Source organism: Rhodococcoides navarretei (assembly GCF_038069675.1).
Lineage (GTDB): Bacteria > Actinomycetota > Actinomycetes > Mycobacteriales > Mycobacteriaceae > Rhodococcoides > Rhodococcoides navarretei.
The window spans coordinates 1-57,671 of sequence record NZ_JBBPCN010000001.1; the positions used below are offsets into that span (position 1 = coordinate 1).

The 57,671-nt window shown below is 64.6% G+C and carries 45 protein-coding genes and 3 tRNA genes (1 of these 48 running past the window's edge); 26 read left to right on the plus strand and 22 right to left on the minus strand.

Annotated features, from left to right (window positions below; translation table 11 throughout):
- The 15 genes from dnaA to AABD04_RS00075 form a co-directional block, all read left to right on the plus strand.
- The coding region (dnaA, locus tag AABD04_RS00005) for a chromosomal replication initiator protein DnaA (RefSeq protein WP_341439754.1) at positions 1-1,416 on the plus strand (1,416 nt) is incomplete at its 5' end.
- 583 nt (positions 1,417-1,999) lie between these two features.
- The gene (gene dnaN, locus AABD04_RS00010; RefSeq protein WP_243595692.1) at positions 2,000-3,184 is read left to right on the plus strand and encodes a DNA polymerase III subunit beta; all 1,185 of its coding nucleotides are present in this window, start codon (positions 2,000-2,002) and stop codon (positions 3,182-3,184) included.
- 114 nt (positions 3,185-3,298) lie between these two features.
- The gene (gene gnd / locus AABD04_RS00015) at positions 3,299-4,225 is read left to right on the plus strand and encodes a phosphogluconate dehydrogenase (NAD(+)-dependent, decarboxylating) (RefSeq protein ID WP_243595693.1); all 927 of its coding nucleotides are present in this window, start codon (positions 3,299-3,301) and stop codon (positions 4,223-4,225) included.
- Positions 4,226-5,458 carry a DNA replication/repair protein RecF gene (gene recF, locus AABD04_RS00020; protein WP_341439755.1) on the plus strand — a complete coding sequence of 411 codons (1,233 nt, stop codon included), beginning with the start codon at positions 4,226-4,228 and terminating at the stop codon, positions 5,456-5,458. It abuts the gene before it with no gap.
- Entirely contained in the window at positions 5,455-6,015 is a 561-nt protein-coding gene (locus tag AABD04_RS00025) for a DUF721 family protein (protein WP_243595695.1), read from the plus strand. Before recF ends, AABD04_RS00025 begins: the two co-directional genes overlap by 4 nt.
- Positions 6,016-6,182: 167 nt before the next feature.
- Positions 6,183-7,100 (plus strand): metal-dependent hydrolase, encoded by a 918-nt coding sequence (locus tag AABD04_RS00030; protein WP_341439756.1) that lies wholly within the window; start codon positions 6,183-6,185, stop codon positions 7,098-7,100.
- Positions 7,101-7,132: 32 nt separating this feature from the next.
- Positions 7,133-8,230 (plus strand): PDR/VanB family oxidoreductase, encoded by a 1,098-nt coding sequence (locus AABD04_RS00035; RefSeq protein WP_423228195.1) that lies wholly within the window; start codon positions 7,133-7,135, stop codon positions 8,228-8,230.
- 255 nt (positions 8,231-8,485) lie between these two features.
- The gene (gyrB, locus tag AABD04_RS00040) at positions 8,486-10,528 is read left to right on the plus strand and encodes a DNA topoisomerase (ATP-hydrolyzing) subunit B (protein ID WP_243595697.1); all 2,043 of its coding nucleotides are present in this window, start codon (positions 8,486-8,488) and stop codon (positions 10,526-10,528) included.
- A 68-nt stretch (positions 10,529-10,596) separates the two neighbouring features.
- Positions 10,597-13,140, plus strand: coding sequence for a DNA gyrase subunit A (gene gyrA / locus AABD04_RS00045; protein WP_335741124.1), 2,544 nt, complete (start codon positions 10,597-10,599; stop codon positions 13,138-13,140).
- Positions 13,141-14,574: a DUF3566 domain-containing protein gene (locus AABD04_RS00050; protein ID WP_341439758.1), complete on the plus strand. Its 1,434-nt coding sequence runs from the start codon at positions 13,141-13,143 to the stop codon at positions 14,572-14,574. It begins immediately after the preceding gene.
- A 109-nt stretch (positions 14,575-14,683) separates the two neighbouring features.
- Positions 14,684-14,757: transfer RNA gene (locus AABD04_RS00055), tRNA-Ile, on the plus strand.
- A 190-nt stretch (positions 14,758-14,947) separates the two neighbouring features.
- Positions 14,948-15,020: transfer RNA gene (locus tag AABD04_RS00060), tRNA-Ala, on the plus strand.
- A gap of 418 nt (positions 15,021-15,438) precedes the next feature.
- Entirely contained in the window at positions 15,439-16,389 is a 951-nt protein-coding gene (locus AABD04_RS00065) for an acyl-ACP desaturase (protein WP_243595700.1), read from the plus strand.
- Between the two features lie 205 nt (positions 16,390-16,594).
- On the plus strand, positions 16,595-17,593 hold the full coding sequence (locus AABD04_RS00070; RefSeq protein ID WP_243595701.1) for a GGDEF domain-containing protein: 999 nt from the start codon (positions 16,595-16,597) through the stop codon (positions 17,591-17,593).
- Between the two features lie 120 nt (positions 17,594-17,713).
- The gene (locus AABD04_RS00075) at positions 17,714-19,342 is read left to right on the plus strand and encodes an alpha/beta hydrolase (protein ID WP_341439759.1); all 1,629 of its coding nucleotides are present in this window, start codon (positions 17,714-17,716) and stop codon (positions 19,340-19,342) included.
- Here the strand turns inward: AABD04_RS00075 and AABD04_RS00080 are convergent.
- Positions 19,337-19,753 carry a hypothetical protein gene (locus tag AABD04_RS00080; protein ID WP_341439760.1) on the minus strand — a complete coding sequence of 139 codons (417 nt, stop codon included), beginning with the start codon at positions 19,751-19,753 and terminating at the stop codon, positions 19,337-19,339. The genes AABD04_RS00075 and AABD04_RS00080 overlap by 6 nt on opposite strands.
- Before the next feature lie 93 nt (positions 19,754-19,846).
- Between AABD04_RS00080 and AABD04_RS00085 the strand changes: the two genes are divergently transcribed.
- The gene (locus AABD04_RS00085) at positions 19,847-20,383 is read left to right on the plus strand and encodes a peptidylprolyl isomerase (RefSeq protein ID WP_341439761.1); all 537 of its coding nucleotides are present in this window, start codon (positions 19,847-19,849) and stop codon (positions 20,381-20,383) included.
- A gap of 25 nt (positions 20,384-20,408) precedes the next feature.
- Positions 20,409-21,338 carry a rhomboid family intramembrane serine protease gene (locus tag AABD04_RS00090; RefSeq protein ID WP_341439762.1) on the plus strand — a complete coding sequence of 310 codons (930 nt, stop codon included), beginning with the start codon at positions 20,409-20,411 and terminating at the stop codon, positions 21,336-21,338.
- Positions 21,339-21,448: 110 nt separating this feature from the next.
- On the opposite strand, the gene AABD04_RS00095 is transcribed toward AABD04_RS00090, so the two are convergent.
- Together AABD04_RS00095 and crgA are read right to left on the minus strand one after the other, a co-directional pair.
- Entirely contained in the window at positions 21,449-21,934 is a 486-nt protein-coding gene (locus tag AABD04_RS00095) for a PH domain-containing protein (protein ID WP_341439763.1), read from the minus strand.
- A 36-nt stretch (positions 21,935-21,970) separates the two neighbouring features.
- Entirely contained in the window at positions 21,971-22,234 is a 264-nt protein-coding gene (gene crgA / locus AABD04_RS00100; protein ID WP_121871646.1) for a cell division protein CrgA, read from the minus strand.
- Between the two features lie 201 nt (positions 22,235-22,435).
- Here crgA and AABD04_RS00105 point away from each other — a divergent pair, with 201 nt between their 5' ends.
- Together AABD04_RS00105 and AABD04_RS00110 are read left to right on the plus strand one after the other, a co-directional pair.
- The gene (locus tag AABD04_RS00105; RefSeq protein ID WP_341439764.1) at positions 22,436-23,182 is read left to right on the plus strand and encodes a DUF881 domain-containing protein; all 747 of its coding nucleotides are present in this window, start codon (positions 22,436-22,438) and stop codon (positions 23,180-23,182) included.
- A 13-nt stretch (positions 23,183-23,195) separates the two neighbouring features.
- Positions 23,196-23,837 (plus strand): aminodeoxychorismate/anthranilate synthase component II, encoded by a 642-nt coding sequence (locus AABD04_RS00110; protein ID WP_341439765.1) that lies wholly within the window; start codon positions 23,196-23,198, stop codon positions 23,835-23,837.
- Between the two features lie 22 nt (positions 23,838-23,859).
- On the opposite strand, the gene pknB is transcribed toward AABD04_RS00110, so the two are convergent.
- The 7 genes from pknB to AABD04_RS00145 form a co-directional block, all read right to left on the minus strand.
- Positions 23,860-25,791, minus strand: a complete 1,932-nt coding sequence (pknB, locus tag AABD04_RS00115) for a Stk1 family PASTA domain-containing Ser/Thr kinase (protein WP_341439766.1) — start codon at positions 25,789-25,791, stop codon at positions 23,860-23,862.
- On the minus strand, positions 25,788-27,161 hold the full coding sequence (locus AABD04_RS00120) for a serine/threonine-protein kinase (protein ID WP_341439767.1): 1,374 nt from the start codon (positions 27,159-27,161) through the stop codon (positions 25,788-25,790). Before AABD04_RS00120 ends, pknB begins: the two co-directional genes overlap by 4 nt.
- Before the next feature lie 6 nt (positions 27,162-27,167).
- Positions 27,168-28,652 (minus strand): peptidoglycan D,D-transpeptidase FtsI family protein, encoded by a 1,485-nt coding sequence (locus tag AABD04_RS00125; protein WP_341439768.1) that lies wholly within the window; start codon positions 28,650-28,652, stop codon positions 27,168-27,170.
- A complete protein-coding gene (locus tag AABD04_RS00130) occupies positions 28,649-30,124 on the minus strand; it encodes an FtsW/RodA/SpoVE family cell cycle protein (RefSeq protein ID WP_341439769.1) in 1,476 nt (491 codons plus the stop codon). The genes AABD04_RS00125 and AABD04_RS00130 overlap by 4 nt, the downstream gene beginning before the upstream one ends.
- The gene (locus AABD04_RS00135) at positions 30,121-31,566 is read right to left on the minus strand and encodes a PP2C family protein-serine/threonine phosphatase (protein WP_341439770.1); all 1,446 of its coding nucleotides are present in this window, start codon (positions 31,564-31,566) and stop codon (positions 30,121-30,123) included. The genes AABD04_RS00130 and AABD04_RS00135 overlap by 4 nt, the downstream gene beginning before the upstream one ends.
- On the minus strand, positions 31,563-32,027 hold the full coding sequence (locus tag AABD04_RS00140; RefSeq protein WP_037195344.1) for an FHA domain-containing protein FhaB/FipA: 465 nt from the start codon (positions 32,025-32,027) through the stop codon (positions 31,563-31,565). The genes AABD04_RS00135 and AABD04_RS00140 overlap by 4 nt, the downstream gene beginning before the upstream one ends.
- 144 nt (positions 32,028-32,171) lie before the next feature.
- Positions 32,172-33,620: an FhaA domain-containing protein gene (locus AABD04_RS00145; RefSeq protein ID WP_341439771.1), complete on the minus strand. Its 1,449-nt coding sequence runs from the start codon at positions 33,618-33,620 to the stop codon at positions 32,172-32,174.
- A gap of 207 nt (positions 33,621-33,827) precedes the next feature.
- Here AABD04_RS00145 and AABD04_RS00150 point away from each other — a divergent pair.
- The 4 genes from AABD04_RS00150 to AABD04_RS00165 all read left to right on the plus strand — a co-directional run bounded on the left by AABD04_RS00150 (position 33,828) and on the right by AABD04_RS00165 (position 41,458).
- Positions 33,828-33,913, plus strand: a tRNA-Leu gene (locus AABD04_RS00150).
- A gap of 405 nt (positions 33,914-34,318) precedes the next feature.
- Positions 34,319-38,908, plus strand: coding sequence for a glutamate synthase large subunit (gltB, locus tag AABD04_RS00155; RefSeq protein WP_341439772.1), 4,590 nt, complete (start codon positions 34,319-34,321; stop codon positions 38,906-38,908).
- Positions 38,901-40,352 carry a glutamate synthase subunit beta gene (locus tag AABD04_RS00160; RefSeq protein WP_341439773.1) on the plus strand — a complete coding sequence of 484 codons (1,452 nt, stop codon included), beginning with the start codon at positions 38,901-38,903 and terminating at the stop codon, positions 40,350-40,352. The genes gltB and AABD04_RS00160 overlap by 8 nt, the downstream gene beginning before the upstream one ends.
- A gap of 200 nt (positions 40,353-40,552) precedes the next feature.
- Complete coding sequence (locus tag AABD04_RS00165) at positions 40,553-41,458, plus strand: cutinase family protein (RefSeq protein ID WP_341439774.1); 906 nt, start codon at positions 40,553-40,555, stop codon at positions 41,456-41,458.
- On the opposite strand, the gene AABD04_RS00170 is transcribed toward AABD04_RS00165, so the two are convergent.
- On the minus strand, positions 41,437-42,963 hold the full coding sequence (locus AABD04_RS00170) for an MFS transporter (protein WP_341439775.1): 1,527 nt from the start codon (positions 42,961-42,963) through the stop codon (positions 41,437-41,439). The genes AABD04_RS00165 and AABD04_RS00170 overlap by 22 nt on opposite strands.
- A gap of 99 nt (positions 42,964-43,062) precedes the next feature.
- Between AABD04_RS00170 and AABD04_RS00175 the strand changes: the two genes are divergently transcribed.
- On the plus strand, positions 43,063-43,359 hold the full coding sequence (locus AABD04_RS00175; RefSeq protein WP_243595719.1) for a putative quinol monooxygenase: 297 nt from the start codon (positions 43,063-43,065) through the stop codon (positions 43,357-43,359).
- Here the strand turns inward: AABD04_RS00175 and AABD04_RS00180 are convergent.
- The 3 genes from AABD04_RS00180 to AABD04_RS00190 all read right to left on the minus strand — a co-directional run bounded on the left by AABD04_RS00180 (position 43,294) and on the right by AABD04_RS00190 (position 46,423).
- Positions 43,294-44,805, minus strand: a complete 1,512-nt coding sequence (locus AABD04_RS00180; RefSeq protein ID WP_341439776.1) for a phage infection protein — start codon at positions 44,803-44,805, stop codon at positions 43,294-43,296. The two genes, AABD04_RS00175 and AABD04_RS00180, sit on opposite strands and share 66 nt — an antisense overlap.
- Before the next feature lie 87 nt (positions 44,806-44,892).
- Complete coding sequence (locus tag AABD04_RS00185; RefSeq protein WP_341439777.1) at positions 44,893-45,507, minus strand: histidine phosphatase family protein; 615 nt, start codon at positions 45,505-45,507, stop codon at positions 44,893-44,895.
- Between the two features lie 4 nt (positions 45,508-45,511).
- Positions 45,512-46,423 carry a LysR family transcriptional regulator gene (locus tag AABD04_RS00190; protein WP_341439778.1) on the minus strand — a complete coding sequence of 304 codons (912 nt, stop codon included), beginning with the start codon at positions 46,421-46,423 and terminating at the stop codon, positions 45,512-45,514.
- Positions 46,424-46,505: 82 nt separating this feature from the next.
- Between AABD04_RS00190 and AABD04_RS00195 the strand changes: the two genes are divergently transcribed.
- A complete protein-coding gene (locus AABD04_RS00195; RefSeq protein WP_341439779.1) occupies positions 46,506-47,732 on the plus strand; it encodes an MFS transporter in 1,227 nt (408 codons plus the stop codon).
- Here AABD04_RS00195 and AABD04_RS00200 read toward each other — a convergent pair.
- From AABD04_RS00200 to lysX, 5 genes are all read right to left on the minus strand, one after another.
- Positions 47,721-48,149 (minus strand): DUF4190 domain-containing protein, encoded by a 429-nt coding sequence (locus AABD04_RS00200; protein WP_341439780.1) that lies wholly within the window; start codon positions 48,147-48,149, stop codon positions 47,721-47,723. The two genes, AABD04_RS00195 and AABD04_RS00200, sit on opposite strands and share 12 nt — an antisense overlap.
- A gap of 52 nt (positions 48,150-48,201) precedes the next feature.
- Positions 48,202-48,603, minus strand: a complete 402-nt coding sequence (locus AABD04_RS00205) for a TIGR03618 family F420-dependent PPOX class oxidoreductase (RefSeq protein WP_243595725.1) — start codon at positions 48,601-48,603, stop codon at positions 48,202-48,204.
- A 174-nt stretch (positions 48,604-48,777) separates the two neighbouring features.
- Positions 48,778-49,782 carry a beta-ketoacyl-ACP synthase III gene (locus AABD04_RS00210; RefSeq protein ID WP_243595726.1) on the minus strand — a complete coding sequence of 335 codons (1,005 nt, stop codon included), beginning with the start codon at positions 49,780-49,782 and terminating at the stop codon, positions 48,778-48,780.
- A 100-nt stretch (positions 49,783-49,882) separates the two neighbouring features.
- Positions 49,883-50,779, minus strand: a complete 897-nt coding sequence (locus AABD04_RS00215; protein ID WP_243595727.1) for an alpha/beta fold hydrolase — start codon at positions 50,777-50,779, stop codon at positions 49,883-49,885.
- Between the two features lie 109 nt (positions 50,780-50,888).
- Positions 50,889-54,200, minus strand: coding sequence for a bifunctional lysylphosphatidylglycerol synthetase/lysine--tRNA ligase LysX (lysX, locus tag AABD04_RS00220; protein ID WP_341439781.1), 3,312 nt, complete (start codon positions 54,198-54,200; stop codon positions 50,889-50,891).
- A 264-nt stretch (positions 54,201-54,464) separates the two neighbouring features.
- Here lysX and AABD04_RS00225 point away from each other — a divergent pair, with 264 nt between their 5' ends.
- On the plus strand, positions 54,465-55,448 hold the full coding sequence (locus AABD04_RS00225) for a hypothetical protein (RefSeq protein WP_341439782.1): 984 nt from the start codon (positions 54,465-54,467) through the stop codon (positions 55,446-55,448).
- On the opposite strand, the gene AABD04_RS00230 is transcribed toward AABD04_RS00225, so the two are convergent.
- The 3 genes from AABD04_RS00230 to AABD04_RS00240 all read right to left on the minus strand — a co-directional run.
- Positions 55,430-55,984, minus strand: a complete 555-nt coding sequence (locus AABD04_RS00230; RefSeq protein WP_341439783.1) for a GNAT family N-acetyltransferase — start codon at positions 55,982-55,984, stop codon at positions 55,430-55,432. The genes AABD04_RS00225 and AABD04_RS00230 overlap by 19 nt on opposite strands.
- A gap of 138 nt (positions 55,985-56,122) precedes the next feature.
- Entirely contained in the window at positions 56,123-56,542 is a 420-nt protein-coding gene (locus AABD04_RS00235) for a TIGR03668 family PPOX class F420-dependent oxidoreductase (RefSeq protein WP_341439784.1), read from the minus strand.
- A 14-nt stretch (positions 56,543-56,556) separates the two neighbouring features.
- Positions 56,557-57,671 carry the 3' portion of a putative bifunctional diguanylate cyclase/phosphodiesterase gene (locus AABD04_RS00240; protein WP_341439785.1) on the minus strand. It continues 271 nt past the right edge of the window, so only the last 1,115 of its 1,386 coding nucleotides appear in the window; its start codon lies off the right edge, out of view — the gene reads right to left on this strand; its stop codon occupies positions 56,557-56,559.

A 57,671-nucleotide genomic window follows, 5' to 3' on the forward strand; every position in this document is an offset into this window, starting at 1 on the left:
GTCAAACCGCTGACATTGACTCAAGGGTTCGCGCTCCTGGCAGTTCCGTCGACCTTCGCCCAGGAAGCGATCGAACGAGATCTTCGCGAACCCATTCTCGGCGCCCTCGGGCGTCACCTGGGACAGGGTGTCGAGGGACTCGGAGTGCGCATCTCCGCTCCCGAGGACGAGAAGATCGACTCCGAACGTTCGACGTACCCCGATGCCCCAAGTTCCCCGACCTACCGGCGCCGCGTGCTGACCAGCAGGGACGACGAGCCGTCGGACTCCGAGACCGCCGACTACGAGGAGGTCGACGACGAACGCGAGGCACTGGCCAGCGTCCAGAACTCCTGGCCGACGTACTTCACGAAACCGCCCGATTCGACGCCGCCGTCCTCGGGTGCGAACAGCCTCAACTCGAAGTACACCTTCGACACCTTCGTCATCGGCGCCTCCAATCGGTTTGCACACGCCGCTGCGGTGGCCATTGCCGAAGCACCTGCTCGCGCGTACAACCCGCTGTTCGTGTGGGGGGCGTCGGGCCTGGGCAAGACTCACCTCCTGCACGCGGCCGGTCACTACGCGCAGCGTCTGTTCCCGGGCATGCGCGTCAAGTACGTCTCGACCGAGGAATTCACCAACGACTTCATCAACAGTCTTCGTGACGACCGCAAAGTGGCGTTCAAACGCCGCTACCGCGAGACCGACGTGCTGCTCGTCGACGACATCCAGTTCATCGAGGGCAAGGAGGGCATCCAGGAGGAGTTCTTCCACACCTTCAACACCTTGCACAACGCGAACAAACAGATCGTCGTCTCGTCCGACCGGCCACCGAAGCAGTTGGCCACGCTCGAGGAGCGGCTTCGTACCCGCTTCGAGTGGGGCCTGATCACCGATGTGCAGCCGCCCGAGCTCGAGACGCGTATCGCCATTCTGAGCAAGAAGGCTCGGATGGACCGGCTCGATGTGCCGCACGACGTGCTCGAGCTCATCGCTAGTCGAATCGAGCGCAATATCCGTGAGCTCGAAGGCGCCCTCATTCGCGTGACGGCTTTCGCATCGCTCAACGGGCAAGCACTCGACCTCACTCTGGCCGAGGTGGTTCTGCGCGATCTGATCCCCGATTCGTCGAGTCTGGAGATCAATGCGGCCACGATCATGGCCGTCACGGCGGAGTACTTCAACACGTCCATCGAGGACCTGTGCGGGCCGGGCAAGGCGCGAGCACTGGCCATGGCCAGGCAGATAGCGATGTATCTCTGCCGCGAGCTCACCGACCTGTCGTTGCCCAAGATCGGCCAGACGTTCGGTCGCGACCACACGACGGTGATGTACGCGGACAAGAAGATCCGCAAGGAGATGACCGAGCGTCGCAAGGTGTACGACCAGGTCCAGGAGCTGACCGCGCGGATCAAGCAGCGCTCGAAGCGGTAGACGACCGAGCGCTGACGAACACGGACAACGGCACCGAATCCCATCGCGGATTCGGTGCCGTTGCTGTTTTCCCGTCGTTCGTCGGACCGATTCTCGACCCCGATTCCGCGAGTTTTCGAGGCGCCGACCATTGATTCACACCTGTGGATAACCATGTGGACAACATCGAAGTTCTGGGGATGGAGTGTGGGCGCCTGTGCACCGATGGGATTCGTCCACAGGGCGCCGAGCATCAACCTCGCATTGGTCCCGAGTTCATCCCCACGACACCACGCTCGGCCACCAGCGCTTCGATGGGTCCGTGCACAGATTCCACAGGACCTATTAATACTTCTGTTTTCTCCTTGAAAGAACTTCTTTGAAAACAGGTGTTGGGGAACGATCCGTTCACAGGCCCTCCGAGATGGCTCGAATCCCACGTTCGCGCCGAAGCTCGCGCTTTCGTCTTCGCTTCGGAGGGCATACGGTGTGCTTGCGCTGGATGTGCCAGACTCGTCGTTGCATCGGTTCGAGCCGCAACGATCGAGGTTGCTTCGCCGGACCGTGAAGACGAACGCCACCGAACGAGAGGAAATGCCGAGCGATGGAGCTTGGAAGTTTGAAGTTTCGCGTTGCTCGTGAAGATTTTTCCGATTCCGTCGCGTGGGTGGCCCGTAGCCTGCCGTCGCGACCGCCCGTGCCCGTTCTCGGTGGAGTTCTCCTCGCCGCCGACGAGCAGGGTCTGACGGTCTCCGGATTCGACTACGAGGTCTCCGCTCAGGTGAAAGTGTCGGCCGAGGTTGCCACCGCAGGCCGAGTTCTGGTGTCGGGCAAGCTACTTGCCGATATCACGAAGTCGCTGCCGAACAAGCCGGTCGACGTCACGGTCGATGGAACTCGCGTTCTGATCAACTGCGGCAGCGCCAAGTTCTCGCTGCCCACGATGCCCGTCGAGGACTACCCGCAACTGCCCGAGCTGCCCAGCCAGACCGGTTCTCTGGCCGGGGACGTGTTCTCCGAAGCCATCGCCCAGGTCGCCATTGCGGCGGGCAAGGACGACACCCTGCCCATGCTGACCGGTATCCGCGTCGAGATCGACGGCACCAATGTCGTTCTGGCGGCCACCGACCGTTTTCGATTGGCCGTCCGTCAGGTCGATTGGACGCCGGCCGGTGCCGACACCACCACAGCGGTGCTCATCCCGGCCAAGACCCTCTCGGAGTCTGCCAAGACCCTGGGCGGCAACGCCGGCTCGCCGGTCGAGCTCGCTCTCGGTTCCGGTTCGTCGATCGGTAGCGATGGCTTGCTCGGCATCGTCAGCGACGGGCGCCGCACCACCACGCGACTGCTCGACGCCGAATTCCCGAAGTTCCGTCAGCTGTTGCCTGCCGAACACACCGCGGTGGCCACCCTCGAGATCGCGTCGCTCGTCGAGGCCATCAAGCGTGTGGCGCTCGTGGCCGAGCGCGGTGCGCAGGTGCGTCTCGAGTTCAACGCCGACGGTGTGCTCCTGTCTGCAGGTGGTGACGACGCAGGCCGAGCCGAGGAGGCACTGCCTGCCGATTTCCAGGGCGAGGCGCTGACCATCGCCTTCAATCCCGGCTATCTGATCGACGGCCTGTCTTCGCTGCACAGCGAGAAGGTCACGTTCGGGTTCACGACCCCGAGCCGGCCCGCAGTGCTGCGTCCGACGTCCGACGAGGAGTTGGTGGCCGACGATGCAGGCAAGTTCGCGGCGCCGCAGTCGGAGTACACGTATTTGTTGATGCCGGTCAGGCTGCCGGGCTGATCCTGCCTGGCTACTGTGGAACCTGCGGGTCTTCGCAGCGATCGGTCGGTCGCTGCGCTTGCTCCACTGACCTTCTACCGGATCTACACCTGACACAGACAAGGACACCTCATCATGCAGCTGGGCTTGGTCGGTCTCGGAAAAATGGGCTTCAACATGCGCGAGAGACTGCGCGAGCACGGCCATGAGGTGATCGGTTACGACCCCCGACCGGAGGTGACGGATACGCCGTCGTTGGCCGGTCTGGCAGAGTCGTTGACGGCTCCGCGTGTGGTGTGGGTGATGGTTCCGTCCGGCAAGATAACCCGCGATACCGTCACCGGTCTGGCGGATGTGCTCGAGCCCGGTGATCTGGTCATCGACGGCGGGAACTCACGATTCACCGATGACAAGCCGAACGCAGAGTTGTTGGACGCCAAGGGAATCGGGTACATCGATGCCGGCGTATCCGGTGGCGTCTGGGGTCTGAAGAACGGCTACGGCCTGATGGTGGGCGGACAGGACGAGCACGTCGACCGCGCGATGCCGATCTTCGACGCGTTGCGTCCGGAAGGCGAGCGTGCGGACGGTTTTGTGCATGCCGGTCCGGTCGGTGCCGGTCACTACTCGAAGATGGTGCACAACGGCATCGAATACGGGTTGATGCAGGCATACGCCGAGGGCTACGAGATCCTCGAAGCGGAGGAACTCGTACAGGATGTGCAGGGCGTACTGCGGGCCTGGAGCAAGGGCACGGTCGTGCGGTCGTGGCTACTCGATCTGTTGGTCGAAGCGCTGGCTCAGGACCCGGAATTCAGTGAGATCTCGGGGTACACCGAGGATTCGGGTGAGGGCCGCTGGACCGTCGAAGAAGCCATCAGGCACGCTGTGCCTGCACCGGTCATCTCCGCGGCGTTGTTCGCGAGATTTGCTTCGCGGCAGGAGGATTCGCCGGCCATGAAGGCTGTCTCGGCTCTGCGCAATCAGTTCGGCGGGCACGCGGTCAAGAAGGCCGACGCCGACGAGACCCTGCGCGCCCCGGCGCCGAAGAACACCGAGTAAGTGTTCGTCCGGTCTCTGCAGCTACACGATTTCCGATCCTGGGACGACGTGACCGTCGACCTTGGACCGGGATCGACCGTGTTCGTGGGGCCGAACGGTCACGGCAAGACCAATCTGCTCGAATCATTGAACTATCTGTCGACGCTGTCCTCGCACCGTGTGTCGTCGGACGCTCCCATGATCCGGGCCGGTGCTGCCAAGGCATTCGTGGGCAGTGCCGTGGTCAATCACGGCCGTGAATTGATCATCGATGTGGAGCTTCTCGACGGCAGGGCCAACAAGGCTCGGATGAACAGGTCCCCGCTGCGGCGTCCGCGCGAGATCCTGGGCGTCCTGCAGAGTGTGTTGTTCGCGCCCGAGGATCTCTCGCTCGTCCGCGGCGATCCCGGCGAACGACGACGCTATCTCGACGAGCTGCTCACCACCCGTCTTCCTCGAATGGCCACTGTCCGTGCCGATTACGACAAAGTACTGAGACAACGATCGGCACTGCTGAAGACGGCGAGTGGATCCTTGCGTCGCGGATCGTCGTCGGGCGACGGCGCGAGTGCGCTTGCCACCCTCGACGTCTGGGATGGTCACCTCGCCGCACACGGAGCTCGATTGCTCGCTGCCAGAATAGGTTTGGTGCACGAACTGATGCCCTTCGTGCAGCAGGCCTACAGTTCGATCGCGCCGGAATCGCGATTGGCGTCCGTTGCCTACCGGTGCAGTCTCGCCGATGCGTTGCCGCCGGAGTTCTCCGATGCCGATCGGGTGCCCGAACACGACGATATCGATGTCTTGGAAGCTGCTTTCCTGCATCAGCTTTCGGTGATGCGACAGCGGGAGATCGAACGCGGGGTGTGTCTAGTCGGTCCTCATCGGGACGATCTGGAACTGATGTTGGGGGATCAACCGACGAAAGGCTTTGCCAGCCACGGTGAATCGTGGTCGTATGCACTCTCCCTCAGGCTCGGATCGTTCGCGCTGCTGCGCGAGGACGGGACCGACCCGGTCCTGATGCTCGACGACGTGTTCGCCGAACTCGATCGAAAGAGACGCGCGGCGTTGGCGGCAGTGGCCGCCGACGCGGAACAGGTACTGATCACCGCGGCGGTTCCCGAGGACGTGCCACCCGAGCTGGACGCCAGACGGTACGGCGTGGAGGCTCGCCAGGAAGTCGATTCCGGTGCGGCCGGGCGTATTTCGACCATCACCGACCTGTCGGTGTCGGAGGGTGAGGTGTCATGAGCGACGAGACGAACCCACCCGCGTCCGATGAGCAGCCCGAATTGAAAGGGGTCGACCTCGCGCGTCGAGCATTGGAGGACGCACGGGCCGCGGCCAAAGCCAGTGGCAAGTCGGTGGGGCAGGGACGGTCGTCGCCGACCGGCGGAGTTCGAGCACTGCGGGGGCGTCGTCGACGTGGATGGTCGGGAGCAGGGCCCGACGACCGAGATCCGCAGGCTTTCGGTGCGCTGGCGAATTCGATCGCCTCCAAGCGAGGATGGTCGGCCAAGGTATCCGAGGGAGCGGTGCTGGGCCGGTGGCCGCACGTCGTCGGGGAGGACATTGCGGCGCACGCCGACCCCACCGGCCTCAAGGACGGAGTCCTGAGTATTTCCGCCGAGTCCACGGCATGGGCGACGCAACTGAGGCTGATGCAGTCGCAGATACTGGCCAAGATCGCTGCCGCCGTCGGTCATGGTGTGGTGACGTCCCTTCGGATCACCGGTCCGACGACGCAGAGTTGGAGGAAGGGCGAGCGTCACGTCCGCGGACGAGGTCCGCGCGATACGTACGGATAGTGAGACGTCCCAACGATCGCTTTCCGAACAAACTGGTCCAGGTGATCCTCAACAGATGTTGGGGTCAGTGTTGCTGTGACACGATGCATGTGCGTAGCGTGATTCCAGACACGCAACGGTCGGGGGACCGAAGTAACTGTTCTGCGCGCATCGGACGAGGAGAAGTTGTGTCTGCACCAACGAAGAAGACATCGACAGCGGCCGTCGACGTCGACGGAACCCCCGAAGATCGAGTCATCCTTCATGCCCGGAACGTGGAATTCGACTGGAACTCCCTACCGCTGCACTACATGGACGGTAACCCGCTCGCGACGCACTTGATCAACGTGATGCACCTGCTTCTGCCCGAGGGCGAGGAGTGGTTCGTGCGCACGTTCAAGGAGGCGTTGCCTCTCATCCACGACGACCAACTGCGCGACGACGTGATCGGGTTCATCGGCCAGGAAGCCATGCATGCGCAGGCTCACACCGAAGTCCACGATCAGCTTCGGGCGCACGGCATCGATGTCGATCCCTACGTCGACCAGATGAAGTTCCTGTTCGGTCGGGCGCTCGGCAACAGGTCCGGCCACGGTCAGAACAGTCTGGTCGAGCGTCTGGCGCTGATCGCTGCCGCCGAGCACCTGACTGCGTTCCTGGGCGATTGGGTTCTGAACGCGTCGGAATTGGACGAGGCCGACGTCGATCCGATCATGTTGGATCTGTTGCGGTGGCACGGTGCCGAAGAGGTCGAACATCGGTCGGTGGCCTACGAGGTGATGCGATATTTCGACGTGCGTCCCGCCCGCCGAATTCGTACGTACGTCGTCATCGCGCCCACCCTCGTGTGGTTCTGGACCCGTGGCGTTCGTTTCCTGATGAGCCAGGACCCGACGCTGGCGCACCTGCCACCCAAGGAGCGCACGCCGTCGTTCCGAGAATTCAGGAAAGTCGCGAAGTCCGGCCTGTTTCCGACGCCGATGTCGATGGTGAAGGCGTCGTTGCGCTACTTCAAGAGCACATACCACCCTTCGCAGGAAGGGTCGACGGCGCAGGCAGTGCGGTATCTGGCCACCTCACCGGCAGCTCGGTCCGCCGATCGATGACCAAACGCACGTTGCGGAGCAAGCTCGGCGCAATGGCACAGATGGTGGATTCGTTCCGGACGGGACGCACCATCCCGAAGAATCTGTACGGCCGCGACGAGCCCGATCAGACGGTGTCTCTGGTGACCGATGCGCTCGACAAATGGTTCGCGCTGCTCGACGGTGACGATTACGACGCGTCGTTCGCTGCACCGCCCGTCGCACGCACCCAGCTGCTGACGTTGGTCTCACGAGAGCCTCTGTGTGTCGACGAGGACGTCGTCCAACTGACCTTCGCCGTGGCCGACGGCTCTGTGTTGCCTGCGTGGGCACCGGGGATGCACCTGGACTTCTACCTCCCGTCGGGACGCCGCCGGCAGTACTCGCTGTGTGGACGGCCCGATGACGACTCGTACTCGATCGCAGTACGTCTGGTGCCCGACGGCGGTGGTGGCTCTCGCGAGATGCACGATCTTCGGATCGGAAGCGAAGTCGCAATTCGCGGGCCGCGCAACGGATTCCCGTTCGTGCAGTCCGAACATGCGGTGTTCGTGGCCGGAGGAATCGGCATCACCGCCATCATCTCGATGGTGCGTCGCGCCCGTGAGACGGGGATGGACTGGCATCTCGTCTACTGCGGCCGTTCGCGTGAGTCGATGCCGTTCCTCGACGAGATCGCGGGCTGGGACGCCGATCGCGTGACCGTGCGCACCGACGACGTGGACGGCATGCCGTCGAGCATGGATCTGTTGGGAGCGGCGGCTCCCGGCGGATCGGTCTACGTGTGTGGACCTCCGCCGATGATCGACCTGGTTCGGGCCTCGTTCGATTCGCTGCCCGCGACACATCTGCACTTCGAGCGGTTCTCGCCGCCGCCGGTGAAGAACGGCACCGAATTCGAGGTACAGCTCGTCGATTCCGGCGAGGTCATCGCGGTCGGTCCGAACGAGACTGCCCTGCATGCCATTCGGCGTCTGCGGCCCGATGTGGCGTACTCCTGCCAGCAAGGGTTCTGCGGAACGTGTCGGGTTCGAGTGCTCAGTGGAACACCGCAACATCGGGAGAATCGGCTCACTGCCGAGGAACAGCGCCAGGAGATGTTGATCTGCGTCTCGCGTTCCGAGGGCGAACGGATCGTGCTCGATCTGTAGTGGTGCCGCTGCTTTCACCCTTCATATTTGTCGTCCGGCACCGAGAAAATGCGCCTGTGGCGCAATCAGGGGCCTTTTAGGGGTGTCATCGAGCCCATGCTGTCGCAGCCACCCAGTACTATGGACCGGTACGACATCAAGCCCGGAACAAACGCATGGACCGAGCACGGTCGAAACGACCGTGCCGACCCTGCGGTAGCACCTACGTCAGGTGTGAGCGGGGTAGTGGACGCGTAGAAGGAGAACCAGCTAACCGTGGCTGCCCAGAAGTCAGGTAACAGTGAGAACAGCAAGGATTACGGCGCATCTTCCATCACGGTCCTCGAGGGCCTGGAAGCAGTTCGTAAGAGGCCCGGTATGTACATCGGTTCCACCGGTGAACGAGGCCTGCACCACCTGATCTGGGAGGTCGTCGACAACTCCGTCGACGAGGCCATGGCCGGCTATGCCTCCACCGTCGACGTCACCATCCACGAGGACGGCAGCGTCGAGGTCAAGGACGACGGGCGAGGAATTCCCGTCGCCATGCACTCCTCCGGTGTCCCCACCGTCGAGGTCGTCATGACGCAGCTGCACGCAGGCGGCAAGTTCGACTCCGACTCCTACGCGGTGTCCGGTGGACTGCACGGCGTCGGCATCTCGGTGGTGAACGCGCTCTCCACCAAGGTCGAACTGCAGATCGCCCGCGACGGTCATCGCTACAAGCAGACCTACGACTACGCCAAGCCCAGTCCTCTCGAGACCGTCGGCGATACCAAGGAGACCGGTACCACCGTGCGCTTCTGGGCGGACGGCAAGATCTTCGAGACTCTCGATTACAGCTTCGAGACCGTGCACCGCCGCCTGCAGGAGATGGCGTTCCTGAACAAGGGACTGACCATCAACTTCACCGACGAGCGAGTGGCGGCCACCGACGCGACCGAGGAAGAACTCGGCGAGACCGCCGAGGCACCCAAGACTGCCGAGGAAGAGCAGGCCGACGCCGCAGCTGCGAAGCCTGCCAAGGTCCGCAAGCGGACGTACCACTACCCCGACGGCCTGGTGGACTTCGTCAAGCACATCAACCGCACCAAGACCGCGATTCATAATTCCGTCGTCGGCTTCACCGGAAAAGGTGAGGGCCACGAGGTCGAGATCGCCATGCAGTGGAACGCCGGCTACTCCGAATCGGTGCACACCTTCGCCAACACGATCAACACGCACGAGGGCGGTACCCACGAAGAGGGCTTCCGTACCGCATTGACGTCCACGGTGAACAAGTACGCGATCGAGAAGAAGCTGGTCAAGGAGAAGGACGTCAAGCTCACCGGCGACGACATCCGAGAGGGGCTGGCCGCGGTCATCTCGGTGCGGGTCGGGGAGCCGCAGTTCGAGGGCCAGACCAAGACCAAGCTCGGCAACACCGAGATTCGGTCGTTCGTACAGAAGGCATGCAACGAGCACCTGGCGCACTGGTTCGAATCGAACCCGGCCGACGCCAAGACCATCATCAACAAGGCGGTCTCGTCCGCGCAGGCCCGGATGGCTGCGCGTAAGGCGCGAGAGTTGGTGCGCCGCAAGAGTGCAACCGATATCGGCGGCCTTCCCGGCAAGCTCGCCGACTGCCGCTCGAACGATCCGAGCAAGTCCGAGATCTACATCGTGGAGGGCGACTCCGCCGGCGGTTCGGCCAAATCGGGGCGAGACTCGATGTTCCAGGCGATCCTCCCGCTGCGCGGAAAGATCATCAACGTCGAGAAGGCCCGCATCGACCGCGTCCTCAAGAACAACGAGGTCCAGTCGATCATCACCGCGTTCGGCACCGGTATCCACGACGAGTTCGACATCACCAAGCTGCGCTACCACAAGATCGTGCTGATGGCCGACGCCGACGTCGACGGCCAGCACATCTCCACCCTGCTGATGACGCTGTTGTTCCGCTTCATGCGTCCGCTGATCGAGCACGGTCACGTGTATCTGGCCATGCCGCCGCTGTACAAGCTCAAGTGGAGTCGCGGCGAACCGGACTTCGCCTACTCCGACCGCGAGCGCGATGGTCTGCTCGAGGCCGGAATCGCCAACAAGCGCAAGATCAACGTCGAGGACGGCGTCCAGCGCTACAAGGGCCTCGGCGAGATGAACGCCAAGGAACTGTGGGAGACCACGATGGATCCGACGGTTCGCGTCCTGCGTCTGGTGACTCTGGACGACGCGGCGGCCGCCGACGAACTGTTCAGCGTTCTGATGGGCGAGGACGTCTCCGCGCGTCGTAGCTTCATCGCCCGCAACGCGAAAGATGTTCGCTTTCTTGACGTTTAGTCACTTCCCTGCACGCATCGATGAGTTCTCTCGGTGCGTGCAGGTGACCGTTTCTCGAGGAGATTTGCATGTCTGACATCACCGAACCGCCGGTAGGACCCCCGCCGGGTTCGACCACCAACGCCGAGGGCGGCGACCGGATCGATCCGGTCGACATCCAGCAGGAAATGCAGCGCAGCTACATCGACTACGCCATGAGCGTCATCGTCGGTCGCGCCCTGCCCGAGGTCCGCGACGGCCTCAAGCCGGTGCACCGCCGCGTGCTGTACGCGATGTACGACTCCGGCTTCCGGCCCGACCGCAGCTACGTCAAATCCGCACGCCCCGTTGCCGAGACGATGGGTAACTACCACCCCCACGGCGACACCTCGATCTACGACGCGCTGGTGCGTCTGGCCCAGCCGTGGTCGATGCGATACCCGCTGGTCGACGGTCAGGGCAACTTCGGTTCCCGCGGCAACGACGGTGCCGCAGCCATGCGTTACACCGAGGCACGGCTGACTCCGCTCGCGATGGAGATGCTGCGGGACATCGACGAGGAAACCGTCGACTTCATCCCCAACTACGACGGCAAAACCCAAGAGCCGACGGTACTTCCGTCGCGGGTGCCGAACCTGTTGATGAACGGCTCCAACGGCATCGCCGTGGGTATGGCGACCAACATCCCCCCGCACAACCTGCGTGAACTGGGCGACGCGGTGTTCTGGGCTCTGGACAACTTCGAGGCCGACGAGGAAGCCACGCTCGCGGCGTGCATGGAACGCGTCAAGGGCCCCGACTTCCCGACGCACGGTCTCATCGTCGGTGGCCAGGGTATCCAGGATGCGTACTCCACCGGTCGCGGCTCCATCCGCATGCGCGGCGTCGTCGAGATCGAGGAAGATGCCAACGGTCGCACCACGATCGTGATCACCGAGCTGCCGTACCAGGTCAACCCGGACAACCTGATCACCTCCATCGCCGAGCAGGTCCGAGACGGCAAGCTCTCGGGGATCTCCAAGATCGACGACGAGTCCTCCGATCGTGTCGGTATGCGCATCGTCGTGACGATCAAGCGTGACGCGGTCGCGAAGGTCGTGCTCAACAACCTCTACAAGCATTCGCAGCTGCAGACGAGCTTCGGTGCGAACATGCTCTCGATCGTCGACGGCGTTCCGCGTACCTTGCGCCTGGACCAGATGATCAGGTTCTACGTCACTCACCAACTCGACGTGATCGTCCGCCGCACACGCTATCGACTGCGCAAGGCCGAAGAGCGCGCCCACATTCTGCGCGGACTGGTCAAGGCACTCGATGCTCTCGACGAGGTCATCGCGCTCATCCGTGCCTCGCAGACTGTCGATCTCGCCAAGCAGGGCTTGATCGACCTGCTCGACATCGACGAGATCCAGGCCCAGGCGATCCTCGACATGCAGCTGCGACGCCTCGCAGCACTCGAGCGTCAGAAGATCATCGACGAGTTGGCAGAACTCGAACGAACGATCGCCGACCTGCAGGACATCCTGGCGAAGCCCGAGCGGCAGCGACAGATCGTGCGTGACGAGCTCGCCGAGATCGTGGAGAAGTTCGGCGACGACCGTCGTACGCGCATCATCGCCGCCGACGGGGACGTCAACGACGAGGATCTCATCGCGCGGGAGAACGTGGTCGTCACGATCACCGAGACCGGTTACGCCAAGCGCACCAGAACCGACCTCTACCGTTCGCAGAAGCGCGGCGGCAAGGGCGTGATGGGTGCGGGCCTCAAGCAGGACGACATCGTCAGCAAGTTCTTCGTCTGCTCGACGCACGACTGGATCCTGTTCTTCACCACCAAGGGCCGCGTCTACCGGGCCAAGGCCTACGAGCTGCCCGAGGCGAACCGAACCGCACGCGGTCAGCACGTCGCGAACCTGCTCGCCTTCCAGCCGGACGAACGCATCGCCCAGGTCATCCAGATCAAGACCTACGAGGACGCTCCGTACCTGGTGCTCGCCACCAAGGGCGGTCTCGTCAAGAAGTCGCGACTGACCGACTTCGATTCCAACCGCAGCGGCGGCATCGTCGCGGTCAACCTGCGCGGCGACGACGAGTTGGTCGGGGCCGTTCTCGCGTCCTCGGACGACGATCTGCTGTTGGTCTCGGCGCAGGGCCAGTCCATCCGGTTCTCCGCGACCGACGAGGTGCTGCGCCCGATGGGCCGCGCCACCTCCGGTGTGCAGGGCATGCGATTCAACGGCGAGGACGCGTTGCTCTCCCTCAACGTCGTCAGCGAGAACAAGTTCTTGCTGGTCGCTACGTCGGGTGGCTACTCCAAGCGCACCGCGATGGAGGACTACCCCCAGCAGGGTCGTGGCGGAAAGGGAGTGCTGACAATCCAGTACGACCCGAAGCGTGGCACGCTGGTGGGAGCTCTCATCGTCGACGACGAGGACGAGCTGTACGCCATCACGTCGAGTGGTGGCGTAATTCGGACCGCTGCCAAGCAGGTTCGGAAAGCCGGCCGACAGACCAAGGGCGTGCGGTTGATGAATCTCGGTGAAGGCGACACATTGCTCGCGATCGCGCGCAACGCCGACGAGATCGAACCGGATGCTCTGGGCACCGAAGACGATGCAGCGAAGGAGTCGTAAGTGAGCACTCCCAACCGGCCTGGTAGCAGGCCCGGCCCCAACGGTGGCCCGGACAGCCGGGATTCCGCGCGGGCCGAGCAGCCCGCGCGTCCCGCGCCGCCCGAGGGAGCTCGCCCGGGCAGCAGGCCGCAGCCGGCCGCTCGTCCTGCGCCCGCAGCCGGCCGCGGACCTGCCCCGCAGGGTGGTGCTCGCCCTCCGGCACGTCCGGCTCAGGCTGCGCCGAACGGTCCGGCCCGACCGGCTCAGGGACCCCCGCCTTCGCCGCGACCGCCTGCACCGCAGGGACCGCCTGCACCGCAGGGACCGCCTGCACCGCAGGGACCGCCTTCGCAGGCTCCGGGGTCGAGTGCTCAGGGGTCGCCCGCACCCAGGCAGGGTCAGCCGCCCCAGGCCCCCAACAAGCAGCCCGCCTCGGGTCAGCCGACTTCCGGACGGCCGCACAACGGTCAGCCGGCAAACGGCCAGCCTCCGCAACGGCAGGACCCTGTCGGTCCACCTCCCCGTCCGGCCGGCTCACAGGCCTCGGGATCGCAGCCCTCGGGATCGCAGCCCTCGGGATCGCAGCCGTCCGCGCCCACCGAGGCGTCGCGCGCACCGGAGGGTCCGGCTACCGGTGAAGCCGATCGGCACTCCGGTCGAGGGCAGGATCAGCCCGGTCCGGCCGCGACGCAAGCGATGCCCGCTCAGCAGAACGACGGCCAGCAGGGAACTCCGCCGTGGCAGCGAGGTGCGGGTCAGCGTCCCGCTCCCCAGGGAGCAGACGATCGGCAGCAGCCGCAGAATCAGCCGCAGACCAACCTGTCCGGCCGCGGGGCTGCGCTACCCCCGACCGGGGAGTCCGAGCGGGCTGCCCGTACGACCGCCGACCCCGTCCAGCGTGAGTCGACCGAGGACAAGACCGAACGCCGGGAAGCAGCCCGGTCGAAGGCCGCGGTCATCGACGGGCCGACCCGGCACATCGAACGCAAGGATCTGGCGAAGGACATGCCGGATCTGTCCGCCGTCCGGCATCCGGAGCCGTCCCAGTCCGAGCGCGCAGCACCCACGGCCATCACCGCGGTGTCCAGCGCGGACGGTGATCCTCTGCGGGCGACCATCCAGATTCGCAAGATCGATCCGTGGTCGACACTCAAGATCGCCCTGGTGATCGCAGTGTCACTGTTCTTCGTGTGGATGGTGGCCGTCGGTTTGCTGTACGCGGTGCTCGACGGCATGGGCGTCTGGGAGCGTCTCAACAGTGCCTTCACCGAGATCGTGAACGAATCCGGCGACGGCGGTCTCGTCAGTGCGGGGCAGGTGTTCGGCTACGCGGCAGTGATCGGTGTGATCAATGTCGTACTGTTCACCGCACTCACCACCATCGGTGCTTTCATCTACAACCTGTCTTCGGACCTGGTGGGTGGCGTCGAAGTGACATTGGCAGACCGCGACTGACCTGCACCATCGAGAGCCGTATCGGGCCGTTTTGGAAGACAGCGGCCCGATACGGTAATCTCATCCCTCGGTTCGAGGATAGGTTTTCTTCGGACCGAATCAGTGATGAGGGCCTATAGCTCAGGCGGTTAGAGCGCTTCCCTGATAAGGAAGAGGTCGGAGGTTCAAGTCCTCCTAGGCCCACACCGAACGAACGAAAAGAGGCGGGACGTGAAAATCCTTCTTCTCGTCGCATCGGCGGTGATCGCAGTGCTGACACTATCGAAGGTGCGCTCGCAACGCAGCTCGGACGGCGTCTGGCACAGCATCCCCACCGTGTGACAATCGCTCGGAGTGGACGTGTAAAGTTCGTCTACGATTAACGGCAACACCCGGGGCCTTAGCTCAGTTGGTAGAGCGCTGCCTTTGCAAGGCAGATGTCAGGAGTTCGAATCTCCTAGGCTCCACAAAGAACAGGACGTCCACTTCGGTGGGCGTCCTTTTTCGTTTCTCCGGCCCCTGCGGCCCCACCGCCCCGCCCCGAGTCCACTCGATGTGCCATTGACCCCCGAAAAGTCCACCGGATGTGCCATTGAGTACCCAAGGGCTGCGGGCGAGCTCACCCGAATGGTTGTGATCGAACCCAAGGTGGTCTCCGGTTGGGCGCCCATATGTCCAGACAGTCGATCGTTCTGTTTCGCAAGCACGAGTCGGTCCATAGCGTTGTCGGTGTTCAAGAGCGTCGGTTCTCGAATCGATGTGAGTGATCGCGGCGGCGCACCGCAGGGGGGTGTGCCGTCGTTCGATCTCGGCGGAAGGTGTTCGCCACAGTCTCGAATCGATCGGCGATTTCAGACATTTCGGATTTCTAAGGAGCCCCGGCCAATGACGCGCGTTCTCGATCACGAAGAGCTGTTGACCGAACTCGACGGCACGCTGGAAGCCAATTTGAATCGTCATCTGTCGATGGCGAAGGAGTGGCATCCCCATGACTACGTTCCGTGGGATCTGGGTCGGAACTTTGCGGCGATGGGTGGGGAGGACTGGTCGCTCGAGCAATCCTCGTTGTCGGAGTTGGCCCGCACCGCGATGATCACGAACTTGCTCACCGAGGACAATCTGCCGTCGTATCACCGGGGGTTGGCGGATAATTTCTCGCTCGACGGTGCGTGGGGCACGTGGGTGGGGCGGTGGACGGCAGAGGAGAACCGTCACGGCATCGTGATGCGCGATTATCTGGTGGTGACGCGTGCGGTCGACCCTGTGGAGTTGGAGCGGGCTCGGATGCATCACATGACGGTGGGTGTCGATGCACCCATGGATGGCGCGAACTTCTTGCATTCGGTGGCGTACGTGACGTTCCAGGAGTTGGCGACGCGGGTCTCGCACCGGAACACGGGATTGGCGTGCGGGGATCCGGTAGCCGATCGAATGCTGGCTCGGGTGGCGGCGGATGAGAACCTGCACATGATCTTCTACCGAAACCTGGGTGAGGCGTCGCTGGATCTGGTGCCGGATCAGATGGTTCGCGCCATCACCGACGTCGCTACCGACTTTCAGATGCCCGGCCTGAACATGCCCAATTTCCGTAAGAACGCGATGATCCTGGCCAAGAACGGGATCTACGATCTCCGCCAGCATCTGGACGAGGTATTGATGCCGGTGTTGCGTAAGTGGAGGATTTTCGAGCGGAACGATTTCACCGGTGAGGGCGAGCGCGATCGCGATCGTCTGGCGGCGTTCGTGGAGGATCTGGCGGCCAAGGCAACCAAGTTCGAGGAGTCACGCGACCGCCTCCTCGCCAGGGAGGCTGCGCGCGCCGAGAAGGCGTCCTGACCTGCTGCGCTTTCCCTGTCCGGAGTCGTGGTCGAGGCACGGGGATGTTAGAGTCCGGGCATCGTTGGGTCATGTGAGGCGATGGCCGTAGTGCGTGGGGAGGGCCGATGGTGCCTGGGGGGTATCGGATGAGCGGTGGGGCACGCTTCTGTGTGTCCTGTCCGCAGCCGGCAGAGGCATGGCCTTGCGTGGCTGGAATCGGCTGGTGAGCAGGCTCAGGTTCGACGAGTCTGGCCGCATGCTCGCGGTGTTCGCGGCAGTCACCACGGTTCTCTACGCCGCCAGCGCCATTGCGTCGTGGTCGAACCTGTCCGGTGCCCAGCAGGTTCTGGCGGCGTTGGCGCTGCTGCTGGGCCCGCTGGCGATCGTGGTGCTGGCGAGGGCGGGTGTGCCGAGCCCCAAACACGCAGTGGGATTCGCGACTGCATTGTCGGTGGTGGCCCTGGCGTGCGCGCTGGGCAGTAGCGACACCATGCCTGCGTTCTTGATCTGTGTACAGGCGGCCATGTTTCTCGGTATGCACATCGGTGCGTTCTGGTCCGAGCGCAATGCCGGCATTTGGGTTGCAGTGCTTGCTGTTTCGGCAGTCATCGGTGCCGCGATCGCGCCGTACGGTACGCCCTTCATCAGTTACATCCTCGTTGCTCTCGGAATCGTCGGCGCGACCGAGGTATTCGGTGTGTTCGCGCGTCGAATGCGCTACTCCGCGACGCACGACGCGCTGACAGGGCTGCTCAATCGCTTCGGCTTCGAGTCCAAGATCGACAAGATGTTGCCGGCATGCGCTGCCCGTGGCTTGTCGGTCAGCCTTGCCGTACTCGATCTGGACAACTTCAAGGAAATCAACGACGAGTACGGCCACATCGCCGGTGACGTTCTGCTCACCAGGGTCTCGAAAGCCTGGAAGGGCCAGCTGACCAGACGCGACGTGCTCGGTCGGCTCGGTGGCGACGAATTCGTGCTGTTCATGCCGGGGGTTCTGGAAAAGGAAGCCTGGCAGATCATCGAGAGATTGCGTCGCGCACACCGCGCCGAATGGAGCGTCGGCCTCGCGTGCATGCCCGCGGATCGCCGTTGGGGCGAGATCTACCGCGCAGCAGACGCCGATCTGTACCGGGCGAAGCGAAGCAGGCCACCGAGAACCAGTCGGCAGTCCGATCCCGACGCCGGCTACAGCGGCCCAGTTCGCAGAATTGCGCAGTAGCATCCGCACTCCCCATCGTTGATCCCCAGATTTTGTCCACAGGCTGTGGATAGATTTCCCGTTTCGGTTCACCCTTCGCGTTGACTCGTCGGAAACGACGATGCTGCAGGGGGATACGCGATGGTCACTCTCGACCAATTCAGATCATGGGACAGCCACGTGCTGGCTACCGTGTCCGAGCACCTCATGCGTCGGTGGCGCGACATGACCGGCCTGCACGATTCGGCCACAGACGAGATCATGTTCGACGGGTGGAGCGGCCCTGCGGCCGATGCGGCGCGGGAGGCACTCGGACGCATCCGACTCGAACTGTCGAATGCCACCGACGAGTTGCTCCGGATCGCGACGTGCACCGCGGATGCCGCCATCGATATGGCGAGTGTGGTTGCAGCCCTGCGCGCAGTGGAGCAAGCGGCCACGGACGAGCGATTCACCGTCGCATCCGACGGCACGGTGACCGACACCGCGTCGTACTCGGTTGCGTCGGCCGACCTGTGGTCGACGAGGCGAGAGCGACGCCGCCGCTGCGAGGAATTGACCGACCGCATCTCGCAGCTGGTGCGAAGTGCGACCGACTTCGACCACGCCCTTGCCCGACGCCTTGCCGGGCGAGCCTCGGCCGATGCAATCGCAACCGTGGTTGCGGCTTCGGTGCCACACGCTGCAACACCGGCTGCCAATGCCGCCTTCTGGAGCGCGCTCTCGCCCGCGGCGCGCACCCGGCTGCTCGTCGAGCAGCCCGCCCTGATCGGCAATCTGGACGGTCTGCCCGGACGTGTCCGCGACAGCGCGAACCGTCGGGTGCTGGTCGCCGAGCGCATTCGCCTGCGTGCTACCGAGTTGGAACTGCGTAAAGAGCTGGAGGGCAACACCTTCGGCGGCTTGTTCACGGACGCCGATGCCGGCTTGGAGCAGACTCGAGCGCGGCTGGCGTCGCTCGATGCAATCGAGGCGGCCTTGGAGCGGGGAGGACGGCAGCTTCTGGTGCTCGACAATTCCTCGTACGAGGAAACGATGGCAGCTGTCGCGGTAGGCGATGTCGATACGGCAACCCATGTGGCCGTCTTCGTACCCGGCCTCGACTCGACCGTGCACGGAAACGGGCTCCGGTACGACGGAGACATGGAGAACTTGAAACAAGCTGTGCAACAGCTACTTCCGGGAGATACGTCGCAGACTGCGGCCGCGGTGACCTGGCTCGACTACCAGGCCCCTCAGCTCGGGTGGAGCATGCTCGATCCCGACCGGACGGTGGTGTCCGGCGCGGCGGCCAGGGCCGGGGCCGATCGACTGGCACCGTTTCTGGACGGACTCGACGCCGCACGCGCGAGCGATCCTCACTTGTCGGTACTGGCCCACTCGTACGGATCCCTCACTGCAGCAGCGGCTTTCCGGAACGACACCGGGGTCGACGACTTCGTGGCTCTGGGATCACCGGGACTGGGCACCCACAGCGTGGAGGATCTTCGGCTTCCGACGGGGCACGTGTTTGCAGCCGAGGCAGGCGCGGATATCGTGGCCGACCTCGGTGCGTTCGGCCGTGACCCGGGCGTGCTGGACGGCATCACGCTTCTCGCCACCGACGGATCCGATGGACTCATCGGCTCGCGCGGACACAGCGACTATCTGACCGATGGGACGACCAGTGCTCACAACGCAGCACTGGTCGTCGCCGACCGTAGCGAGGAGGCCGTGATCCGGACCAGGCCCGGCCTGTTCGATCTGGTGCAGAGAATTCTGTATCTATGACGACGCTTCGTCGTAGTCGGCCAGACTCGGCGGAACATCGGCAGGTGGCGGTACCTCGTTGCGACGGCGACCGACAAGGAACACCGCGCCTCCCACAACGGCCGCCGCGGCACCGAGGAGCAGGAACTTTCGGGTCCGACGCGATCCCGACTCGGCCGTGACCAACGCTGTGGTGCGGTTCGCGCGCGCGATGTGCTCCGCGGTGGCTGCCCGTCTCTGGGCGGCTTGCTTGCGAGCCAGGCCGTAGCCTTTCTTGGCCAGCAGCAGACCGACTCCGGCCGGGCCCTTGCTCGCGGCGGAGGCCGCGCCGAGCAGCGCAGACGCAGCCGCTCGCCTCGGTCGTTCCGCAGGCTCCGCTCCTGCGGTACCGGTGGTCGACCGAATCTGATCGGACTTCGTTGTGCTCGTCATACCCTCACTGTTCCACAACAGCCCCTGTCGAACCGTCCTGATGCACCCGTCTCGATGCCCGTTGTGAACTGCCCGGTCACTCGGGATGGCACGATGGAGGGCGTGACTTCACCAAACAAGACCCAAACGGCCACGTTGCACACCAACCGGGGCGATATCGTCATCGAACTGTTCGGCAATCACGCCCCCAAGACCGTCGCGAACTTCGTCGGTCTCGCGGACGGATCCAAGGAGTACACGACGCAGAACGCGTCGGGTGCCAAGACCGGACCGTTCTACGACGGCGCAGTCTTCCACCGCGTCATCGACGGCTTCATGATCCAGGGCGGCGACCCCACCGGCACCGGTACAGGTGGACCGGGCTACAAGTTCGAGGACGAGTTCCACCCCGAACTCTCCTTCGATCGCCCGTACCTGCTGGCCATGGCCAACGCCGGCCCCGGCACCAACGGCTCGCAGTTCTTCATCACCACCGGCAAGACCCCCCACCTGAACCGCAAGCACTCGATCTTCGGTGAGGTCACCGACGAGGCGTCGAAGAAGGTCGTCGACGCGATCTCCAGCACGCCGGTCGGCCGCGGCGATCGTCCGGTGAACGAGGTCGTCATCAACAACATCACCATCGCCTGATCTGCCCGAAGGACTTGAAGAGAACATGACGAACCCCGGCTGGGGTGGCGCGTACGGCGACCAACCCAACCCACCTCAGTCGGTGTGCGTCCGACATCCCGATCGCCCCACCGGCCTGGCCTGTTCCCGTTGCGGGCGGCCGGCATGCCCGCAGTGTCTGCAACCCGCAGCGGTCGGCCAGCACTGCGTCGACTGTGTACGCGAGGGCAACAAGAACGTGCGGACGGCGCAGACCATTGCCGGCGCGCCGATGACGCGATCGGCGAAGACCCCACTGACATTCGCGCTCATCGCCGTCAACGTCATCGTCTACGCCATCACGGTTGCGCAGTCCGGCGATCCGATGAACAACACCTCCGGCTCCGGGTTGGCCCGTAGCTGGGCTCTCAACAGCCTCCTGGTTGCCGACGGCGACGTGTTCCGGCTGGTCGGCAGTGGCTTCGTCCACTACGGGCCGATTCACCTGCTCGTGAACATGTTCGCGCTGTACATCATCGGTCGCGACGTCGAACTCGTGCTCGGTCGAACTCGCTATCTGGCCGTCTACTTCCTCTCGCTCCTGGGCGGAAGCGCGTCGGTGATGCTGCTGGAGAACCCGCTCGCCACCACCGTCGGCGCGTCCGGTGCAGTCTTCGGCCTCCTGGGTGCCCAAGCCGTCATCCTGCTGCGGCTCAAGCGCAGCCCGGCTCCGATCCTCATCGTCATCGCGGTGAACATCTTCATCAGCGTCTCCATCCCCAGCATCTCGCTGTGGGGCCATATGGGTGGACTCGTCGCCGGTGCAGCAGCCACCGCCGGTTTGGTGTTCCTCTCCAACCGAACTGGTGGGACGGGAGCACCGAGAACCCTGGCTGGCCTGTCCATGGCGTGGTTGTCGGTGATCGCCGTTGCTGTGGTGTCCCTCGGAATCATCGCGATACGAGTGCTCGACCTCCGCGCGCAGTTGGGCATCTGACAGTCCGCTGCCCGGACTCCACCGGTCGCCTCACGGGGTCCACTGAATGTGACATCGACCCCCCAAAAGTCCACTGAACGTCACATCGAGTACCCCCCGCGGACGGCAGCTCAGGAGTTGCGGGGCACCAGACCGTGACTGTCGAGTGCGTCGAATACATCTCGCGGGTCGGTGCCGAGGTCCCATCTGCCGAAGATGATCAGTCGATCGTCGTCTTCTCCGGGTGGCCGCACGTCGAGTTCGAGCATCGGTACGCGTCGGCCCAGTCGCGGGTATTTCACGATTTTGATGCGCACTATATCGGCGCGTGAGTACGTGCGGATTCCGCCGAGTCGTTTCATCGTCAGCGATCCGTCGTGTGTGATGGCCAGCCGGGGGCGTTGGACCGCAGCGAGGGCTGCCAGAATCCACATTCCGACGGCGGCGAGTCCCACGAGGAACGTGCCTGCTGCGTCGGTGGACGAGAGTGCAGCGCCGACTCCGAGGGCGATTCCGCCTGCGACCAGGGCCGCGACGGCAACGAGCGGCGTCGCCCACTGCTGTTCGTACACACCCTGTGGATCATTCCGAGAGTTATCCACAGGGTTTATCCACATTGGGGATGAATGACATGGATGTAACTCGGGCCGCGATCAGCGCCACCGCATGGTCATGACGAGTCCGACGACCATGAATCCGAAGCCGATCAGGAAGTTGTAGGCGCCGAGGTTTCCGATGAAGGCGATGTCCTCGGAAGCCAGGTAGTAGACGATCAGCCACAGCAGCCCGACCACCATGAATCCCAGCATCAACACCACGTACCAGACCGGCGACGGCCCGGCGTTGACCTTCACCGGCGTGCGGTTCGCCGGGTTGATGGTGTAGTCGTTCTTCTTCCGTACCTTCGACTTCGGCATTGCTTCCTCTTCACGTTCGTGACGGCCGGCGGCGCTGCGGCCGTACCTGTGGACAATTGACGACGGACCTGTGGATCGGTGGGTGAACGGCATCCCCAGGCTATTGTCACCTCGAGGACCGTGTCGGTCACGGACCCGGTTGCTGTACACGCTAACCCAGGTGAGCCCAGCACCGACCCACCGGACAAATTGCGAGCGCCCGTGAGACGACGATCGACCGTAACCGCCGACACCCGCTGGTGGGTGCTGACCGTTGCCGTGTGCGCCGTCGTCGGTCTGCTGCTCGGCACCACCAGGAATGTCTCGGACGGCTCCGAATTGCGCGGTGGAGACACCACCCGGCTCGCCGATCTGGTCGACGCTGCCCAACGCAGCAGCGACGATGCACAGCGAAGCCGGGAAACGCTCGAACAGCAGGTGGACTCCATCCAGCAGCGCACCGCGGCAGGGGACACCGACGTCGCCGACGCCTTGGCGCGGGTCGATTCCCTGGCCGATGCGGCGGGACGCGAGGCCGCGTCCGGTGCCGGACTGACCGTCACGATGGCCGACGCCTCCCGGGGGCCCGACGGTTCGTATGCGTCCGACGCGTCGGTCGACGATCTGGTGGTCCATCAGGTCGATGTGCAGAGCGTGCTCAACGCGTTGTGGGCGGGTGGCGCGTCGGCGATTGCGATGCAGGATCAGCGGCTGATCACCTCCTCGGCGCCACGCTGCATCGGGAACACTCTTCTTCTCGGCGGCCGGACGTACAGCCCGCCGTATGTGATGACGGCTCTCGGTGACGCGGATCGGCTGCGCGCGGCGTTGAAGAACGAGCCGGGCGTGCGGTTGTACGAGCAGTACGCGTTGCGGTACGGCCTGCGCTACGACGTTGCGGCCGCGGAGAACCTCTCGGTGCCCGCGTACTCCGAATCGGTGCGCATGCGGTACGCGCAGCCACGCTGAGTACGCTGTCGACATGCGCATTCTCGTCGTCGACAACTACGACAGCTTCGTCTTCAACCTCGTCCAATACCTGGGTCAGTTGAATGCCGATGTCGAGGTCTGGCGCAACGACGACGAGCGCCTCACCGATCGGGATGCGGCCGCGGCTCAGTTCGACGGCATCCTGCTCAGCCCGGGACCGGGCACCCCGCAGCGCGCAGGTGCCACGATGGACCTGGTCTCGGCCAGTGCTCGTGCCAGGACTCCGCTGCTCGGCGTGTGTCTGGGCCATCAGGCGATCGGCGCTGCTTTCGGGGCCACGGTGGAGAAGGCTCCGGAGCTGTTGCACGGTAAGACCAGCCTGGTTCACCACTCGGGCGTCGGGGTTCTCGAGGGGATGAACGAGCCCTTCACCGCCACCCGGTACCACTCGTTGACCGTTCGCGAGGACACCATTCCGGCCGAGCTCGAGATCACCGGACGTACCGAATCCGGTTTGGTGATGGCGATGAGGCATACCGAGTTGCCGATACACGGCGTCCAGTTCCATCCGGAGTCGATCCTCACCGAGGGTGGGCACCGCATGTTGGCCAACTGGCTCACAGTCTGCGGGATGCCCACCGACCAGGGACTCGTCGCCAAGCTCGAAGCTCAGGTCTCCGAAGCCTTCGCTTGAGCTTCACCGCCTGAGCGGCGAGCTAGCCGGTCGGGATTCCCAGGGCACCGATGCTCACGGTGATGGTGTCGGACTTGCTGATCTCCGAGCCGGCAGGCTGAGTCTGGCTGACGATTCGGCCGACCATCAGTGGGTCCAGCGTCGCCTGCCTCGACGTCGACAGGTCCGACGCGGTCCCGGTCCATCCTGCCGATTCCAGTGCCGTCAGGGCCTGTGCCTCGGTGAGGCCGGACAGGTCGGGCATCGGGATCTTGTCTCCGTTCGAGACGCGCAGCGTGACGACGGTGTTCTCTGCGACGTTGGTGCCCCCGGCGGGGTCGGTCGAGACGACCTGTCCCACCGGCTGACTCGAGTCGATGTTCTGCACCTGTACGCGGAGTCCTGCACCCGCGACGTTCGGCTGCGCCACGTCGACGAGCTGGCCGACGACGTCGGGCATCCGTACCTGCGCGGGCCCCGAACCGAGCGTGATCCGCACCTGCGAGTTGGCGTTCATGCTCACGCCCGAGGACGGGTTCTGTTCGACGACCTTGTCGAGGTTCTCCGGCGTCGACGGCGCTCGCGCGATGGTGGGATCGAGTTCGAGGCCCACCTCGTTCAAGGCGTCGGACGCCTCCTGTTGCGTGCGTCCGGTCAGGCGCGGCACCTGTACCTGCTGGGGCCCCGAGGAGACGTCGAGTTGGATGCCTCCTGGTGATTCGGTCTGAGATCCGGCGGCGGGGTTGGTGCCGATGGCCGAGCCTTCCGGAACCGACGCGTCCGGCTTCTCCTGCACGGTGACACGGAGGCCGACATTCTCTAGATCCCGTTGGGCCTCGTCTGCGACCAGCCCGACGACACTCGGCACGGTCACGGTCTTGGGGTCTGCCCCGGGACCGAGCGACCACAGGAAGGCTCCGACGATGGCGACGACGATGATCGATGCCGCGGAGATCAGCGCGATCTTGAGGCCGCGACGGCTCTTCGGCTCGTCCTCGGGCTCGGCATGCCTCGACGCGCGGGGTGCGGCGGCGACTGCGGCGGGCGTGCCGGTGAAGTCCGCCTGACGGGAATCGACCGATCCGAGGATCGTGGTGCGGTCCTCGTCGTTCATCACCATCGGCGCGCTCGGTCGCTGACCCCCGAGTACCCGCACCAGGTCGGTACGCATCTCGGCAGCGCTCTGGTAGCGGTTGGCGGGGTTCTTGGCCATCGCCTTGAGGATGATCGAGTCGAGTTCGCGCGGAACCGCGTCGTTGACCAGCGACGGCAGCTGGGGATCCTCGCGCACGTGCTGGTAGGCGACGGCGACCGGTGAGTCGCCCGTGAACGGTGGTTCGCCGGTGAGTATCTCGAACAACACACATCCGAGCGAGTAGACGTCCGATCGAGCGTCTACCTGTTCACCGCGGGCCTGCTCGGGTGAGAGGTACTGGGCGGTTCCGATGACGGCCGCGGTCTGCGTCATCGGTGACGAGGAATCGGCGATGGCGCGCGCGATCCCGAAGTCCATCACTTTCACCGCGCCCGCGTTGTTGATCATGATGTTCGCGGGTTTGACGTCGCGGTGCACGATGCCGTTGCGGTGGCTGAAATCGAGTGCAGCACAGACGTCGGCGATGACTTCCATGGCCCGACGTGGTGCCATGGGTCCCTCGGCGCGCACGATGTCGCGCAGAGTGTCGCCGTCGACGTATTCCATGACGATGAACGGGAGCGGACCGGCTTCGGTCTCGGCTTCACCGGTGTCGTACACAGCGACGATGGCGGGGTGGTTCAGTGCGGCCGCATTCTGGGCTTCGCGCCGGAACCGCAGGTAGAACGTGGGGTCCCGGGCGAGATCGGCGCGCAGAACTTTGATGGCGACATCGCGGTCGAGACGAGTGTCGCGCGCCAGATGGACCTCGGACATGCCACCGAAACCGAGTATCTCGCCCAGCTCGTAACGAGCGGACAGCGTACGGGGAGTCGTCATGGTCGTCCTTGTGGCTCTTGCGGGAACGGGATCTCGATGAGCGGCCGTCTCGTCGTCGTCTGCGTGGGCTCCGCCGAGGTCGTGGTGGTTTCTTCGGTGGTCGTCGGCTCCTGCGTGGTCGTCGTCGTGGTCGTGGTGGTTTCTTCGGTGGTGGTGGTTTCTTCGGTGGTCGTCGTCGGTTCGGTCGTCGTGGTCGTGGTGGTAGTCGGCTGCGTCGTGGTGGTGGTGGTCGGCGGCACGAACGGGGTCTGCGTGTCGTCTCTACCCCCGGTCAACAGCACGTAACCGCCGATCAGGATGGCCAGCAACAACAGTCCGGCTCCGCCCCACGCAAGTGCCTTCTGCGCCGACGACATTCCGGTCGCCTCGGGCACCGCGGCCGCCGCCGTTCCGGTGGCCGGTCCGCGATAGTCGCGCTGGGATGTCGGCATCATCTGGGTGCTCGACGGCGGAGGCGGCTGCGGGCTGGGCACGACGCCCGGCATCATGACCCTGCCGGTGCCTGTGCCGCGTGAATTTCCCGGTGCAGGCGGACGACGGCCTGCCCGGACCGCGGCCACGGCGTCGGCGAACTCGCCACCGTTGGCGTAGCGCGCAGCGGGGTCCTTGACCATCGTGATCTCGATGAGCTCGCGAACGGCAGGGGGTAGGTCGACCGGCATAGGTGCAGGCGTTTCACGGACGTGCTTCATGGCGACGGTCAGGGCACCGTCACCCACGAACGGGCGCGAGCCCGCAAGTACTTCGTATCCGACGACCCCGAGCGAGTAGACATCCGACGCCGAGGTGGCCTCTTCGCCGAGCGCCTGTTCGGGGGCGATGTACTGCGCGGTGCCCATGACCATTCCGGTCTTGGTCACCGGGGACGCGTCTACGGCCTTGGCAATGCCGAAGTCGGTGATCTTGACCTGCCCGGTGGGGGTGATCAGGATGTTCCCGGGTTTGACGTCGCGGTGTACGACGCCGGCGGTGTGGGCGATCTGGAGCGAGCGGCCGGTCTGCTCGAGCATGTCCAGGGCATGGCCGAGCGGCAGGCGGGACATGCGGCCCAGCACGGCATTGAGTGGTTCGCCGTTGACCAGTTCCATCACCAGGTAGGCCAGTGATTCGCCTGCGCCGTCTCGCGTCTCACCGTAGTCGTAGACCCCGGCGATTCCGGGGTAGTTCAGTTGTGCTGTGGTTCGAGCCTCGAACCTGAAGCGCTGCAAGAACTCCGGGTCCTCGGAGAACTCGGCCTTGAGTACCTTGACCGCCACTCGGCGATCGAGACGATTGTCCATCGCTTCCCACACCTGCCCCATGCCACCGGTGGCGATGAGGCGCAGAAGTCGATAGCGCTGCGCGATGACAGCTCCGTTGCTCAATGGCACGTTATGTCACCTCCCCTGCAATGCGGCTGCGATGACGGCGCGCCCGACGGGTGCGGCCACAGAGCCGCCCGTGGCGGCCAAGGCCCGGTCTCCACCGTCCTCGACGATGACGGCGATGGCGACCTTCGGGTCCTCCGCCGGTGCGAATCCGATGTACCAGGCATGCGGTGGCGTGTTGCGTGGGTCGGAACCATGTTCTGCCGTACCGGTCTTGGACGCGATCTGTACTCCGGGGATCTTGCCCTCGCCACTGGTGTTGTTCTCGGAGCCGATCATCAGATCGGTCAGGGTTGCTGCCGTATCGGAGCTGATGGCCTCGCCCAGGGACTTGGGCTGGGAGCTCGACAGGACCGACAGGTCAGGAGACTGCAACTGCTGCACCAGGTTCGGGGCCATCCGCACGCCCCCGTTGGCGACGGTAGCCGCGATGACGGCACCCTGCAGCGGCGTCAGCGCCACGTCGCGCTGGCCGATGCTGGACTGGCCGAGAGCGGCGTCGTCGTCGATGGGTCCGATGGTGCTGTCGGCGACGGTGAGCGGAATGGTGGTGTCCTCACCGATGCCGAACGCAGCTGCCGTCTCGCGCAATTTTTCCACCCCGGTGTCGATGCCGAGTTCGACGAAAGCGGTATTGCACGAGCGCGCGAAAGCCTCACGCAGCGTCGCTGTCTGGCCACCGCCGCACGTCGAACCGTTGTAGTTCTCCAGCGTCGTCGAGGTTCCCGGCAACGTGATGTTCGACGCGGCCGTGAGTTGCTCGTCCGGTGTCGCGCCCGCTTCGAGAGCGGCTGCGGTAGTGATCACCTTGAATGTCGATCCCGGTGGGTAGGTCTGCGAGATCGCCCGGTTCACCATCGGCTTCTCGGGATCGTTGCTCAGGTTCTCCCATGCCGCCGTCGTGGTGCTGCCGTCGTGGCTGGCCAGCAGGTTGGGGTCGTAGCTGGGGGTGCTTGCCATGGCCAGGATGTTTCCGGTGGCCGGTTCGATGGCCACCACCGAACCGGTGTATCCCTTGGCTGTGAGCTGGTCGTAGGCGACCTGCTGGACGACGGGGTCGATAGTGGTGACCACGTTGCCGCCGCGGGGATCTCGGCCCGAGATGAGGTCGAACAGTCGGCCGCCGAACAGGCGGTCGTCGGATCCGTTGAGCACCGGGTCCTCGGCGCGTTCGAGGCCGCTGCTCGAGTACAGCATCGAGTAGTAACCGGTGATCGGCGCGTTGGCTTCCGGGCTGGCCGGGGAGATCGAATTCTGGGGGTAGGTGCGCAGGTACTTGTAGCGGTCGTCGGTGGGGACCGACGACGCCAGCACCTGACCGCCCGCCGAGATCTGACCACGCTGGCGGGAGTACTCGTCGAGCAGAACTCGCGAGTTTCGCGGGTCGGTGCGCAGATCGTCGGCCTTGATGACCTGAAGGTAGGTGGCGTTGGCGAGCAACGCGACGACCATGACCATCACGGCGATGGATACGCGACGCAGGGGTGTGTTCATGCGCGCTTCACCATCTCGGTGGGTGCCTCGGCGATGGGCGCTGCGGGGGCGGGCTTCTTCTTGGGCGTTGCCGGCTCACGGGCTGCGTCGGAGATCTTGATCAGCAACGCGAGGAGCAGGTAGTTGGCGAGAAGCGACGATCCTCCGTAGGACAGATACGGCGTGGTGAGGCCGGTGAGCGGAATGAGTTTGGTGACGCCGCCGACGACGACGAACAGTTGGATGGCGATGGTGAACGACAACCCCGCCGCCAGCAGTTTGCCGAAGCTGTCGCGGACGGCCAGCGCGGTACGCATGCCGCGGATGATGAACAGCAGATACAGGACCAGGACCGCGGTCAGTCCGATGAGACCGAGCTCTTCGCCGACGGTGGCAATGATGAAGTCCGTCTTGGCGAACGGAACCTGAGAGGGGCGTCCACTACCGAGACCGGTGCCGGCCAACCCGCCGGTGGCGAAGCTGAACATCGACTGGACGATCTGGTAGCCGGTGTCGTTGTAGTCGTCGAACGGGCGCAGCCAGGTATCGGTGCGGATCTTGACGTGGCCGAACACCTGATACGCGAACAGGAATCCGACGAGCAACAGCCCGAAGCCGATGATCAACCAGCCGACGCGTTCGGTGGCGATGTAGATCATCACGAGCACGGTCCCGAAGATCAGCAGCGAGGTGCCGAGGTCCTTCTCGAACACCAGCACGCCGACGGAGACGATCCACACGACCAGGATCGGCCCGAGGTCGCGTGCCCGTGGGAAGTCCATTCCGAGGAAGTGCTTGCCGGCGACGGTGAACAGTTCGCGCTTGGCGACCAGCAGCGATGCGAAGAAGATGAGCAGCAGGATCTTCGCGAACTCCCCGGGCTGAATGCTGAAGCCGGGCAGTCGAATCCAGATCTTCGATCCGTTGACCTCGGAAAACGCCGACGGCAGCATCGCCGGAATGGCGAGCAGCACCAGGCCGGCGAGTCCGACGGTGTAGCCGTAACGAGCCAGCGTGCGGTAGTCGCGCAGCAGCACCAGCAACGCGACGAATCCGGCGATCGCCAGTGTCGTCCACAGCACCTGCTGGTTGGCATCGGGCGACGGAATGGGGTTGCCGAGGTACTGCGCCTGCTGCTCGTCGGCCAGGTCGAGTCGGTGAATGAGCACCAGACCGAGGCCGTTGAGCAGCGCCACGATCGGGAGCAGCAGCGGATCCGCGTAGGGCGCAAAACGCCGGACGGCAAGATGGGCCACCGTCATCAGCGCGAGATATGCGACCGCGTACTTCGCCAGGTCCCAGGTGACGGTCTGTTCCTGACTGGCTTCCACCAGAACCAGGGAGATCGTGGTGATCAGCACCGCTGCACCGAGCAGAAGCAGCTCGACGCCACGTCGGTTGGATTGAATCGGTGCGGGTGCGAACCCTCCGGGCGGACTCGGGAACGACCCTCCCGCGGACCCGGTTCCTCCCGTGGACGCAGTGGAACTCATCGAGTACCGGTCCTGCAGTTCTGGCCGGGAACCTGCGGAACCGTGGGTGCCGGTACCTCGGTGGTGGTCGGTGCGGCCTCGGGAACGGGTTCCGCGGCGGGGGGCAACGGCACCCCGGGTGGCGGAATGATTGCCGTCGCCGTCGGCATCGGTTCGACGGTTGTGGTGACGACGGGCTCGGTCTCGCAGACCTGAAGCAGGTCGCCGGCGGCCAGCCGCTCGACCTGGCCGCGCGCGTCGTCGAGGGATCCCGACGGCAACCCGGCCGTGACCTGCTCACGTGCTGCCGGCAGAAGATCGTCGATCTCGAACGGAACGCAGTTCGCCGGAGCGTCGTTCGGGGCGGTCAAGGTGACGGTACCGTCGTCGTCCAGGCAACCCACCAGTTCCACGCTCTGCAGCGAGTAGCCGAGAACCGAACCGGGCAGACCGCGTAGCACCGTCACCTTGCTGTTGTCGGCACCAACGTAGTAATTGCCCTTGATGATCGAATTGGCAACGAGCGCACCGATTCCCGCCAGCACCACCAGGGTCAGGGCGATCAAAGTCCAGCGCAGCTTGTGCGACTTCTTCTCGGGGGTGACGACGGGGCTGGTGACACGCTTGGGCGTCGAGCGGGGGGGACGCATCGCTGCGGCCCGCCCTGCTGCGGTGTTGGGCGGAGGGGCGTCCTCCTCGTCCTCGGTGCTGGCGGCACCGCCGAGGATCGGGTGGCTCTGGCCGTAGTCGAGGTCGATCACGTCGGCGACGACGACCGTCACGTTGTCCGGGCCACCACTGCGCAGAGCGAGTTCGATGAGACGGTCCGCGCAGGGGCCCGTCTCGCCCTCGTTCATGGTGTTCTCGATGGTCTCGTCGCTGACGACGTCCGAGAGGCCGTCGGAGCACAGCAGATAGCGGTCGCCCGCACGGACCTCTCGCACGGTGAGCGTGGGTTCGATCTCGTTGCCGGTGAGGGCCCGCATGATCAGCGAACGCTGCGGGTGCGTGTGGGCCTGCTCGGCGGTGATGCGGCCCTCGTCGACGAGCGACTGGACGAAGGTGTCGTCACGGGTGATCTGGGTGAGCGAGCCGTCACGCAGCATGTACGCGCGTGAATCGCCGATGTGTACCAGGCCGATTCGCTTGCCCGCGAACAGGATTGCTGTCAGCGTGGTGCCCATGCCGTCGAGTTCGGGTTCGTCCTCGACCTGATCCGCGATCGACGCGTTGCCTTCACGGGTGGCCGCCTCCAGCTTGCCCAGCAGATCCTCACCGGGCTCGTCGTCGTCGAGGTGAGCAAGCGCGGCAATCATCAACTGCGAGGCCACTTCACCGGCGGCATGGCCACCCATGCCGTCGGCCAACGCCAGCAGCCGAGCCCCGGCGTACACGGAGTCCTCGTTGTTGGAGCGAACCAGACCGCGATCGCTGCGGGCGGCGTAGCGAAGGACGAGGGTCACGGGCGCAACTCGATCACGGTCTTGCCGACACGGACGGGGGTTCCCAGAGGCACGCGAACTGCGGTGGTCACCTTCGCTCGGTCGAGATAGGTGCCGTTGGTCGAACCGAGGTCTTCGACGTACCAGTCGCCACCGCGGGGCGAGATGCGCGCGTGCCGTGTCGACGAATAGTCGTCTGTCAGAACGAGAGTCGAGTCGTCCGCGCGTCCGATGAGCACGGGTTGCGTGCCGAGGGAGATGCGCGTCCCGGCGAGGCCGCCCTGGGTCACCACGAGGTACTTGGCCACCTTCTGCTTGTTGAACGACGGAAGAACTTTCGAGCCACCGGAGTAGCGGGCAGGCACTCGCATGCCCGCGGCCGCGTAGATGTCACTGCGGAGGGTGCGAAGGACCGCCCAGACGAAGAACCACAGCAGGAGCAGAAAGCCTGCCCTGGTCAGTTGCAGAATCAATCCCTGCACGACGATTCACCTCCTCCTTCGCGATCGGACCTGCATCCCGCACACATGAGGTTACGGCGCGGCAGACATGGTTGCCTCGCAGCATCATAGGGTGAAGTCGCTCGTGTGGACGACATACGGGTGGACGAGCGTGCGAATCGACCGTCAGACGATCCGGACCAGAATTTCGGAGTGCCCGGCCCGAATGACGTCGCCGTCGGCCAGTTGCCAGTCCTGTACCGGAGCGCCGTTGACGGTGGTGCCGTTGGTGGAACCGAGGTCGGAGAGCATGGCCACGCGGCCGTCCCAACGGATCTCGATGTGCCGACGCGAGACCCCGGTGTCAGGGAGCCGGAACTGCGCGTCCTGGCCGCGGCCGATGATGTTCTGACCGTCCCGTAGCTGGAAGTAGCGGCCACTGCCGTCTTCGAGCTGCAACGTCGCGGCGAGTGCCTGACTCTGACCCGCGTACGAGGCGGGCTGGTCGTAGCCGTATCCGTCGCCACGATCGCCCGAGCCCTGCGGGTAGCCGCGGCCGTAGGCGGCCTGGGCAGGAGGGTAGTCGTAGGCGGCCTGCTGGTAGCCGGGCTGCTGGTACCCGGCCGCCTGAGGCTCGGCGTACCGACCGGCAGGCTCGCTGTACGCCTGCTCCTGGTAGGGAGCCTCGGAATATGCAGCACCCTGCTCGGCACCGTTGTAGTCGTAGCCCTGGCCGTTGTAGCCCTGGGCGTCGTACCCCTGAGCGTTGTATCCCTGGGCGTCGTAGCCCTGAGCGTTGTATCCCTGGGCGTCGTATCCCTGCTCCTGGCCGTGGGGCGCACCGTAGGCGTGGGGGTCGTAGCCCTGCTCCTGGCCTGCGGCGGCGCTGTAGGCCTGACCCTGCTCGCCATACGGCTGCTGGTCGTAGCCCTGGGGGTTGTACGGCTGCTGCTGGTCGTAGCGCGGGTCGTAGTCGGTGGGCGCGTACGCCTGGGCGTCGTACCCGTTCTGCTCGCGCGCGGCGTAGCGCGGATCCTGGCCACCGGTGTAACCGTTGCGCTCGCGCGGATCGGAACGATGACCGTCCGCGGGATCGCGCTGCGGGTCGTAGCCTGGGTTCTGCGTCATGGGGCCGGCTCCTGGTATCGACATCGGTGGGGCAGACGGTCGCTGCGTAGCTGAAGGAACGGCACTGGGTGCTGCTGGTACCGACGCGCCCTGCTGCGCGGACCCTTTCCGTGCAGCAGTCGCCGATCGTCCCACATCGGGATCGACCGAGCCAGCGGCCCGAAACTGCCCGGTATGGAGAGTGGGCGACGGCTCGAAGCGAACCACCACGTCACCGTAGGTCTGCCACCCCTGATCTCGGATGTAATCGTCGAGGTGGCGGGAAAATGCCTTGACCGTGAGTTCACGATCGCCGGCGAGCTCGTCGTGGTCCGAGCTGTTGATGGTGATCACGTAGCTGTTGGGTGCCAGAAGGTGGCCGCCGTCGAGGGGCCGAACCAGATCCGACGCCTCCTGCTGGAGTGCCGCCTCCACTTCCGCGGGTACGACGCCTCCGCCGAACACGCGGGCGAAGACGTCGCCGACAGCGCCTTGGAGTTTCCGTTCGAAACGCTGAACGATGCCCATCGTGACCCCTCCTCTCACTGTGTTCTTCCACCGTGTGGTGCCTGCTGGGGAGCAGGATGCGTCGGCCGCGTGTCATCACGAAGTCGCGCTGCCAGCATGATATACGGTGCGGCCGACGGAGACCGCGTGCCGCCGTCGCCTCCATGGAGCTTGAGGCGGCGATTTTCGACCGCGGCAGGGTGCGTGTTAGTGTTCTCGCCGTCACCCGGGCGGGTGGCGGAATGGCAGACGCGCTGGCTTCAGGTGCCAGTGTCCTTCGGGACGTGGGGGTTCAAGTCCCCCTCCGCCCACCACACTGGCCGCAGCTGATTCGATCGCTGCGGCCAGTAGTTTTTTCCGGGCTCAATTGTCTTACAGGCGTGTAGTTCTCGGCCGATGTCGGCAGCGGTATCGGATGGATGTCCGCAGGGTGGTCTCGGCCGCATGAATTCCCTGGTGAACGCCGATAATAGGTTTACCTTATTTGCGGGGGCACCCAGGTACTGACTTATCGTTCGTAGTTGGATAGGCCTCATCACGGCCGAATCCGCCCCGACCTCACTTTTCTACCACGCGCCCACCCGCTCGTGCAGAGGAAAGCGTCGACGATCGACAGGTGCAGCTTCAACGGCGAGGACGCACCGCAGGCCGTTCGCGCAGCCGGTTACACCACACCGTCGCCGACGAGTATCAAGGCTGGACTTATCCGAAGGCTAGGTATGAAGCACACTCCGGGCCCGCAAGGCCTCTACGATCCCGCCAACGAACACGACTCCTGTGGTGTCGCGTTCGTGGTGGACATGCACGGTCGACGCAGTCGCGACATCGTCGAGAAGGCGATCACCGCTCTGGTCAACCTCGAGCACCGCGGTGCTGCCGGCTCCGAACCGAACACCGGTGACGGCGCGGGCATTCTGATCCAGGTTCCGGACGCGTTCTTCCGCGCCGTCGTAGATTTCGAGCTCCCCGCGCCCGGTGCTTACGCAACCGGTGTCGCGTTTCTGCCGCAGGGCCGCAGCGACGCAGCGCGGGCGTGCGAGGGTGTCGAGCGCATCGTCGAGAGCGAGGGCCTGACGGTCCTCGGGTGGCGTGAGGTTCCCACCGACGACTCCTCCCTCGGCGCACTGGCGCGCGACGCGATGCCGACCTTCCGTCAGTTGTTCCTCGCCGCTCCCGACGCCTCGATCACCGATCTGGACCTCGAGCGTCGTGCGTTCGTCATCCGCAAGCGGGTCGAGCACGAGCTGGGCGAAGAGGGCGCGGGCAAGGACGGCCCCGGCCGCGAAACCGTGTACTTCCCGTCGCTGTCCTCGCAGACGTTCGTCTACAAGGGCATGCTGACCACGCCTCAGCTCAAGGGCTTCTACCTCGACCTGCAGGACGAGCGCGTGGAAAGTGCACTCGGGCTTGTGCATTCGCGTTTCTCGACCAACACGTTCCCGTCGTGGCCGCTGGCGCACCCCTTCCGACGCGTCGCCCACAACGGCGAGATCAACACCGCCACCGGCAACGAGAACTGGATGCGGGCCCGCGAGGCGCTCATCACGTCCGACGTGTTCGGCGGTTCCGAGGCCCTCGAGAAGATCTTCCCCGTGGTCACCCACGGAGCAAGTGACACAGCACGTTTCGACGAGGTCCTCGAGCTGCTGCACCTCGGTGGTCGCAGCCTGCCGCACGCCGTGCTCATGATGATTCCCGAGGCGTGGGAGCGGCACGAGTCGATGGACCCCGCACGTCGGGCGTTCTACAAGTACCACTCCTCACTGATGGAGCCCTGGGACGGACCGGCCTCGGTGTGCTTCACCGACGGCACCGTCATCGGAGCGGTCCTCGACCGCAACGGCCTGCGCCCGAGCCGGCTGTGGGTCACCGACGACGGTTTGGTCGTCATGGCGTCCGAGGTCGGCGTTCTCGACATCGACCCGTCCAAGGTCGTCCGCAAGGTTCGCCTGCAGCCCGGCCGGATGTTCCTCGTGGACACCGCGCAGGGCCGCATCGTCTCCGACGACGAGATCAAGGACGAGCTCGCCGCGGAGCATCCGTACCAGCAGTGGCTCGACGAGGGCCTGACCTCGATCGACGATCTGCCCGAGCGCCCGCACGTTCACATGCCGCACGATCGCGTGCTCATCCGTCAACAGATCTTCGGGTACACCACCGAGGAACTGAACGTGCTGGTCTCGCCCATGGCGAAGGCCGGTGCCGAGGCCATCGGTTCGATGGGTACCGATACCCCGATCGCCGTGCTGTCGGCTCGGCCGCGGATGTTGTTCGACTACTTCTCGCAGCTGTTCGCGCAGGTCACCAACCCGCCGCTCGACGCGATCCGCGAAGAGATCGTCACCAGTCTCGGCGGCACCATCGGACCCGAGGGCGATCTGCTCAACCCGGGTGCCGACGGGTGCAAGCAGATCGTGCTGCCGCAGCCGATCCTGCACAACGACGACCTCGCCAAGCTCGTGCACATCAACGACGAGGGCACTCAGGAAGAACTGCGCTCGGTGGTCGTGCGTGGTCTCTACCCGGTGTCCGAGGGCGGTGAAGGTCTGCGAAAGTCGTTGGAGGCCATCCGCGCTCAGGTTTCTGCGGCCATCTCCGGTGGCGCGCGGATCATCGTGCTCTCGGACCGAGAATCGAGCGAGAAGCTCGCTCCGATCCCGTCGCTGCTGCTGACCTCCGCGGTGCACCATCACCTGGTGCGCGAGAAGACCCGCACCAAGGTGGGTCTGATCATCGAGGCCGGTGACGCCCGCGAGGTCCATCACATGGCTCTGCTCATCGGTTTCGGTGCGGCAGCGGTCAACCCGTACATGGCGTTCGAGTCGATCGAGGACATGATCGAGCGCGGTGCCCTCACCGACATCGAGTTCGACAAGGCCGTCTCCAACTACATCAAGGCCGCGGGCAAGGGCGTGCTGAAGGTGATGTCCAAGATGGGCATCTCCACTCTCGCGTCGTACACCGGTGCTCAGCTGTTCCAGGTCATCGGCCTGTCGCAGGAACTGGTCGACGAGTACTTCACCGGGCTCAACAGTCATCTCGGCGGTATCGATCTCGACCAGGTCGCCGACGACGTCGCAGCGCGGCACGCGGTGGCGTACCTGGACAACCGTCAGGAGCGCGCGCACCGCGAGCTCGAGACCGGTGGCGAATACCAGTGGCGTCGGGAAGGGGAGTACCACCTCTTCAACCCGGACACGGTGTTCAAGCTGCAGCACTCCACCCGCACCGGTCAGTACGACATCTTCAAGGAATACACGAAGATGGTCGACGACCAGTCCGAGCGTCTGGCATCGCTGCGCGGCCTGTTCCGATTCAAGACCGAAGAGCGCCGAGCCATTTCGATCGACGAGGTCGAGCCGGCCAGCGAGATCGTCAAGCGGTTCTCCACGGGCGCGATGAGCTACGGGTCCATCTCGGCCGAGGCGCACGAGACCCTCGCCATCGCCATGAACCGACTCGGCGGACGCTCGAACTCCGGTGAGGGCGGCGAGGACGTCTCGCGATTCGAGCCGGACGAGAACGGCGATTGGCGACGCAGTGCCATCAAGCAGGTCGCGTCGGGACGTTTCGGCGTCACCTCGCACTACCTGACCAATTGCACCGACATCCAGATCAAGATGGCGCAGGGAGCCAAGCCCGGTGAGGGCGGCCAGCTTCCGGCGCACAAGGTGTACCCGTGGGTCGCCGAGGTTCGACACTCGACGCCCGGCGTCGGCCTGATCTCGCCGCCCCCGCACCACGACATCTACTCGATCGAGGATCTCGCGCAGCTGATCCACGACCTGAAGAACGCCAACCCGCAGGCCCGCATCCACGTGAAGCTGGTCTCCGAGGTCGGCGTCGGAACGGTCGCGGCCGGTGTGTCCAAGGCGCACGCCGACGTGGTGCTCATCTCGGGCCACGACGGTGGCACCGGCGCAACGCCGTTGACGTCGGTCAAGCATGCGGGTGGGCCGTGGGAGCTCGGTTTGGCCGAGACCCAGCAGACGTTGTTGCTCAACGGTCTTCGCGATCGCATCGTCGTCCAGGTGGACGGTCAGCTCAAGACCGGCCGCGATGTCATGGTTGCCGCACTGCTCGGCGGTGAGGAGTTCGGCTTCGCCACAGCTCCACTCGTCGTCTCGGGCTGCATCATGATGCGCGTCTGCCACCTCGATACCTGCCCCGTCGGTGTCGCAACGCAGAACCCGTTGCTGCGCAAGCGTTTCGCGGGCAAGCCGGAGTTCGTCGAGAACTTCTTCATGTTCATCGCCGAAGAGGTGCGCGAGCTCATGGCCGAGCTCGGCTTCCGCACACTCGACGAGGCCGTCGGCCAGGTGGGTCTGCTGGACACCACCGCGGCCAAGGAGCACTGGAAGGCGTCGAAGCTGGATCTGTCGCCGATCCTCGAAGAGGTCGAGTCGGCGTTCATGAACCAGAACCTCTACAACACCGGGGTTCAGGATCATGGCCTCGACAAGGCGCTTGATCAGCAGCTCATCGCGGCCAGCCGTAACGCGTTGGACAAGGGTGAGAAGGTCGCGTTCGAGTCCAAGATCACCAACGTCAACCGCACCGTCGGCACGATGCTCGGGCACGAGGTCACCAAGGCCTACGGCGGCGTCGGACTCCCGGACGACACCATCGACATCACGTTCACCGGCTCGGCCGGCAACAGTTTCGGTGCTTTCGTCCCGTCCGGAATGACACTCCGACTGAACGGTGATGCCAACGACTTCGTCGGCAAGGGGCTCTCCGGTGGACATCTCGTGCTGCGGCCGTCGTTGAACGCTCCGAAGGGATTCGTCGCCGAGGACAACATCATCGGTGGCAACGTGTTCCTGTTCGGTGCCACCAGCGGTGAGGCGCTCATCCGCGGGGTCGTCGGCGAGCGGTTCGCGGTTCGCAACTCCGGCGCGGAGGCCGTCGTCGAAGGCGTCGGCGACCACGGGTGCGAGTACATGACCGGCGGCAAGGTCGTCATTCTCGGCACGACGGGCCGGAACTTCGGTGCAGGCATGTCCGGCGGCGTCGCGTTCGTCTTCGACCCGGACAAGACGTTCGAGGCCAATCTCAACACCGAGTTGGTCGACATCGAGGAGCTCGAAGGTGACGAGTTCACCTGGCTGAAGGACATCGTCACCCGTCATCAGGAGCAGACCGGCTCCGAGGTGGCCGAGCGGATCCTCGCGGACTGGTCACAGCAGGTGAACCACTTCGTGAAGGTCATGCCTCGCGATTACAAGAAGGTACTGCTGGCCATCTCCGAAGCCGAGAAGAACGGCGCGGACGTGGACGAAGCGATCATGGAGGCAGCTCGTGGGTGACCCACAGGGATTTTTGAAGAACACGGTTCGCGAGGTACCGAAGCGGCGGCCCGTCGACCTGCGCCTGATGGACTGGAAAGAGGTCTACGAGGACTTCTCGAAGGACACGCTGCGCACCCAGGCAAGTCGATGCATGGACTGCGGTATTCCGTTCTGCCACAACGGCTGCCCGCTCGGGAACCTGATCCCCGAGTGGAACGACCTGGTGTTCAAGGACCGCTGGCGCGACAGCATCGATCGACTGCACGCCACCAACAACTTCCCGGAATTCACCGGGCGGTTGTGCCCGGCCCCGTGCGAGGCGGCCTGTGTCCTCGGCATCAACCAGGATCCGGTCACGATCAAGCAGGTCGAGGTCGAGATCATCGACAAGGCCTTCGAAGAGGGTTGGGTCACGCCGGTCTATCCGACGCACCTGACCGGTAAGACCGTCGCCGTCGTCGGCTCCGGACCCGCGGGACTTGCTGCAGCGCAGCAGCTCACCCGCGCCGGCCACACCGTCACGGTGTTCGAGCGTGCCGATCGGATCGGTGGACTGCTGCGCTACGGCATCCCCGAGTTCAAGATGGAGAAGCGCCACATCGATCGTCGGCTGGCGCAGATGGAGGCCGAGGGCACCGTCTTCCGCACCGGAGTCGATGTGGGCGTGGACATCTCGGCCGACGAACTGCGCGAGCAGTTCGATGCCGTCGTCCTCTCCGGCGGTGCCACCGCCTGGCGCGACCTGCCCATCGAGGGCCGCGAGCTCGACGGCATCTACCAGGCCATGGAGTTCCTGCCGCACGCCAATCGCGTCCAGCAGGGCGATTTCGCTGCACCGCCCGTCAGTGCCGAGGGCAAGAAGGTCGTCATCATCGGCGGCGGCGACACCGGGGCCGACTGCCTGGGCACCTCGCACCGTCAGGGCGCCGAGAGCGTCCACCAGTTCGAGATCATGGCCCGACCGCCCGAGGAGCGTGCGACGTCCACCCCGTGGCCGACGTACCCGCTGATGTACCGGGTGGCGTCCGCACACGAGGAGGGCGGCGAACGCGTCTTCTCCGTCAACACCGAGCGTTTCGTCGGCGAAGACGGCAAGGTCACCGCGCTCGAAGCCTGTGAGGTCGAGTTCAAGGCAGGCAAGTTCGAGAAGGTCGAGGGCAGCGAGTTCACCCTCGAGGCCGATCTGGTTCTGCTCGCCATGGGATTTGTCGGACCCGACAAGGGCGGCCTGCTGACCGACCTGGGTGTCGACTTCAATCAGCGCGGCAACGTGGAGCGCACCAACGAGTGGGTCACCAACGTCCCCGGCGTGTTCGTCGCCGGAGACATGGGTCGCGGCCAGTCGCTCATCGTGTGGGCCATCGCCGAGGGCCGCTCCTGCGCGGCCGCCGTCGACACCTTCCTGCAGGGAGAAACGGCACTGCCGTCGCCGATCGTGCCCACCCAGGCACCGCAGCGGTAAATCGCTTTTCTTCGCCGAGCTCGAAGTTATGGATGGATTACGGTCCGATCCCGTCCATAACTTCGAGCTCGGCTGCGTTTGATGACCTCGCCCACGCGGTTACGTCCGTTAACCATGTGGGCATCTGATGGTCACAGGCCGCTGTCATTGTGGTGATCGAACAGAAGAAGCGTTCGATCACCCAGTGAGGCCCCCTCCCCATGAGTGTCAAGAAGATCTGCGCCGGTATCGGCGTCGCAGCGGCTGTCGCATCCGGTCTGGTTGTCGGGGCGGCATCGCCCGCCGCCGCCGATCCGGCCGATTGCCCGACGATGTACGTCGTCGCCATTCCGGGCACCTGGGAGACCAGCTCGGGCGCGGCGCCGAAGCCGGGGATGCTCACCGACGTCACCGATCGTCTCGGTAGCGATATCCGCACCGACTATGTCTCGTATCCTGCTACCGCGTTCCCGTGGGAGGGCGAGGTGTACGGGCAGTCCCGCGCTGCGGCCGTCGCCAACGCGGGCGGAATGTTGAAAGCCATGGCAGATCGTTGCGGCGCAACGAAACTCGGTATCATCGGCTACAGCCAGGGCGCCGACGCGGCAGGCGATCTCGCCGCCGCCATCGGCACCGGAGTCGGCGTTGTGCCCGCGGACAGGGTGGTGGCGGTGGGCTTGATCTCCGACCCGAAGCGCTCCGATACCGATGCTCTGGTGGGGCCCGCCGTGGTCGGAACCGGTGTCGGCGGACCGCGGGTCGGCGGATTCGGCTACGTCAGCCCCGTGGTGCGGACGTTCTGTGCCGTCGGCGATCTGTACTGCTCGACGCCCAAGGACGATTACGTCGCGCGGTTGGCCGGCTTCTTGGCCGTCTCGTCCAACCCCGCGCCCGACGTCGCCGACCAGTACTCGCAGGAAGCGCAGTCCTTGATCTCCGATCTCGCAGCAGCCGGTGGTTTGCCCGTGCTGCAGGGCCAGCTCTCGGATCAGGCCAACGAACAGCGCCGCCGGGAGATCGAGGCGTTCTACCGCTCCGGAATCCACCAGGAGTACCAGACCTACGACGTCGAGAACGGCCAGTCCGCGACGCGGTGGTTGGCGCGCTACCTCGCCGACGCGGTCTGACGGCGTAGCAGCACGAAGACGGTCACTGCACTGACGGCCATCAGGACGGCGCTCGTACCGGACGCAAGAGTGAACCCGTCGATGAAGGACGAGTTCGCGACGGCAGTCAGTTGTGAGGCGAACGGCTCGGGTAGGTAGTCGGCGACGGCGATGGCACCGCCGATGGTTTCTCTGGCGGGGTCGGCTATCTCGGAAGGCGTCCCCACCGGGATGACGTCCTCCATACGGTGGCGGTAGACGGTACTGCCGATCGTGCCGAGGATGGCGATGCCGACGGCCCCGCCCAATTCGGCTCCGGTTTCGGACAACGCCGATGCGGCACCGGCCTTTTCGGGAGCGGCGGCGGTGAGCACGATGTCGGAATTAAGCGTCGACGCTGCGCCGATACCGAAGGTCAACACGGCCATCCCGGTGAGCAGCAGCGGTAGCCCCGAGTCGGCGTTCACGAATACCATTGCCGTGCAGCCGATGGCGATGGACAACAGTCCGCCGGCGATGATCGTGCCCGTCCGGATCACCTTGCTCAGAGTCGGCGCGAGCACGGCACCGGCCGCGGCGGTGACGGCGGGAACGAGCAGCCACAGACCGGCTTCGAGCGGCCCGAGCCCGACGACGAGCTGTAGGTACTGAGACGCGAAGAGGCTGAATCCGGTCATGGCGAAGATGACCAGGAACTGCACCACGACCGCTGCGCTGAAGGCTCGTTCGGCGAAGAGCGTGACGTCGATCAGCGGGTTCGCGGCCCTGCGCTGCCGGAGGACGAACACCGTGCCCAGTGCCAGACCGGCGAGCGCGCTGACGCCCGCTGCGGTGTCGATTCCCTCCTGTGCGCCGTGTTTGATGGCGAAGACGATGGAGAGCATGGAGGAGATCGCGAGGACCACGCTGATCGGGTCGAATCTGCCGGGGTCGGCGTCCTTGAACTCGGGCACCAGCAGCGGGGCAGCGACGAAGAGCACGACCATGATCGGGATGTTGATCAAGAACACCGAACCCCACCAGAAGTGTTCGAGCAGAACACCTCCGATGACGGGCCCCACCGCAGCTCCGCCCGCGAAACCGGCGGTCCACAGACCGATGGCCTCCTTGCGTTGAGTGGGATCGTGAAACATGTTGCGTATCAGGGAGAGTGTGCTCGGCGCGATGGTGGCTCCACCGATCCCCAGGAGAGCGCGTGCGGCGAGCAGCATTTCGGGGGAGGTGGAGAACGTTGCGGCGAGTGACGCGGCACCGAACACGACGGCGCCGATCATGAGCAGGGTGCGTCGGCCGATGCGATCGCCGAGCGAGCCCATGGTGATGAGGAGGCCGGCAAGCAGGAATCCGTAGATGTCGAGGATCCACAGCGTCTGGTTGCCGGTGGGTTCGAGATCGGCCGACATGAACGGCAGGGCGAGGTACAGCACCGACATGTCCATCGACACGACGAGAATCGGCACCACCAGCACTGCGAGGCCGAGCCAATCCTTCCTGGTGGCGCGTTGGTCGGTTGCCGTCTGGCTCACTGTGACTTCCCTTCCCGATTCGACACCTCAGCTTAGGTGGGTCGGGAGTACGTTCGGTGAGGAAATGTGTGTCTCGCCGAACGAAGGAAACATCACCTCATGGCCAACGATCTGAAGGTCGTCGCGACGATCATCGCCAAGCCGGATGCCGTCGACGCCGTGCGCGACGGCCTGACGGCCCTCGTCGCCGAATCACGGAAGGAAGACGGGAACGTCTCCTACGAGCTGTTCGAGTCTGCGGTGGAGGCGGGAACCTTCGTCACCATCGAGGTCTGGAAGTCGCAGGAGGACCTCGACGGTCACATGCAGACCCCGCATCTGCAGCAGGCGCTAAGCGAGTTCGGTGCCCATCTCGCGGCTCCGCCCGCCATCCATCCGCTCCGACCCGTCGGCTGAGTCACGTCGCGCGCTCGCGTACACCAGCGCCGAGACGGCCAGCAGGGCCACCGTCGCCGCGATCGCGAGCCAGCCGGTCCCGCTCATCTCGCCCGACGCGATGATGCGGGCACCGGCGGCGGTGTAGCTCATCGGCATGAACGCCGCCAGATCGCCCCAGATCGGTGCCGTCGACGCGTAGGCAAATCCGCAGACGACGACCTGCACCACGAGGGCGACGACGTTGACGATCTGCCCGACGACGGCACCGAGCACCCGTTGAATTGCTCCCGCTGCAGCAAGGTAGGCCGCGGCGGAGACGATCAGGAATGCGCCTGCACCGAGCACGGGCCCGAGAGCGGCATCGGTGGCGAAGGCGAACGCGACCGCGGCGCTGACGCCCACGGCGGCGACGGCGGCAACCACCGAGAGCACGCGTGGGCTGCTGTCCTTGCCGAGGACGCGCACGAGGCTGACGCATCCGAGAGCTCCGAGCGCCATGAGGGCGGCGATCAGATACGGGGTGGCACCGGTGCCGGTGCCGGTGGTCGTGGCCGTGGCCGCGACGTTCTGGTCGGAGGTGGCGTCGTCGGTGGCGGCAGTGGTGCCCGGCGGGAGTGCCGCGGAGGCGTCGCGCACGTTGGTGGCGATGCCGTTGACGATTCCCTCGACCGGCTCGACCGACGTCACGAGCTGATCGGTGCCGGCCTTGAGCTGCTGGCCACCGTCGTCGAGCTGGCCGAGTCCGTCACGCAACTGGACCGTGGCGTCGCCGAGCTGTGCGGTGGCACCGAGGAACTGACTGTTGGGGTCGTTGAGCTCGGAGGACAGCTGCTGAGCACCGCCCTTGAGGGTCTGCAGCTGAGCGAGTGTATCGGGACCGAACGCCTGCGTGTTGAGGTTGTCGATCACTCCGCGGATCTCGCTGGAAATCGCGTCGGATCCCGGATGCGGGAAGCGATCGACCGTATCTGCCGTGGCGGCCAGCTTTGCGGTGAAGTCGGCCTGCAGAGCGCCGAAGCCGGCGAGCTGGTCGACGACCTGGTCGACGCCACCGCTGATCTGCGACGCACCGTCCCCGAGCTGACCGATGCCGTCGCGGTACTGCCCGAACCCGTCGGCGAGCTGGATGGTTCCGTCGTGAGCCTGGGTGATGCCGTCGGCGAGCTGGCCGACGCCGTCGTTGAGCTGCGTTCCGCCTGCGGTCAGCTGACCGATGCCGCTGGAGAGAAAGGTGATCGGGAGCGATGCACTGTTGAGGCTGCTCCTGGCCTTGGACAGGGGATCGGCCGTCTGCTGCTGAGGTGAAGGTGCCTGCTCGGTCCCGGCGGCGACGGTGGTGGTTTCAGCGGATTCGCCGCCGAGGTCGTAGCCGGTGCCGAGTGCGAATGCACCCACTGCCACCAGAGGAATCGCCAGTGCAGTGAGAGCAACGGCAGGACGTCGGAAGATACGCAATTCACCCATGATGAGTTCGAGGCTAACTGCCAGGTGCGGCCCCGCCTACCACTCGGCCACCGTCGACGCCACGTTTCATGCCTGTGAGCTGGGACTTTAAGAGCTTTCTGTGGATTGCCGGTTGCGGGGCAACAGGTCCCAGACGTGCTCGGTTTCGTTCACCGAGGACACCGACCTCGCGCCGCTGCGCGAGAACAGCACCCGCGTCACCGAGCAGTAGTCGATGGGGAAGCCGAGCACCTTCGGGGTCTGCAGAATGTCCTGCAGAAGGATGTTGACGACGCCGCCGTGAGCGAAGAGCGCGACGGTGTCGGTGTGCGCGGCGGCCGAGACGATGTCGGCCACCCCGGCCAGAACGCGGCTACGAAACGCCTGCTCGTCGACCTGTTCGGGGAGATGCCCGGCCTTGATTCGGTCGAATGCGTCGCGGAATTCGATCTTGGCCGACTCGATCGGCACGTACCCGCCGAAGTCGCGGTCGTATTCGGTCACGCGCTCGTCGGGTTCGACGGTCAGGCCGAGCCGGTCGGCCAGTGGCTGTGCCGTCTGGACGGCGCGGAGCTGGGAACTGGACACGACTCGGGAAATCGGGAATCGAGCCACGGCACCTGGCACCCGCAGGGATTGTTCGACGCCGAGTTCGGCGAGAGCGGGATCGGCGGAGGTCTCCGACCGTTGTGGCAGTGCGTGCCGAACCAGAACCAGTTGCATCGACTCACCTAATCACGAGTGTTCGGCCGCTGCGCAGCACCATCGATTTGAAGGCCGTCACCTGCCGAGGCCATTCGGCCTGTGGATTCCACACCATGCCGATGCGTCGACTGGCCGCGGGTTGGGTGAGCCCGATGTCGACGGTTCCGCCCTCGCCGCCGTGCGCGCGGATCCGGGGCAGGATGGCGATGCCGAGACCGGCCCCGACCAGCCCGCGCACCGTGTGGGTGTCCTGCCCCTCGAATGCGATGCGTGGGGTGAAACCGGCCTCCGCCCACAACTCGTCGCAGATCGACCGCATCCCGAAGCCGTGGCCCATCGCGATGTAGCTCTCGTCGGCCGTGTCGGCCAGGTCGACCGATCTGCGTGCGGCGAGGCGATGATCGGCCGGAACCACCAGCATCAGTCTCTCGTCGTAGAGCTGGAACGAGTTGGCGTCGGTGTGCTCGGTGCTGAGGGAGACGAACGCGAGGTCGGATGCGCCGTCAGCCAGGCGGTCCAGGCAGCGTGCGCGTGCGCCCTGATCCAGATCGAAGGTGACGGCCGGATGATCGACGCGGAACTGTCTGATCAGCGCGGGTACGACGTCCTCGCCCAGGGTGTTCTGAAACGCCACCGCGATGCGGCCGCGGGCTCGGGCGTCGTGCTCGGTCAATGCGTCGATTCCGGCGTCGATGTCGCTCAACGCCCGCTGCAGGTAGGGAATCAACACTCGCCCGGTGCTGGTGAGCACGATGCCGCGGCCGCGTCGTTCCACGATGTCGACGCCGAGGATCGCCGAGGCGCGGGCCACCTGCCGGCTGACGGTGGGCTGTGGGATGCCCAGGACGTGCGCGGCGTCGGTGATGTGCTCGGTGTCGGCCACCGCGACGAGGGTCGGCAGCAGCGGTAGCAATTCGATCGCTTCGCGACGCATGTCCGAATCATATCGCTGTCGTATCGGTTTGCCGGGTCTCATGCATTGGACGAATACCGTGAGCGCTTCTAACGTGATCCGCATGACTACGACGGAGCCCGACGTCCTGGGATGGGAGGGACACCCCAGGGGATCGCGCGAATACCGTCGGCTCGTGTTGGCGTTGCTGTTCGCCGGAGTCGCGACGTTCGCTCAGCTGTACTCGGTCCAGGGCATCCTGCCGCTCATCGCCGCCAATCTCGACATCACTCCGTCTCAGTCCTCGCTCGCGGTCGGACTCGCAACGGTCGGTGTCGCGGTCTCCGTGATCCCGTGGTCGGTGGCGGCAGACCGGATCGGTCGAGTCCGGGCCATGACGGCGTCGGTCCTCACCGCGACGACGCTGGGACTGCTGGTGCCGCTGGCACCGTCGCTCGAGGTGTTGCTCGGCGTGCGATTCCTCGAAGGTGCTGCGCTGGGCGGTCTTCCGGCCATCGCGATCGCATACCTCAGCGAAGAAGTGCATCGCAATCACACCGCGTTGGCAGCGGCGACCTACGTGTCCGGTACGACGCTCGGCGGTCTGCTGGGCCGCATCGTCGCGGGACCTGTTGCGGAATACACCAACTGGCGCATCGGTACGTTGACCGTGTCACTGATCGCGGCAATCGCCGCCGCGCTGTTCGTGTGGCTCGCTCCTCGGCCGCGAACGACGCTTGTGCACAGCCACATTCGCGACCTACCGAAACGGCTGTGGGTGAATCTTCGCGAACCGGGGATGCTGGCCCTGTACGGCCAGGGCTTCCTGTTGATGGGCGGCTTCGTCGCGATCTACAACTTCCTCGGATTCCGTTTGGAGGCCGTGCCTTTCGGGCTACCGCAGTCCTTGATCAGCCTGATCTTCGTGGCGTACCTCAGCGGTACGGTGTCCTCACGGGTGGCGGGAAAGCTCGCGACGAAGCACGGCAGGTCGGCAGTACTCGCCGGATCCACTGCGACGATGATCGTCGGAGTGGCCCTGACGATGGCCTCGAACCTCGTCGTCATTCTGACCGGCCTGGTGATCCTGACCATGGGTTTCTTTGCCGCCCACGCCATTGCGTCGGGGTGGACCGGCCAACGCGCCGTGCACGGTCGCGCACAGGCCACCTCGCTGTACAACCTCTTCTACTACGGCGGATCGTCCGTCGTCGGTTGGATCGGCGGCATCGTGTTCCAGTCCCTGGGATGGAACGCATTGGCGCTCTTCGTCATTGCACTGGCATTGATCGCAGGCGTCTGGGCCGCGTGTCTGAACGGTCGATTGGCGCAGCCTGTATCAGTAGGTTGAAGTATTCGCGGCAGCGATCGCAAAGAGAACGATCGCGCCCACGATGACGATGACGAACAGCGCGATCGAGACGTAGCCGACGATCAGACCCGCCGTCGCGAACCCGGATCCGCCTTCGCCCGTGCGCCTGATCTGGCCGCGCGAAATGTGGCCACACACCACAGCACACACCGACGCGAGCAACGGAATGAACGTCAGACCCAGAATCGCCAATACGAGCGAGACAACCGCCAAGGTGTTGGTGGTCGGCGGGGCCTGATACCCGCCGGCATAGGGCGCATAGCCGTACTGGGGGTTGGGATACTGGGGGTTGGGTTGCTGGGGGTTCTGGTACGGCGGGTACTGCTGCTGTCCAGGATCCGGCTGATCACCGTCGGACTTGTCGAACGGACCGAAATTGCCCTGCGGATAGCCCATTGCGGGAGTCTTGCACCTCGACACCGTCGCCGCAACAGCACTCGACCGTGGGCTATGTCCCGAGCTTGCCCCAGCCCACATACGCATCGACGGTCACGAACCCGGTCACCCGAGGCTGATCCCGAACCGGATACGGATTGCCGGTGTAGTGCGTCGAAATGCGATCGATGTCCACCAGCTCCGGATCGTCCTGGAGCTCGATCGAACCGTGCACCGTGATGTGGGTGTACCAACTGGCGTCGTCCAACACCGAAATCGAGACCTTCGGATTGGCCCTGATGTGCTCGAGACGCTTACGAGACGCGTCGAAATTGAGCACGACCTTCCCGTCCTCCCATAGATACCAAGTGGGCGCGGTGATCGGCGTTCCATCGGCACGAACCACAGCCATGACTGCGGGATTCGCCTTCGTCAACATCTCAACAGCAGCATCGGGCAACGGGGGCTTCGGCATAGGACAACACTACGACCCCACCCGTCCATAATCCGACAAAATTCGCCCACAGTGCCCGCCCCGAGTCCACTCGATGTGCCATTGACTGCCGAAAAGGCCACTGAATGTCACATCGAGTGCACTGGGGATCCGGGTGCACTCGGAAGGTCGAGTGCATTGGACGTAATTCGGCGACTACAGGTTGGGCAGTTTGACTACCTGTCCGGCGTAGGAGAGTCCGGCACCGAAGGCGAGCAGCAGAGCGGTGTCTCCTGCTTTTGCTTTGCCGGTACGCAGGAGCTCTTCCATGGCCAAGGGGATCGAGGCTGCCGAGGTGTTGCCGGTTTCGGCGATGTCGTTGGCGACCGGGGTGCCGTCGGACAGGTTCAGGCTCTTGGCCAGCAGTTCGGTGATGCGGCTGTTGGCTTGGTGGGGGATGAAGGCGTGCAGTTCGTCGGTCTTGATGCCGGCGACGTCGAGGACTCGCTGCGCGGCCTTGCCCATTTCGAACGCGGCCCAGCGGAAGACGGAGATTCCGTTCATCCGGATCCAGGGTCGCTCCAGGCCTTCTTCGGTGATGTAGTCGTACCAGTCGGTTGTCTGAACGATGGCGTCGGACTGCGATCCGTCGGAGCCCCAGACGGCGGGTCCGATCTCGGTTTCGTCGCTCTGCCCGACGACCACGGCACCTGCGCCGTCGGCGAAGATGAAGCGTGTGGTGCGGTCGTAGGGGTCGGTGGTGACGCTGAGCTGTTCTGCGCCGATGACGAGGACGTACTTGGAGGTTCCGGCCTTGACCAGGTCGGATGCGACGGCGAGGGAGTAGCAGAATCCTGCGCAGCCGGCGCAGATGTCGAATGCTGCTGGGCCCTTGGTGCCGAGTCCGTGCGCTACTTTCGCGGCTGCTTGGGGTGTGAGTTCGAGATGTGTCGAGGTGGCGACGATGACGGTGTCGACCTGATCGGCGGTGATTCCGCTGGCCTCGAGGGCTTTGCGTCCTGCGGAGATGGACATCTCCACGACGTTTTCCTTGGGATCTGCGAAGCGCCGGTTCTTGATTCCCGAACGCGTTTGGATCCACTCGTCACTCGAGTCGATGAATTCACAGATCTCGTCGTTGGTCACGACTCTCTCGGGGCGGTGAACGCCGAGTCCGAGTAGTTTCGACTGTCGTCCCTGCGTCGTGCTGATCGCACCCATCTTCAATTTCCTCTCGTGCTACCGCGCCATCGCCGAGCTTCGGCTCGGGTCTTGGGCTACGGGCTCGGTGACACACGTTACGTGCGCCGCCTCGAGGGGTTCACACCAGTTCGGTGATGAGGGCTGCGACCTCGGCGGGTTTGTCGATCATGGCGTGGTGATGGGCGGGCATGACGACGGTGAACTCGGCACGCAGATACGCGGCGAGCCTGCGTTGAGTCTTGATCCATCTCTTGCCCCACGGGGATGGCCGTCCGGTGTGGGCTGCGGCGACGATGACCGGAACAAGGAGTGGCACACGCTTCCGAAGTCTGTTCAGTTCGACCGCGAGGTCGGGGTAGACAACATCTTCCACGAGTGCAGCTGTGAGGTAGGCGGGCCTGCGGTAGATGTCGTCCACCCAATCGAACGTCTCCTGCGGTGTGCCGTCGGGCGGTGTCGCCTGGTTGAGGACGCGGCGCACCCGCGGACCGACCAGCTTCTGCACGCCGCTCTTGCTGAGCACGGTTGCGATCAGGTGTGCAACCTCGACGCGCACGACAGTCGGGATGAAGCGTCGGGGGTCGGATTCTGCACTGGAATCGAGCAAGAGAATCCCGCGGATGCGCGACGGGTACAGCCGGGCGACGGCTTCGGCATAGAAGCCGGCAATCGAATGACCTACGACGACGGCAGGCTCCGCGACTCCGAGTGCGTCCAGGACGCCGACGATCCTGTCGGCCTCCCCGCGGACGGTGGGCGTGGCACCGTCGGGCAGGGGGTCGCTGAGTCCGAAGCCGGGGCGGTCGAGCACGACCACGTGATGGTGGGCGCTCAGGATGTCGACGGTGTCGTTCCAGTCGAACCAATTGCTGCCGAGGCCCCCGCACAGAACGACTGTGGGGCCTGTCCCGCGCACCAACAGGTGCAGACGTTGTCCGTCCACCTCGACGTACCGACCGGGAGAATGTTTCACGGGAAACAACGCACCGCGTTCGGTTCGATCCGCGTTGTCCATGTCTGGTTCCCCGTCACGCTTTGCCGACCTGTTGACTGTTTCACGCTCCAGTTTCCATCATCTTCCCTGTTTTGCCCACCCGGTCGCGTGAACGCGCTTCGGGGGAAGGTCATTGACGCGGTTTGGCCAGGGGAAAGGCGAGTGTCTCGCGAATGCTGCCACCCGTGATGAGCATGACCACTCGGTCGACGCCCATGCCCAGACCGCCGGTCGGCGGCATTCCGTGCTCGAGGGCTTGCAGGAAGTCCTCGTCCAAGCTCATCGCTTCTTCGTCGCCGCCGGCCGCCAACAGCGACTGTTCGGTGAGGCGCTGCCGCTGATCGACAGGGTCGGTCAGCTCGCTGTACGCGGTACCCAGCTCCACGCCCCACGCCACGAGATCCCACTTCTCCGCGACGCCCGGGATGCTCCGATGCGGCCTCGTCAACGGCGACATCGACGTCGGGAAGTCCTTGTAGAAGGTGGGGAACTCGGTGTAGTCCTCGACGAGGTGCTCGTACATGCCCTGCGCGACGGCCCCTACATCCCAGGTCTTCTCGTACGGAATGTCGTTCTCGTCGCACAGTCGTCGTAGCTCCTCGAGGGGGGTCGACGGCTCGACCGGAACACCCAACTTCTCGGCGACGGCACCGTGCAGAGTCTTGACGGGCCATTCGCCGGAAATGTCGATCTCGATCATCTCCCCGTTCGGACCGTCGGGACGCAGGATGATCTCCCGTCCGTGCGCAGCGACGGCAGCTCGCTGAATCAACTCGCGGCACAACACCATTGCGCGTTCGTAGTCGCTGTGAGCCTCGTATGCCTCGAGGATCGTGAACTCGGGATTGTGTTTGAAGTCCGCTCCCTCGTTGCGGAACACACGCCCGATCTCGAACACCTTCTCCATGCCGCCGACGCACAGGCGCTTGAGATAGAGCTCAGGAGCGATACGCAGGTAGAGATCGAGATTGTAGGCATTGATGTGGGTGACGAAGGGCGCTGCGTTCGCACCGCCGTGCACCTGCTGGAGGATCGGTGTCTCGACTTCCATGTAGCCGCGATCGCTCAGTGAATCACGAAGCGACTTCACCACATTCGAGCGTGCAATCATCAGAGCACGAGCATCCCGATTGATCGCCAGGTCCACGTACCGCTGCCGCACCCGCGCTTCCGGGTCGGTCAGGCCGCGGTACTTGTCGGGCAGAGGATGCAAGCACTTGGCGTTCATTCGCCACTCGGTGGCCAGCAGAGACAACTCACCACGCCTGCTGTATCCGATGGTTCCGCTGACCTCGATGAGGTCACCCAGGTCGAAGTCGGCATCGAATTCCTCTATTCGGTCGCCGACCCGTTCGCGGTCGAACAGCACCTGGATATCGGACGACCAATCCCGGATGACGGCGAAGGACACGCTGCCGTAATCGCGTATGCGCAGAATGCGACCGGCGATCCGCACCGTAGTGCCCTGAGGCGAGGCCACCGCCGCCTCCACCGTGTGCGTCGGAGGATAGGCGACGGGATAGCCCTCGGTGCCCTCGCGCTCGAGGCGATCGAGTTTCGACATGCGCACGCGCACCTGGTCGGGACGCTTACGGCCCGGTATCGGCTCGTCTACGACGCTGTCGGGGCCGCTGCCGTCGGGATGAATGTCGTCCGCGTCGGCGAGAGCCGCAGGCACTGCCTCATGGGATCCGGTGTGCTTCGATGCGCGCCGGAAGGTCGGGAGAGTCAGAAAGCCTTCGGCGATGGCCGACGCGACGCCGACCTTGGGCAACACCCGATTCTCGGCGAAGCACAGGTAGCGCGGCTCCCACTCCGGAAGGTATTTCACGTTCGAGCGATACAGTGCCTCGAGCTGCCACCACCGGGAGAAGAACACCAGCAGGCCGCGCCAGATTCGCAACACCGGCCCGGCCCCGATGCGGCTGCCCTCCTCGAACGCGGCGCGGAACACCGCGAAGTTCAACGAGATCTTGCTGACGCCGAAATGGTCTGCGCCGGTGGCGAGCTCGGTCACCATCAGCTCGATCACCCCGTTGGGCGACGCCGGATCACGACGCATCAGATCGAGTGACGCACCGGTACGACCCCACGGAACCAGGGAGAGGACACCGATCACCTTCTCACCCTGAACCGCCTGCACCAGAAGACAATCGCCGTCGAGCGGGTCACCCAACCGGCCCAACGCCATCGAGAAACCGCGCTCGGTCTCGGTATCGCGCCACGCATCGGCACAGGCAATGATCTCTGCCATCTCCTCCGACGAAATGTCGCGATGACGACGCACGGTGACCACGACACCCGCCTTGCGAGCCCGGGTCACCGCCTGACGCACGGGGCGCATCTCGCGTCCATTGAGATTGAAATCTTTGGTTCTGAGGATTGCTTCGTCGCCGAGTTCGAGGACGCTGAGGCCGGCCCGTTTGTACGCGGTGGCCCCGATTTCACTGGCCCCCATGACAGCTGGGGTCCAACCGTACTTCTCTGCCAGGTCCAGCCATTCGGAGATCGCATGTGGCCAGGCCTCGGGATTGCCGATCGGGTCCCCGCTCGCCAGACACACCCCCACCTCGACGCGATACGTCACCGCCGCCTTGCCGCTGGTGGCGAAGATGACGCCCTTGTCGCGGCGAGTGGCGAAGTAGCCGAGCGAATCGTCGGCGCCCCACTTGCCCAGCAGGCCACGCAGAGCGGACTCGTCACGACCGGTGAGCGCGTTGCTGGACCGCTGAGACCGAAACAACGTGATGACGGCTCCCAGCAACGCCAGCGCTCCGAACAGACCCAACGCCGTGTTGACGATGCCGTTCGGCCGGCCGTCGAACTGCTCGTTGTCCACCGTCGCCAACGCCGTCACGCGATTGAACGCCCACAGAAACGTCTGACTCTCCGGCAGCGACCCGGGGAACAATGCCACCAGAGCCCACCCGACGATCGTCCCGACGGCAGCGCCCAGCACCAGGACACCGAGCGCCTTCCACACCGCACCGCGACGCACCCGTGTGTAGAACTCTTTGCGTGCGGCGATCAACAACCCCGTCACGACGATGTGGACAGCCAGCGCAATCCACGAATTGATGTCCTTCTCCGTGATGCCCTCGACGACATTGGTGATCGCCGTCAACACCAGATAGATCGTCAGCAACCACCAGGCAATGCGCTTACGACTCGCCAACGCCGCCGCCAGCAACCCGACAACCAGAGCCCACGACAGACTCGTATCGGGCGCATCGAAGTAATAGTTGTCCACGTACTCGCGAGGAACGTGAACCAGGAAGCGAAGAGTCGGCGACAGACTCCACAGAAACAACAGCACCGCGAACACGCCGAGCACCAACCCCGCGATATGCGGCACCTCACTCAACCGACCGCGTGCGGGTGGCACGAACGACCGCGGAGCGTTGGAACCGAACCGTTCCGAGGGAATTGCTGTCGCCGTCATATCTCACTCCCGAAGTCAGAATGCACCTGCAAAGTAAACGGTATCCCCGCCGACCCCGAGTCAGTTGCCCATTGCCCGCACCCCCGCCCACTCAATGTGACGTTCAGTGGCCTTTTCGGCAGTCAATGGCACATCGAGTGGACTGGTGTATCGGCTCTGTCGGCCGTTTTGAATTCATCCACAGGGTGTGAGTTATCCACAGGGCAAGTTGTTTCCCGTCGTTGTGTCCGATTTTTGTTCGTGGCACAGCGCATCATCATGTGCATGAAGCGGGGCGGGGCACGAATCGATGCGAAGGTGATCGCGGCTGCGTCGGATCGTGGCTTGGTCAGGACGGCGCATCTACTCGACCTCGGGGTGGCGTCGAAGACCATTGTTCGACGCACCCTGCCGGAGGGAATTTGGTCGCGGGCACTGCCTGGGCTGGTGTTCTTGAAGAACCGATCGTTGACGCCGATCGAACGCGCCGTTGCGGTGTCCATCTACTGCGGGAAAGATGCGGTCATCAGCGGTCGGGCAGGGTTGGCGCTGCACGGATTGGGAACTTCGGTCTCGTTGGAGGAAACGTTCGCACTCATTCCGGAGTCGCAGCATCGCAAGTCCGTGAGCTTCGCGGTGGTAGAGCGTACGTGGCGGATGCCGACGGCGGAGATCAAGTCGGGGCTTCGCGTCGCTCCGATCGTTCGGTGTCTGTGCGACGCGATTCGGCGAATGAAGAACACCGAGCAGTGCATGGCGCTGATTGCCAGTGTCGTGCAGCGAGGAGCTGCCACCGTGGAAGCGATCATGAAGGAACTCGACGCCGGCAGTACACGAGGGACGGCGATGCCGCGACGGGTGCTGCGGGAGTTGGCGGCCGGCGCGCATTCCGTTGCCGAGGCCCAGGCCCAGAAGCTGTACGCGCGCAGCGGACTTCCGGCGATGCAACACAACGTGGTCGTCCACGACGAGCGGGGAAAGTTCCTGTTGATCGCTGACAATTGGCTCGATGACGTTGCATTGGATTGGGAGATCGACTCGCTGGAATACCACCTCTCGCCCGCCGCGCACAGGGCGACGGTGGAGCGTCGTGAACGAGCGCAGAACGCCGGCCTCATCGTTGTGACGCATCTGCCGAGCGATATCCGGGACGATCCGGAACGCGTCCTGTCCGACCTTCGCGCGCGCTACGAGCAGGCCAAGGCGAGACCGCGACCGAACGTGACGGCCCGATCGCGGGAGGACACGACCTATCGACGGTCGGGCTGATACACCCACACCATGTGTTCGCCGGTCTCGGCCGCAGCAGCGATCGGTCGATGCTCGATCCTGTCCAGAACGAAGCCGAGCCGCCTGGGTACGGCCTGACTTCTGAGATTTGCTGCATCACAATGGATTTCGACTCGGACAATCTCGGCCAGGTTCAAGGCCTCACGCATGAGGGCAGCGACGGCCTCGCTGATCACACCACGTCCCTCGGCCTGGACGTCGAGCCAGTAGCCCAATTCGACTCCGTGCGGGCCGATTCTGCGATGCATACCGATCTTGCCCAGAAACGAACCGTCATCCAGGTCGAAAATTCCGTAGTCGAACATTTCCCGGGCATCCCACTGCTCAGCGGCTTCGGTGAGGCGAGCCAGTTGGGCCGAAGGACGGGCGGCTTCTTCGGTCGCCCACCCCATCCACGGCAGAAGGCGAACGAGATTGCGGTCGATCGCATCGGCAATGGCGGTGGCATCGTCGGCCGATTCGCGACGAATGACAAGGCGGTCGGTGACAATCCGATCGGGAGGAGCGTCGAGCATGGTCAGCAGTGTGTCAACAGTGCGTTCGATGCGCCAACGAATTTCAGTGCACTTTCACCCGCCCGCAGTCCACTCGATGTGCCATTGACGGTCAAAAAGGTCACTGAAGGTCACATTGAGTGGTCAACGGGAGGTGGGTCAGGAAGCCGACCACGATCGCCAGGACAGTTTGTCGATGATGATGACCGGTCCCTCGGGTCTGGTGTTTTTGTATTGGCTGTATTTCGTGACCAGGGCTTCCGTGGCCGATGTGCCTTCGTCGCTGGAGGTTTCGACGATGCGGGCGTTTCCGTCGGCGCGGATCCACCAGAGTTGGGACCAGTCGTCGGTGTAGTGGTCGACGATGAGGCTGACGGCGGGGTCGGCGCGGATGTTGTCGAGTCGCTGCAGTTTCCGTGTCGTCTTGGGTTTCCAGTCGATGGCGGTGTAGATGCGGTCACCGGTGGGGGCGACGGCGAACACGATGGGCACCAGGTGCGGTGTGCCGTCGGGGTTGATGGTGGAGAGTTGGGCTCGGGGTGCGTCGGTGAAGCGTTGGACTTCGTTGTCGATCTTCACGTTCGTTCCTCGGGTCATGCGGATTCGCTGTGGGTGCTGTGGCGGGTGATGAACTGTTCGAGTGCCGCCACGGGCATAGGGCGTCCGAGCAGGTGTCCTTGGCCGAAGGTTACGCCCATGTCGGTACAGATCTGCAGTTGTTCGGGGGTCTCGATTCCCTCGATGACAGTGTCTTTCCCGAGTGTGGTCGTGACCTCGACGAGGGCGGTGCAGAGTGTCGTCATGGCGCGACGTCGGTGCAGGTTGTCGCTGTCGAGATGTTGGGTGAGGGATTTGTCGATCTTGAGGGTGTCGACGGGGAGGGTGGCGAGTCGTTCGAGGGAGGAGAAACCGGAGCCGAAGTCGTCGATGGCGATGAGGACGCCCCGGCGTCGGACGTCGCGGAGTTGATAGTGGACTGCGTCGAGATCGTGGAGAGTTCGTGATTCCGACAGTTCGAGTGCGAGCCGTCCGCGTTCGATGCCGTAGGTGTCGACGATGCCGATGACGTCGGTGGCGAGGGACCCGGTGGCGAAGTGGGCCGGGCTGATGTTGACGCCGACTTGGAGGTGGATGTTTCGGCTCTGCCACTCGGCGATCGTGTGCGCGACTTCGGCGAGAATCCACATGCTCAGCGGCACGATGAGGTCCGCGTCCTCGGCGAGAGGGATGAAGGCGTCGGGCATCAGCAGGCCGAGCTGGGGGTGGTTCCATCGGATGAGTGCTTCGGCCCCGACGACCGATCCTGTCGTGAGTTCGACGATGGGCTGGTAGACCATCGTCAGTTCGCGCTCGACCATGGCGGTGCCGCGCAATCGTTCGATGAGTTCGAGTCGGGTGCGGTTGGTGTGGTGCAGCTCGTCGGTGAAGACGTGGTGTTCGTTGCGCCCGACGGCTTTGGCGGCATGCATGGCTGCAGCGGCGTTGTGGAGAAGTTGGGTGGCGTTGATGTCGGCGTCGGTGCTCGACGCGACTCCGACGCTGGCCGTGAGGATGAGTTGCCGAATACCGAGTTCGAATGGGGGCTCGAAGACGCTCGCGAAACCGGCAGCCAAGGCGCGTGCGGCAATGGAGTGGCATCCCCGTGCGATGACGACGAACTCGTCGCCGGTGAGTCGGCCGATGGTGTCGCCGGGGCGGGTGGAAGCGA

Bases quoted from the DNA above. Each gene is read 5' to 3' on its own strand.
- dnaN (WP_243595692.1), top strand. From the start codon at position 2,000: ATGGAGCTTGGAAGTTTGAAGTTTCGCGTTGCTCGTGAAGATTTTTCC.
- gnd (WP_243595693.1), top strand. From the start codon at position 3,299: ATGCAGCTGGGCTTGGTCGGTCTCGGAAAAATGGGCTTCAACATGCGC.
- AABD04_RS00025 (WP_243595695.1), top strand. From the start codon at position 5,455: ATGAGCGACGAGACGAACCCACCCGCGTCCGATGAGCAGCCCGAATTG.
- AABD04_RS00035 (WP_423228195.1), top strand. From the start codon at position 7,133: ATGGCACAGATGGTGGATTCGTTCCGGACGGGACGCACCATCCCGAAG.
- gyrA (WP_335741124.1), top strand. From the start codon at position 10,597: ATGTCTGACATCACCGAACCGCCGGTAGGACCCCCGCCGGGTTCGACC.
- AABD04_RS00065 (WP_243595700.1), top strand. From the start codon at position 15,439: ATGACGCGCGTTCTCGATCACGAAGAGCTGTTGACCGAACTCGACGGC.
- AABD04_RS00075 (WP_341439759.1), top strand. From the start codon at position 17,714: ATGGTCACTCTCGACCAATTCAGATCATGGGACAGCCACGTGCTGGCT.
- AABD04_RS00080 (WP_341439760.1), bottom strand. From the start codon at position 19,753: ATGACGAGCACAACGAAGTCCGATCAGATTCGGTCGACCACCGGTACC.
- AABD04_RS00085 (WP_341439761.1), top strand. From the start codon at position 19,847: ATGGAGGGCGTGACTTCACCAAACAAGACCCAAACGGCCACGTTGCAC.
- AABD04_RS00090 (WP_341439762.1), top strand. From the start codon at position 20,409: ATGACGAACCCCGGCTGGGGTGGCGCGTACGGCGACCAACCCAACCCA.
- AABD04_RS00095 (WP_341439763.1), bottom strand. From the start codon at position 21,934: ATGTGGATAAACCCTGTGGATAACTCTCGGAATGATCCACAGGGTGTG.
- crgA (WP_121871646.1), bottom strand. From the start codon at position 22,234: ATGCCGAAGTCGAAGGTACGGAAGAAGAACGACTACACCATCAACCCG.
- AABD04_RS00110 (WP_341439765.1), top strand. From the start codon at position 23,196: ATGCGCATTCTCGTCGTCGACAACTACGACAGCTTCGTCTTCAACCTC.
- pknB (WP_341439766.1), bottom strand. From the start codon at position 25,791: ATGACGACTCCCCGTACGCTGTCCGCTCGTTACGAGCTGGGCGAGATA.
- AABD04_RS00125 (WP_341439768.1), bottom strand. From the start codon at position 28,652: ATGAACACACCCCTGCGTCGCGTATCCATCGCCGTGATGGTCATGGTC.
- AABD04_RS00130 (WP_341439769.1), bottom strand. From the start codon at position 30,124: ATGAGTTCCACTGCGTCCACGGGAGGAACCGGGTCCGCGGGAGGGTCG.
- AABD04_RS00145 (WP_341439771.1), bottom strand. From the start codon at position 33,620: ATGGGCATCGTTCAGCGTTTCGAACGGAAACTCCAAGGCGCTGTCGGC.
- gltB (WP_341439772.1), top strand. From the start codon at position 34,319: ATGAAGCACACTCCGGGCCCGCAAGGCCTCTACGATCCCGCCAACGAA.
- AABD04_RS00165 (WP_341439774.1), top strand. From the start codon at position 40,553: ATGAGTGTCAAGAAGATCTGCGCCGGTATCGGCGTCGCAGCGGCTGTC.
- AABD04_RS00175 (WP_243595719.1), top strand. From the start codon at position 43,063: ATGGCCAACGATCTGAAGGTCGTCGCGACGATCATCGCCAAGCCGGAT.
- AABD04_RS00180 (WP_341439776.1), bottom strand. From the start codon at position 44,805: ATGGGTGAATTGCGTATCTTCCGACGTCCTGCCGTTGCTCTCACTGCA.
- AABD04_RS00185 (WP_341439777.1), bottom strand. From the start codon at position 45,507: ATGCAACTGGTTCTGGTTCGGCACGCACTGCCACAACGGTCGGAGACC.
- AABD04_RS00190 (WP_341439778.1), bottom strand. From the start codon at position 46,423: ATGCGTCGCGAAGCGATCGAATTGCTACCGCTGCTGCCGACCCTCGTC.
- AABD04_RS00195 (WP_341439779.1), top strand. From the start codon at position 46,506: ATGACTACGACGGAGCCCGACGTCCTGGGATGGGAGGGACACCCCAGG.
- AABD04_RS00200 (WP_341439780.1), bottom strand. From the start codon at position 48,149: ATGGGCTATCCGCAGGGCAATTTCGGTCCGTTCGACAAGTCCGACGGT.
- AABD04_RS00205 (WP_243595725.1), bottom strand. From the start codon at position 48,603: ATGCCGAAGCCCCCGTTGCCCGATGCTGCTGTTGAGATGTTGACGAAG.
- AABD04_RS00210 (WP_243595726.1), bottom strand. From the start codon at position 49,782: ATGGGTGCGATCAGCACGACGCAGGGACGACAGTCGAAACTACTCGGA.
- AABD04_RS00215 (WP_243595727.1), bottom strand. From the start codon at position 50,779: ATGGACAACGCGGATCGAACCGAACGCGGTGCGTTGTTTCCCGTGAAA.
- lysX (WP_341439781.1), bottom strand. From the start codon at position 54,200: ATGACGGCGACAGCAATTCCCTCGGAACGGTTCGGTTCCAACGCTCCG.
- AABD04_RS00225 (WP_341439782.1), top strand. From the start codon at position 54,465: ATGAAGCGGGGCGGGGCACGAATCGATGCGAAGGTGATCGCGGCTGCG.
- AABD04_RS00230 (WP_341439783.1), bottom strand. From the start codon at position 55,984: ATGCTCGACGCTCCTCCCGATCGGATTGTCACCGACCGCCTTGTCATT.